We start from the raw sequence: 57234 nt of genomic DNA, 5'->3' as shown, positions 1-57234 counted from the left end.
AGACCATGGAGACGATCAGCAGCGCACCGATCACCATGCTCATCACAATGCCGGTCACGTTGGCCATACCCATGGCAAAGGTGAACAGGCCCAGCAGCAATACCGCCAGCATGGTGCCGACGATGCTGCCGCGGCCGCCTTCAATCGCCACGCCGCCCAGGATCACCATGGTGATCGCGTCCAGCTCCCAGCCCATGGCGATATTCGGGCGGGTGCTGCCAATGCGGCCGGTCAGCATGACCGCGGCCAACGCCGCCATCAGGCCGGCAAACACAAACAGGGCCATGCGGTAACGGTCCGCCTCGATACCCGAGAAGCGCGCTGCCACGGGGTTGGCGCCGATGGCGTACAGGCGGCGGCCCAGCACGGTGCGGTGCAGCGTCACACCCACCACGATGGCCGCGGCCAACAACACGGCAAACTCAATCGGAATGATGAGCCAGCGCACGCCGACCACCTCGCCCACATAGCTGTTGCCCAGCGTGGAGAACACCTCGGGGTAGCCGGAGATGGCCTGGTCGCCCAGCGCCACCATGGCCAGGCCGCGGTACAGCGACAGCGTGCCGATGGTCACCACGATGGAGGGCAGCTTGTAGCGCGTGACGAGCACACCGTTCACGGCACCCGCCACACCACCGGTCACAAAGGCGGCCAGTGTCATGCCCAGCGGGCCCGCACCAGCCTTCATCGCATAACCCATGGCCAACGAACTGAGCGCCAGGATGGCGGCGATGGACAGGTCAATCTCACCGGTGATGATGAGCAGCGCCAGCGCCAGCGCGAGGATGCCTTTTTCGCTGAAGTTGAAGGTGCTGTCGGCCAGCGCATCGGGCGTCATGAAGCCCGGCTGCGCAATGCCAAACACCACCAGCAGCACGACCAGCAGAGCCAGCAGCACCCGCTCCCATGTGTTCCAGGCCTTCATGCTGCGGCTCCTTGGGCAGTCGTGCTTGTCATTGCTTTGTGTTCCAGAATCTGGCGCCCTGCGCGCCGCTCGGCACGGGCATTCACCGTCACCGAAATCAAAATCACGGCGCCGGCAATCGCCTGCTGCCAGAACGGCGAGACCTGGATCACCGGAAGCGCACCGTTGACCACGCCGATGAACAAGACACCGAGTGCCGCACCCAGCACCGAGCCCACGCCGCCGCCAATGCTCACGCCGCCAATCACGCAGGCGGCCACCACGGTCAACTCATAACCTGCGGCCAGCTCGGTATAGGCAATCGAGTAACGCCCCACCCACAGCAGCCCAGCCAGACCGGCCAGCATGCCCGACAGCGTGTAGACCATCATGAGTCGCTTGTTGGCCGAGATACCCACATAAGCCGCCGCATGCGGGTTGCCGCCCAGCGCGTAGATCTCGCGGCCTTCGCGGCGCAGCTTCAGGAACACGGCGGTCAGTGCCAACACGGCAATGGCAAACCACACCAATGCGGGCAAGCCCAGCCACACTTCACGCGGTAGCCCCTTGATGACTTCGTGGATGTCCTGATCGGACACCCAAGCGCCCTTGCTGGCCACAAAGATCGCGCCACGGTAGGCGGACAAGGTCCCCAGCGTCACCACAATCGGCGGCAACTCAAAACGGGTAATCAGCCAGCCGTTCACGGCGCCCAACAAGGCACCAACTCCCAGCGCAATGACCAGCAAGACGGGCACCGAGGCCCCAGGCCAGGCCTTGCCGATCAGCGCGCACACCATGCCGGTGAGCGCCAGGTTGGACGCGACCGACAGGTCAATGCCGCGCGTGAGCAACACCAACATCTGGCCCATGACGAGGATGGCCAAGATGGCCGAATCGTTGGCAATGTCCAGGCCGTTGCGCCAGGTCAGGAAGACCGGTGCACGGGCGCCCACGGCCAATGCAATGGCCACGATGATGGCCAGGAGCAGCCATTCGCGCCGGATCGATTTCAGGGAAGTCATGCTGCAAGCGCCTCCTGCGCAGTGGCGGGTGCGGATGCACGAGGCGCGGGCACCGTGCCCAGGCCCGAGGCCGCGGCCACGATCTGTTCTGCGTGCGCATTCGCACGGTCAAATTCCGCCACCTGCACACCGCGGCGCATCACGATGGTGCGGTGCGCCAGATGCATCACCTCAGGCAGTTCGCTGGACACGAGGATCACGGCCAGGCCCTGCTCCACCATCTCGGCAATCAGCTGGTAGACCGCCTGCTTGGCACCCACGTCGATGCCCTTGGTGGGCTCGTCCAGGATCACGATGCGCGGGTCCAGCCCCAGCCACTTGGCAATCACCACTTTTTGCTGGTTGCCACCCGACAGACCCGACAACAAGGTGTCGGGAGAATGGGTCTTGATGCGCAGGCGTTCGATCATGCGCTGGCACAGGGCCGACTCGCGCACCTTGGAAAGCCACACGCCGCGCGCAAAGCGGGAGAGACCGGCCAGGCTGATGTTGTGCTCCACCGAGAAGCCCAGGATGCCACCCTGGCGCTGGCGCTCTTCGGGCACATAGGCAATGCCAGCCGCAATCGCGTCGCCGGGGCGGCGCGCATGCAGCGTTTGGCCGCACACCACAAACTCGCCACGCGCCGCGGGGTTCAGGCCCATGATGGCCAGCATGGCCTCGCTGCGGCCCGAGCCCACCAGGCCATAGAAGCCCAGAATCTCGCCGCGGCGCAACTCAAAGGCCACGTTGTTGAATTCAGTCGGGTGCGACAGGTTCTTCACCGTCATCACCACCTCACCGGGGGTGGAGGCAATGTGCGGGTAGATCTGGTCAATGGCGCGCCCGGCCATCAGCTTCACCAGCTCCTGCTCGGTCGCATCGGCAATCGCACCGCTGCCCACGGCAGCGCCGTCGCGCAGCACCACATAGCGGTCGGCCACGGCAAAAATTTCGTCGAATTTGTGGGTGATGAAGATCACGCCCACGCCCTGGTCGCGCAGCTGGCGCACGATGCCGTAGAAGTCGCGGATTTCGGCCTGCGACAGGGCGGCGGTGGGTTCGTCCAGAATGACCACCAGCGCCTTTTGCGACAGGGCCCGCGCTATCTCCACCAGGTGCCGCTCGGCCAGGCTCAGATCCTTCACCAGTGTCGTGGCCTTGAAGCGGGCGCCGATCTGGTCCAGTACCGCCTGGGCCTGCTGGTTCATGGACTTCCAGTCGATGAAGGGGCCACGCATCAGGTGGCGCCCCACGTAAATGTTTTCGGCCACGCTGAGTTCTTCGAACATCACCGTTTCCTGGTGCACGGCCAGGATGCCTGCGGCCTGCGAAGCCTGCGCGTTGGCAAAACTCTGGACCACGCCGTTGAGCGTGATCACCCCTTCGTCCACCGGCACCACGCCGGTGAGCATCTTGACCAGCGTGGACTTGCCCGCGCCGTTCTCGCCCACCAGGGCCAGCACTTCTCCGGCCCGCAAATCCAGGTCCACCCCGCGCAACGCGTGGGTTGCGCCATAACGCTTGTGGATGGTCCGCAGACTCAGCAATACATCAGACATGATGAGAATCCAACATTCCAAAAAATAGGGGCATCTACCCGAGAGCGATGCCCCACGAACTTGCCAGCGCAACGACTCCGTCAGCCGGAGCGCGCCTTCACCAGAAACACCGCAGAACCGGCTCCGCCGGGGCTGCTGGTGTTGCCCCCTGCAAGGGGGGAGGCGAAAGTGCGCAGCACTACAGCCACGGGGGTGTTAGAAAAACTTGGCGAACTTCTCGACGTTGGAGGCATCGTACGTGAAAGGCTCGGACATGGCGGCTTCGCCCTTGTCGTCCAGCGTCACGGTGCCGACACGGCCCAGAGACACCTTGTCACCGGCCTTGCCGGTGACCTTGCCAGAAATGAACTGGCTGGCCGCGTAGATGGAGGAGTAGCCCAGGTCAATGGGGTTCCAGATGGCAAAGGACTTGACCGCACCGCTCTTCACGTGGCCAGCCATCTCGGAGGGCAAGCCCAGACCGGTCACGAAAATCTTGCCGACTTTCTTTTCATCCTGCACGGCCTTGGCCGCTGCCGCCACACCCACGGTGGTGGGGGCGATGATGGCTTTCAGGTTGGGGTAGCTTTTGAACAAGCCCTGGGCTTCGCGGTAGCTCTTGTCGGTCTGGTCATCACCGTAAACAACGCTGACCAGCTTCAGGCCCTTGTAGGCGGGCTGGGCCAGCACTTTCTTGGCCTCGTCGATCCAGATGTTCTGGTTGGTGGCTTGTGCAGTGGCGGACAACACGGCCACTTCACCGGTGGCGCCGATGGCGTCTGCCGTCATCTTCACCAGCTTTTCGCCGATCAGCGGGTTGCTGGAGGGGTTCAGGTGCATCAGGCGGCCGTCTTTGCGCACGCCGGAGTCAAACGAAATGACCTTGATGCCACGGTCCATGGCGCGCTTGAGCACGGGGGCCAGGGCGTCGGGATCGTTGGCGGAGATCACGATGGCGGAGACCTTTTGTGCGATCAGCGAGTTGACGATTTCGATCTGGCCTTCGGCCGTTGCCTTGGCGGGACCGGTGTAGATGATCTCGACGTTCTTGAGTTCCTTGGCGGCTTCTTGCGCGCCCTGGTTGGCAGCATCAAAGAAGCCGTTGCCCAAGCTCTTCACCACCAGGGCGATCTTGTCTGCCGCAAAAGCAGGGCTCACCAGTGCCGCGCTCAGGGCAATGGTCAGCAGGGTTTTGAGTTGTTTCTTCATGCGTTGTCTCCTGGAATTGTTAGTAGGAAAAATTGACCCGAAGGCCGGTCTCGATACCGACTGCACACACCAGGACTTGGTGGTGTGAACCGGGTTCGATGGGGGTAGTGCACATGCCCATGCAGGTGCGCTTAAACGATGCCGCTGCTGGGGCCGCTGGCGGGGCGGATGGCCGCCATCTGCTTGCGGTAACCACTGGCGCGGTAGGCCAGCACCGGGTCGGCAGCGCCGCCCGCGTCGATGCGAATCTTTTGCAGCAGAGGCGTCACATCGGTGTGGAAGGCCTGCTTCAGGGTCTGGGCTGCCATCAGCACATCGTTGCTGTCCTGGTAAGCAGTCAGCGCCTTGCGGTCCACCAGCAGGGCCTGGGCATAACAGCGCTGCACAGTCACGGCGCTGGTCATCAGGCTCTCGATGGGGTCGGTCACGTTGTGCGACTGGTCCAGCATGTAGGCCGGGTCGAACTCGGCAGCGCCGGTTTGCGCGGCGTCCACCAGTTCGTTGAACACCAGGAACAGCTGGAAGGGGTTGATGCTGCCGCTGTCCAGGTCGTCATCGCCGTATTTGCTGTCGTTGAAGTGGAAACCGGCCAGCTTTTGGGCGTGCACCAGGCGCGCCACGATCATCTCGATGTTGGTGTTGGGCGCGTGGTGGCCCAGGTCCACCAGGCAGCGCGCCTTGGGGCCCAGGGTTTGGGCGGCCAGCAGGCTGGAGCCCCAGTCCTGGATCACGGTGGCGTAGAAGGCGGGCTCGAACATCTTGTGCTCGAGAAACATGCGCCAGTCGGCCGGCAGTGCGTCGTAGATCTGGCGGTTGCTGTCCAGGTAACGCTCGAACTGGCGCCGGAAATGGCTTTGGCCGGGGAAGTTGGCACCGTCACCAATCCACACGGTCAGCGCCTTGCTGCCCAATTGCTTGCCAATCTCGATGCACTCCAGGTTGTGCGCCACAGCTTGGGCGCGCACGCCGGCATCGGCATGGGTCAGGCTGCCGAACTTGTACGACAGCGGCTGGTCCTTCTGGTCCGAGAAGGTGTTGGAGTTAACGGCATCAAAGCCCACGCCGTTGGCCTCGGCATGCTGGCGCAGCTCCTGGTAGTCGCTCACCTTGTCCCACGGGAAGTGTGGCGACACGGTGGGCGTGCAGCGCACCAGCTGCTGGATCACGCCGCAGTCCTGGATCTTGTCGAACACGTGGCGCGGTTCGCCCAGGCCGGGGAAGCGTGCAAAGCGGGTGCCGCCAGTCCCCACGCCCCAACTGGGCACAGCCACCGCAAACTTCTCTACTTCGGTTTTGAGAACCGCAATGTCCACGCCACGGCGCGCCAGTTGCTCGCCCAGCGTCTCGTAATCCAGGTTCACGCGGGTTGCAGCCTGCGCATTGTGCTCAGCCAGCAGCTGGGCGTTGATCTGTTGTGTCATGGTGTTCTTCTTGAAAACGTGAGGGGCTCAGCGCGGGAAGGCAGCCAGGTTGCCTGCGTCCACGTTGAGGATGTTGCCGGTGGATTTGGCCGCGAGTTCGCTGGCCAAAAAGTAGGTCGCCTCGGCAATGTCTTCGGGGAAAACGCTGCGCTTGAGCATGGAGCGGTCGCGGTAAAAGGCTTCGAGTTCGTCCTCGCTCACCTTGTTGGCCGCAGCACGCTCCTGGCTCCAGGTGCCGGTCCAGATTTTGCTGCCACGGATGACCGCGTCGGGATTCACCACATTGCAGCGGATGCCCAGCGGTGCACCTTCCAGCGCGAAGCTGCGCGACAGCTGGATTTCGGCTGCCTTGGCCGCGCAGTAAGCCACGGCCTGGTTGCTGGCCACCATGCCGTTTTTGCTGGCAATAAAAACCATGGAGCCGCCCACGGCCTGGGCCTTCATGAGGCGGAAGGCTTCGCGGCCCACCAAGAAATAGCCCGTGGCCAGGATGCTCTGGTTGCGGTTCCACAGCGCCAGCGTGGTGTCTTCCAGCGGCGATGCGGAAGCAATGCCCGCGTTGGAGACCAGAATGTCCACGCCCCCGTATTCAATGGCGGTGCGGGCATAGGCGGCAATCACCGACTCTTCGCTGGTCACGTCACACACCACACCGCGCACCACATCCTTGCCAAACTTCTTGGAGAGTTCGGCCACCGTGGTGTCCAGCGCGGCGGCGTCAATGTCCAGCAGCACGGCGCACACGCCTTCCTGCAACTGGCGCTCCACAATCGCGCGGCCAATGCCGCCGGCACCGCCGGTGACCAGGGCCACCTTGCCGACCAGGGGCTTGGCCTTGGGCATGCGCTGCAGCTTGGCTTCTTCGAGCAGCCAGTACTCGATGTCAAACGCCTCCTGCTCGGGCAGGCCCACATAGGTGTCAATCGCGTTGGCATCACGCATCACGTTGATGGCGTTCACATAAAACTCGCCAGCGATACGCGCCGTCGCCTTGTCCTTGGCAATGGCCACCATGCCGATGCGCGGCAGCAGGATGATGACGGGATTCGGGTCGCGCAACGCCGGGCTGTTGGCACGCTTGCAGCGTTCGTAGTAGGCGGTGTAGTCGGCGCGGTAATCGGCCAGCTTGGTGGCAATGGCCTTGGACAGCTCGGCACCTTCCAGGGTGTAGACCGCTTCGTCGAGGATCAGGGGCTTGATCTTGGTGCGCAAAAAGTGGTCGGGGCAGGAGGTGCCCAGCGCCGCCAGCGCTTCGAGCTGCTGGCTGTTCACAAATTCCATCACCACGGGCTGGCGATCCACATGTAAGAGCTTGTGGCCGCTTTGCGAGGCCTGCCCACGCAGCACGGGCAGCACACGGGCCAGCACCTCGTCTTGCGCCGCCGCATCCAGCGCGGTGACCTTGGTGCCGCCAAACGGCACGGCCTTGCGGGCCTCGGCTTGCGCGGCGAGCCAGGTTTGCGCTTGTTCGATCGCGGCCACGGTGTTCTCGTAGCAGCTGCGGGCATCGTCACCCCAGGTGAAGAGGCCGTGGCCCCCAAGCACCAGGCCCTTGAGGCCGGGGTGGGCGGCTACGTAGCGTTGCAGTTGCAGGCCCAGCTCGTAGCCGGGACGGCGCCAGGGCAGCCAGCCAATGGTGCCGCCAAAGGCTTCCTGGGTGATGGCTTCGCTATTGGCCATGGCCGCAATGGCGATGACCGAATCCGGATGCATGTGGTCCACATGCGCAAACGGCAGGTAGGCGTGCAGCGGCGTGTCGATGCTGGCAGCGCGCGGGTTCAGGTTGAAGGTGCAGTGCGGCAGGTAGCCCACCATCTCGTCCTCAAAGTCAGGGCCGCGGTAAATGCCTTGCAGGGCATTGAGCTTGTCCATGTAGAGCGTGGAGAAGCCATCGAGCTTCATGGACCCCACGTCCCCGCCCGAGCCCTTGACCCACAGCACCGACACGTCCTGGCCGGTCAGCGGATCCTTCTGGGTGATCTTGGCGGAGGTGTTGCCACCACCGTAGTTGGTGATGCGCAGGTCGGAACCCAGCAGGTTGGAGCGGTACAGCAGCAGGTTGGGCTGATCGAGCTTGGCGGCATGGTCCTGGTTCCAGACGGGGAACGGGACAGGTTGGGAGCGAGTGGTCATGTGCGGTGCAGTTACGAAGAATTGGAGTGACTGTAGGCAAACAGAGCTATAGGCACAACGCAGACTTTTTTATGAAATTCATCAGAAAACCTGATAGATCACTAGAATGCGATCCAACCCCAGCCGCCCCTGCCAGCCACCACGGGGGCACCAGGCCGCCAGCCGCTGAATCCCTAGGGAAAACACCGATGAAACCCCGTCTTCCAAGCCCCGCGCCAGCACACAAAGCCCTAGGGAAATCCCGCACTATGGCGCCGCCTGCGTCAGAACCGCAAGCCGGCAAACGCGACCACCGGCTCAAAAACCTCACGCTGCGCCAATTGCGCCTGTTTGAGGCCGTGGCGACGCAGCTGAGCTACTCCCGTGCGGCCGAGCAGATGAGCGTGACCCAGCCCGCCGTGTCCATGCAGGTGCAACAGCTCGAAGCTGAACTGGGCCTGCAGCTGTTGGTAAAAGCCGGCAAGAAAGTCAGCCTGAGCCAGGCCGGCGAAGAGATGCTGCGCCAGGCCCGGCGCATCCTGAACCAGGTGACCATGGCGGAAGACGCCATCGGAGCCTTCCACAACACCGAAGGCGGCCATGGCGGCCTGCTGCACCTGGGCGTGGTGTCCTCGGCGCACTACTTTGCGCCGGCACTGCTGATGGCGTTTGCCGAACACTGGCCCGGCGTGAAGTTCAAGCTCACGGTCGACCGGCGCGAAACCATTCTGGCCATGCTGCAGGACCACCAGCTGGACGTGGCGATTGCAGGCTATCCCCCCTCCGAGGCCGATGTGGAGGCCGAAACCTTTGCGCAAAATCCGCACTGCGTGGTGGCCGCGGCCGACCACCCGCTGGCCAAGAAGCGTCGCATCCACTGGGACGCATTGCGTGACGAGCCATTTATCTTCCGCGAGCCGGGTTCGGCGACGCGGCAGTTTTTTGACCACCTGCTGCAGGCGCAGTCCTTGCCCGTGCGGGTGACCATGGAACTGTCGGGCAACGAAACGATCAAGCAGGCGGTAATGGCGGGCATGGGCATCAGCTTTCTCTCGGCGCACACCTTCCAGGTGGAAATTGAGGCAGGCAAGCTCGCCGTGCTGCACATGGAAGACATGCCCAAGATGCTGGACTGGTGCCTGCTGCACCGGCGCGATTCAGCGCTGAGTGGGGTGAACGGTGCATTCCGCGAATTTGTGCTGGAGCACGGTTCGCGGCTCGTGCAATGCCGCATGTGAGATGGTGCCCCACGCTCCGCCGCTATGCGGGTCGCTGCCCTCCCAAAGGGGGGCGCGTTTCAGCTCGGGGCGGCCCAGCGCTGAAACCGGGCCTCAAGCGTAGAGCTTAGCGGTGCAACACGTCGCGGATGGTGGCGGCCAGCTCTTCTTCCACGAACTTGGCGATATAGGCATCGGCGCCCACACTCTTCACATGCCCCTCGTTGGTCGTGCCGGTGAGTGAGGAGTGGATGATGACCGGGATCTGGTTGAAACGGCCATCCTGTTTGATGTTGCGCGTCAGCGTGAAGCCGTCCATCTCGGGCATTTCCAGGTCGGTCAACACCAGGGCTACCTTGTCCTTGATGGACTTGCCTTCCGCCACCGCGGTGGCGTGCATGGCCTGCAGGCGCTCCCAGGCCTCTTTGCCGGTTTTGGTCATGACATAAGGCACGTCCATGGACTTGAAGCCCTTCTCAATCATCATGCGGGCCACGGCAGAATCGTCGGCCGCCAGGATGATCTGGCCGGGCTCCAGGCGAATCTTGGCAACGGTTTTCGCCTCTTCGGACTTGACCTCCTGGGGCATCACATCGCGCAGGATCTGCTCCACATCCAGCACCTGGGCCAGGCGGGTGTTCTCGGCTGCACCATCCAGACGCGCAATGCTGGTCACCAGACCACCCCCCGAGTTTTCGGCCGACAGCACGTGCTTCCATTCCAGGCGCACGATCTCGTTGACTTCTTCCACCGCAAACGCCTGCGTAGTGCGGGCGAACTCGGTCACCAGCAAGATGCCCAGGCCTTTGGTGGGCTTGCAGCCCACCACCATGGGCAGATTGATGACGGTGATCATCTGGCCGCGGATATTGGCCACACCCATCACCTGAGGCGGCGAGTTCACCATGGCAGTGATCTCGGGCATCACCAGAATTTCGCGTACCTTGAAGACATTGATGCCAAACAGCTCGCGGCGGTCGGCGCTGTTGGCAGCCTCCCCCAAACGAAACAGCAGCAATTCAAACATGCTGTTGGCGGCCAGGTTGGTCCGCTCATCAATCTCGCGCATCTCTTTGCTCATGGGGTTCGTCCTTTGGAAGGCTTCAAGGTTGCTGTGCTGCCATGGTAACGCCATCCAGCCTATTTGGGCCAGATCGCCCACATCTGCAGCGGCTGGCGCAAACGGCCTGCGAGGTCACCCGCCTCGGAGCCCCAACCAGCAAAGTAATCGGCCCGCACGGCACCGGTAATGGCACTGCCCGTGTCCTGCGCCAGCACCAGCTTTTGCAGGCTGGTTTGGGGGCCGGGCGATACCAGCCAGACCGGGGTGCCATAGGGAATGCTGCCGGGGTCCACCGCAATCGAGCGGCCCGGCGTCAGTGCCACGCCCTGGGCACCGCGCGGACCGAAGGCCGACTCCAGGTCGGACAGGGTTTCTTCCTTGAAGAACACCACGCGGGGGTTGCTCCACAGCAGCTCTTGCTGGCGCCCCGGGTTTTGGGACAACCAGGTTTTGATGCCGGGCCAGGACGCGTCTTTCACCAGCCCCTGGTCCAGCAGCCAGCGGCCCACACTGCGGTAGGGCTGGTCGTTGGTACCGGCGTAGGCCAGGCGCACCCAGCGCTGGCTGCCATCGGCCTGCGCCATGCGCACGCGGCCGGAGCCCTGGATCTGCAGGATCAACGCATCGACCGGGTCTGCCATGTAGGCAATGGCGCGGCCCTTGAGCACGGCCTGTGCTTCGGGCAGGGTGTCCATTTCCTGCCGTGTGTACCAGGGCTTGCGCTGGGCCAAGCCGGGCGGTGGGCCATAGAGGGGCACGGTGAACCCCGGAGCAGGCACCCGGCTGGCCTCGATCACGGGTTCGAAATAACTGGTCAGCAAGCCGGTGGACTCTCCCGGCGCCGCTTCGATGCGGTAGGCCTGCAGGCGTGCCTGCATCCAGGCCAGTTGCTCCTGGGCGCTGCCAATGCTCAGGCGCCGCACCTCGGGGCACAGGGCGGCCCAGGGGGAGGCGGATTTCTCGCAGCTCTTGAGCCAGGCGTTCCAGGCTTCAAACAGGTTGTCACTGCCCCAACCGGGCAGTTCGGACCAGGGCACCGGCACCCAGGTACCACGGGCCTGCGACAGACTTCCTTCTGCCGGAGCTGCAGGTGCGGGGCGGGCGGGTGCAGCAACCGGACTGGTCACGGGGGCTCGCACGGGCACACTGCCACAACCCACCAGCGTTCCTACAATCAGCAGCACTGCCACCACCGAGTGATAACGCCCCATGACACTGCTGCTGCTCGAAGCCCTAGGGGCCGGACTGATCTTCGTTGCCATCATTTGGTGGACCATGTTTGCCGGCCGCAACCGGGGAGAACTGCCGCCCCAGGACAGCGATGACCGGACGCCCCCGAAAGAGGACTGATTTTTAAAGCTTTTATGGCTATGATCCGCATGAAATATGCGCGAACAGCTCCTATTTTTATAGCAATCACACCAACACCCGGTGCTGCAGCGACGGCAGCTGGCTGCGCAGCTGCTGCAGGCGGGCCGCGTCGCAGTCGGCCCACACCACACCGGCGCCCTGCGCCTGCTGGGCCAACACCTGGCCCCACGGGTCCACCAGCAGCGACTGGCCCCAGGTGCGCCGCCCGCTAGGGTGCACCCCGCCCTGCGCGGCAGCGGCCACAAACGACAGATTCTCAATGGCGCGGGCGCGCAACAGCACCTCCCAGTGCGCCTGGCCCGTGATGTGGGTGAAGGCGCTGGGCGCCAGAATCAAATCCACCCCCTGCGTGGCGTAGGCGCGGTAGAGCTCGGGAAAGCGCATGTCGTAACAAATGCTCATGCCCACGCGCCAGGTGTGGCCGTCGCGCGAGGGCAGGGCAAACACGGTGGGCGTGCTGCCGCGCTCCAGCACGCGCGACTCGTCGTAACTCTCGCTGCCGTTGTCAAAGCGGAACAGGTGGATCTTGTCGTAACGCGCCACGCATTCGCCCTGCGGGTTGTAGGCCAGTGAGCTGTTGAACACACGGTCCTTCTGGTCCGCCGTGAGCGGCAGCGTGCCGGCCACGATCCACAGGCCCAGGCGGCGCGCCGTGGCGGCCAAAAAGTCCTGCATGGGGCCGCTGCCAAACGGCTCCTGGATGGCCAGCTTGTCCGCGTCGCGCTGACCGATCAGGCAAAAGTATTCGGGCAGCACGGCCAGCTCCGCACCGGCTTGGGCGGCCTGCTCGAGCAGGGTCTGGGCCTGCTGAAGGTTGTCTGACAGCTGGTCGGTGGACACCATCTGGAGGGCGGCAACACGCATGGCAATGGCTCCTGAAAAAAAGGGGTTAACGACGCTCGACCTGGGTGACCTTGGGGTCCAGCCAGGTGCCGTCGATGGTGAATTCCTGGGTGGCCGCGTTGACCAGCGGCCCACGCAGAATCAGCTGGGCCAAAAAGGTGCTCAGACCCACCACCGGGTTGATGGCCGCCGCAATCAGCGAGGCGCTGCCGGCGTTGATTTCCGGCACCACCACCACGCGCAGTTTTTGCGTTTCCTTGGCAATGTCGGCCTGGCCTTCCATCAGTACTGCCGCGTTGACCCCCTTCATCTGCAAGTTGGTGGTGCGTGCCACGCCTTGCTCGATGGCAATGTCACCGCGGAAAAAGTCGAAGGCAAAACCCTCGCTGAACACGTCGCGAAAATCCAGCGTCAGGCGGCGCGGAAGCGACTGCAGGCTCAGCACCCCCAGCAGCTTGGCAATGCCGGGATCGGCCTTGAGGAACTGGCCAGTCTCCACATTCACATTGAAGGTTCCGCCCATGCTGGCGTAATCCACCGAAAGAGGCGAGCCCAGCCAGGCCACCTGGCCTTCCACTTTGCCTTTGCCATTGCGCACCACACCGGCCATGCCAAACCGCGTCAGCAGTTCACCGGCGTTGTGGATGTCGAGCTTGAAATTCAGCACGGTACGGCGCCGCTCCTTGAGGCTGCGGCCAGCCGTTGCGCCGCCCAGGTTGGCCCAGTTACCGCTGGCGGTAAGGGTGGCTTCCGGGGTCTGGATGTTGAAACGGTTCAGGCGCCACTCGCGCGCACCGGCCGCGCCCAGGTTCACGGCCTCCAGGTCCACCCGGCCCAGCTTTTTGCCACGCAGCTCAAAGTCGTCCACCTCGATGTCCAGCGCCGGAATCGTCACCGGCTGGTCATCGAGCAGGCTCTCCACATCCTGCGCCGTGCTTTGCCCCACCGCCAGACGGGCCAGGCGGGCGTAGAGGCGCCCGGCATTGCTGCCACTGGGCTGGCGGTACTCCAGATAACCACTGAGCTCGGTGGCATCCAGGTTGGCTCGCCAGACCATGCCATCGCGACCACCGCCCACCACCATGTTGTGCATCTTGCGCCCGGCCACCGTGAGCTCCTTGGTGCGCACCGCCAGCACCGTGGGCAGGTAGCCCATGGCGGCCGAAGCCCCGGACGCCGCCAGGTTGACCCCCGGCAGCCCGTCACCGGCGACGCGCTCCAGCACCTTGCTCCAGGCATCCGCGTCCAGCACAGCCATGCTGACGTTGGCCACCACCCCGTCCTCCGGCAGCGGGGCCGACTCGTCATCGGCCAGGCCCAGTGCAATGGCCCCACGCAACACCCGCGCATGTGGGCCCGAGACATCCCGCACGTAGGTGGCCGAAGCCAGCCGCCCCAGCTCCAGGCGCAGTTGCTCCAGCGCACGCACCGGCGCGGCACCGGCGGCGGTACGCACGGCGGTGTTGTCCAGCCGCAAAGGCAGGGCTTGCTCGGCCGGCTTGGCAAACGGCGCAGGCAAAGCCAGCGCCATGCCCACCAGGCTGGAGTTGAGCTGCCACTCCAGCGCGCCACCACGCAGCCCCAGCACCACGGTGTAGGCTGTGGCCCCCCGCATATCGTCGGCCAGGCGGGCCAGCGGCCCCAGTTCCTTGGCCTGGCGCAGGCCTTCGGCGGTGGCCGTACCTTGCAGGCGCAGGGTGGCGGGCACCACCGCCCGCGCAGCCGGGGCCGTATTGGCTGGCGCGGCGGTTTGCAAACTCAGGCCGCCCTCCATCCGCACATCGCCCCCTACCGCACGCGCCGTGCCGCCGACCACCGTGAAGCCGGACTCGGTGAACGCCACAGTACCGCGGGCGCGCTGCAGGCGTGGCGTGCCGGCGGTGATCTGCAAATCATTGCCGGCCAATACGATGGAGCCGGCCACCGTGGCGCGGTTGACATCGGCAATCGGAAACCCCAGCTTGAGTTTGTAGTCCGCCACGCCCGTGGCGCTGGCAGTGGCGAGCACGTGGTCCAACAGCCCCCCCAAGGGCGAGCGGTTCACCACCCCCAGCACATCGGCCAAGGGACCTTTGGCCTCGGCCGTCACCTGCAGCTGTGCGCCCTCGTAGATGTTGGTCATCAGCCCCTCGGCCTTGCCCAGCTGGAGGGCCGTACCCGCCAGTACGCCCCGGTCCACCTTGGCCTGCAAGGTGGCGTGGTCAATCACCAGCTCCCCGTGGAGCTGCTGCAGGGCCGGCCAGGGCAGGCTGTCCTTGGGCAGCAGGTAGGACGGCACATAGGCCAGGGTGGCGTTTTGCACATTGGCAGAAATGCGGAAGTCGCCTTGTTTGGCATCGGCAAACGGGAAACGCGCCAAGTCGCCCTTGAGCTTGAACTTGACCCCGGTGGCCGTGCCCGCCAGCACCGCGCTACGCACGTAGTCGCGCACCGCGGTGTCCAGCACCATGGGCAGGTAGCGGTGCACGCGTGTGCCCTCGGCCCGGCCCAGGCTGCCCTGCAGGTCCAGCACGCCGGGGCCGGTGGTCGCAGACTGCCACTTGAACAACAACTCGCCCTGGGCATCGGCATTGGCAAAACGCACATTACTGCCCGACACCGTGAGCGATTCACCCTGCCGCTGCCATGCGACATCGGCCCGCAGTTGCTCAAAAAACACCGGCCCGTCTTCCAGGATGCCGTAGGCGTCGAACACGCCCTTGTCCAAAACCAGCTGGACCTTGCCGCCCCCCTGGTTCAGGTCGAAATCCACGTCCAGGCCCTGAAAACCAGGGCGCGCCACATTGTTGAGGTTCTGCGCCGGGATGGTGAGTTGGCTGACCCGCCCTTTGAGCGCGTAACTGTCCGGTTGCTCCAGCGGGCCGCGCCAGGTGCCATCCAATTGCTCCACCAACCCGCGTGCCCCCCACTGCTTCAGCGCAGTGTGCGCGGCCTCGCCCAAGGGCAGGCGCTGTGCAATCTCGCCCATGGCCGCCAGGTCCAGACGGTCGGCCACCACCTCGCCGCGCGCCGGGGTGTTGCCCGCGGCCTCAAAGCGGCGCAACAACACATTGCCACCGGGCCAGCGTAAACCGTCTTCGGTTTCAAACTGCAGGGCCTGGGTAAATACTTCCGAGCCGCCTTCCAGGCGTTGCGCGCCCACGCGGCCCGACACAGTGCGCAGCGCCAGTGCCGGCAGGTTCGCGCCGGTGGTGAGCTGCACATCCGCCATCTGCACATCGGCGGTGGCACCGGTGGCCAGCCCCTTTTTCACATCGACCCAGGCGCGCAGCGCGCCCCGGCCCTGTGCCAGATCCACACCCAGGTCCACATACCGGCGCAGGTGCGCCAGGTCCACCTGCGGAAAGCTGGCGTAGAGCTGCCCATCCCAGCGTTGCCAGTGGCCCGAGCCACCCGACAACAAGGGCTCGCGGAAGATGCCCGACAAGGTGAAGCGGTCACCCCAGGCGCTCGGGGCTTGGGCATCCAGCCGCACCGCATGGGTCAGCAGGCGCTTGCGCAGCACCAGGTTCACCTCTTGCAGGGCCAGCACCGGCGCGCCGCGCAGCTCGTCAGTCCACTGCACCGTGCCGCCCACAATGGCCAGTTCCGATTGGGCCAACAGCCAGTCCAGCGCAGGGCTCTCCTCACTCCCCCCCTCGGGCAAGGGCATGCCTGCAATCCAGAAACGCCCGTCTGGTGTGCGGCGGATGTCGAGCACGGGGCGGGCGATGTAAAGCTGCTCCACCCCCATGCGCAACAGCGAATGGGGCGAGAGCGCCGCTTGGACGGACGGCAGCACCAAGGCATCGCGACCCTGCGGGTCCAGCAAGCGCACCTGGGTCAGTTCGATGGAAGGGATCAGGCCATTGGAAACCGCGGCAATGCCGCCGATCTGCACGGTGGTGCCCAGCGCCGCGGAGGCCTGTTGCTCCAGCCACGGGCGGAGTTCGCCAATTCGGGGCACAATCCAAAAATGCAGTCCCGCCCATGCCAAACCCAATACCAGCCACGCCACTAGCAGCAAGCGCAGCGCCCACTTTGCGGTCATTGCAGACGCTTTGAGCCAAAGTGAAGGGGCGGGAGTCAAATCATTCATCGTGCTATCGGGACTATGTCAGGAATTATGACCCGCAATGAGCAGCCACCTCGCTCCGAGGGTTCGCGCTTTGGCCAGCGTATTCGCCGCCGTTATGCCGAACAATTGCCCCTGTGCCAGAACAGCGCGCTCACCCGCCCCCAATTGCAAGCATTGCTGCAAGCGCTGCTGACACAAGGGCTGGACACGGGCGCAGCCTTGCGTATGACCCGGCAACTGGCAATGGAGCGCCTGCTGCATCTGGACTGCGACGAACAAGCCTCGCTGGGTGAGGTGACCCGCGTGATGACCGAACTGGCCGAACTGACACTGGACCAGGCCTACCAGCACAGCTACGCGGCACTGGAGCAACAGCATGGCAGCCCCCGCACGCCGCAGGGTGATTTTTGCCAGCTGTGCATCATCGGCATGGGAAAACTGGGCGCGCGTGAGCTCAATGTGTCCAGCGACATCGACCTGATTTATGTCTACGACCAGGACGGCGAGACCACCGGGAATGCCGAGGGCCGCGGCCGCATTTCCAACCAGGAGTTTTTTGCCAAGATGGTCAAGGCCGTCTATGCGCTGGTGGGGGACACCACCGAACACGGCATGGTGTTCCGGGTGGACCTGGCACTGCGCCCCAATGGCAACTCGGGCCCACCTGCCGTGTCGCTGGGTGCTCTGGAAGAGTATTTCCATGTGCAGGGGCGCGAGTGGGAGCGATTTGCCTGGCTCAAGAGCCGGGTGGTGGCGCCGGCGCAGGCCATTGGCTCCGGCTGCGCGCAGCAGCTGCGCGGCGTGGTGGTGCCGTTTGTGTTTCGCCGCTACCTGGACTACAACGTGTTTGACTCCCTGCGCGGCCTGCACCGCCAGATCCGCGACCACGCGGCCAAGCGCAGCGCAGGCCGGCCAGAGCGTAGCAACGATGTGAAACTCTCGCGCGGTGGCATCCGCGAGATCGAATTCACCGTGCAGCTGCTGCAGGTGGTGCGCGGTGGCCAGTACCCCGAGCTGCGCACCCGCCCCACGGTGAGCGCACTGCAGCGCCTAGTGCGGGCCGGGCTGATGCCCCAGGACACCGCCGATGCGCTGGCCCGGGCCTATGTCTTCTTGCGCCAGGTGGAGCACCGCATCCAGTACCTGGACGACCAGCAAACCCATGTGCTGCCCACCGACGAGGCCGACCTGCACTGGATTGCCCAGACACTCGATTTGCCCGACAGCACCGCCCTGCTGCAAGAACTGGACAAACACCGCGAGCTGGTGGCGCAAGAGTTTGATGCCCTCTTGGGCGGCACCCAGACCGAGTGCCGCGGCTGCACCAAGGGCGGTGGCAGCGCCGTGGCCTCGGATCTGGACGCGGTGCTGGAACACCTGGAAGGCCGCTTCAAGGAACGCATCACCCTCTGGCGCGAACACCCGCGCGTGCAAGCCCTGAAAGACGAGTCGCGGGCGCGCCTAGGGCGTCTCGTGCAACGCACGGCCCTGTGGCTGCGCGAAGGCCGCGTCAACGAAGAGGCCTGCGTGCGCCTGGCAGACTGGATGGAGCCGCTACTGCGCCGCGAGAGTTACCTGGCCATGCTGCTGGAGCGCCCCAAGGTGCACGAACGCCTGCTGCGCATGCTGGGCACCGCGCGCTGGCCCGCGCGTTACCTGCTCAAGCACCCGGGCGTGATTGACGAGCTGGCCAGCAACGCCATCCTGGAAGAACGTTTTGACCCGGTCGCCTTTGAGGACGACCTGGAGCGCCGCCTGCGCGCCCTGCAAGGCAGTGCCGAAGACGACGACGAGGCGCTGCTGAACCTGCTGCGCCGCGCCCACCATGCGGAGGTGTTCCGCATCCTGACGCGCGACGTGGAAGGCCGCCTGACCGTGGAGCAGGTAGCAGACGACCTGAGTGCGCTGGCCGAAGCCGTGCTACGCACCACCACACGCTGGTGCTGGAGCCGCCTGAAAACCCGACACCGCGACGCGCCGCAGTTCGCCATCATTGCCTACGGCAAGCTGGGCGGCAAAGAGCTGGGCTATGGCAGTGACCTGGACATCGTGTTCCTCTACGACGACGAGGACGAACGCGCTGGCGAAATTTACGCCGCCCTGGTGCGCAAACTCATCAACTGGCTGACCGTGAAGACGGGCGAAGGCGACCTCTACGAGATCGACACCGCACTGCGCCCCAACGGCAACTCGGGCCTGCTGGTGACCAGCTTCACCGCGTATGCCAACTACCAGGAACAACGCGGCAGCAACACCGCCTGGACCTGGGAGCACCAGGCCATGACACGGGCGCGCTGTGTGCTGGGCCCGGCCAGCCTGCAGCAGCGCTTTGACACGGTGCGCGACAACGTGATCCGCACGCCGCGCGATGCCGCAGCCCTTCGGGGAGAAATCGAGACCATGCGATCCAAGGTACGCAGCGCGCATGCCGACAAGGACGGGCAGTTCGACGTCAAACACAGCGTGGGCGGCATGGTGGACATCGAGTTTGCCGTGCAGTACCTGCTGCTGGCGCACGGCCAGCACCACGCCGAGCTGCTGCCCAATGTGGGCAACATCGCGCTGCTGCAACGCGCCCAGGCCTGCGGCCTGTTGCCAGCGCCAGTGGGGGACGACGCGGCCCAGGCCTACCGCGAACTACGGCGGCTGCAACACCGGGCCCGGCTTAACGAAGAGCCCACGCAGGTGGACATCACGTCGGTCACCGCCGAACGTGCCGCAGGGCTGGCCTTGTGGTCCAGCGTCTTTGGTGCGCCGAAGATTTGATGACTTTTAGGGCTCTAGACCGCATGGATACTGCGCAAACAGCTATTAATTCAATAGCATTTTGTGTGCACCCGCTGGTGCACCACGGTGCGAGTCAGCTGGCCCGGATGCGCTGCACCAGCTTGGTGGTCGAGTAGCCCGCCACAAAGGGCAGCGCCAGCGCGCGGCCGCCCCACGACTCGACGAGTGCGGTCTCGGGTAGCTTGGCCATGTCGTAGTCACCGCCCTTGACCAGGATGTCAGGACGTATGCGCGCGATGATCTCCACCGGCGTGTCTTCGGCAAACCAGGTCACCAGGCTCACCGCCTCTTGGCTGGCCATGACGATGGCGCGGTCGGCCTCGGCGTTGAGGGGGCGGTCATCGCCCTTGCCCAGGCGCTTGACCGAGGCATCGGTGTTGAGCGCCACGATCAGGCTGCCACCCAGTGCACGGGCCTGGGCCAGGTACATCACATGGCCGCGGTGCAGCACGTCAAACACGCCGTTGGTAAACACCCAGGGGCGTGGCAGTGTGGCCAAACCGGCCTCCAGGGTGCTGGCGTCCACAATTTTTTGAAGAAAAGCCGGAGTTGGGTCGATAGAAGACATGCGGGCAATGCTAGCAGCACGGGGCTGCGCCCTTGGGCGGCATTGCATAATCCGCCGACTTCTATGCACCTAGTTCCCGTCAACGTCGAATCCATCCGCATCGGCCAACCTTTGCCCTTCCCCTTGGTGGACAAGGATGGCACCCTGCTGGCCAAAAAGTCATTTGTGATCCCCACGCGCCGGGATCTGGACGAAATCTCCCAGCGCGGCGGTGGCCTGTTCATCGACGTGACCGACGCCGAGGCGCACCACCGTGCCTACGTGGAGCATCTTTATGACCTGGTGCGCGAGGACAAACCGCTGGGTGAGATTGCCGGTGCCAAGATTTCTGGGGATACCGGTGCGGAGCGCCAGGCCGAGCAGGACGACCGCATGGACTGGCTGGACCTGCAAGAGGTGGCCAACACCCTGCTGCGTGACACCCACCCCACCTCGTTTGCCGACCGCCTGATTCGCCTGACCCGCCAGCTGCAGCGCCACAGCCAGAGCAACCCCGACGGCACCCTGTTTGCGCTGATCTACCTGTCGGCCACCGACACCCATATGTACAGCGCCACCCACGCCATGCTGGTGAGTGTGATGTGCGGCCTGGCCGCCAAGGACGTGCTGAACTGGCCCCCCGAAGACCAGGACCTGGTGGTGCGCGCCGCCCTGACCATGAACGTCGCCATGACCGAACTGCAGGACCGCCTGGCCCTGCAGATGGACCCACCCACGCCCCCCCAGCGTGCCGCGATTGACAGCCATGCCCAGCGCTCGGCCGAACAGCTGCGCAGCATGGGCATTGGGGAACACGACTGGCTGGAGGCTGTGCGCGGCCACCACGCCCAGTCCCCGGGCCCGCTGGCCGCGCGCAGCCGTGCGCAGCGCATGGCCCGCCTGATCCAGCGCGCCGACATGTTTGCAGCACGCCTGGCCCCGCGTGCTGCGCGCGCGCCCATTTCCCCGGCGGCGGCCATGCAGGCCTGCTACTTTGATGAGAAAAAAGCGATTGACGAGGCTGGTGCGGCCCTGATCAAGGCCGTGGGGATTTACCAGCCGGGCTCGTTTGTACGCCTGGCGACCAACGAGGTTGCGGTGGTGATCAAGCGCGGCGCCAACACCACCACGCCACGCGTGGCCGTGCTGATCAATCGCGCCGGCCTGCCGACGGTGGAGCCCACCATCCGCGACAGCAGTGTGCGCGAGCACCGCATTGTGGCCAGCGTGCCCCACCGCGATGTGAAGGTGCAACTCAACCTGAAGCGGCTGCTGCCGCTCACCGCAGCGCCGGCTTCAGACCGCCCGTGGTGAGGCACCGTCCAGGCTGGCGCCCAGTTCTTTGCGGAACTTGTTGAGCTCTTGCACTGTGGTGAAGCTGCGTTCCATGAGCAGGCTCATGTTGTGCAGGATGCGCTCGACCACCTTGGTCTCCCACACCGCATCGAAGTTGATCTGTTTGTCCAGCCAGTGCTCCAGCCATTCGGGGTTGGGCAGGCGGCTTTGCACGGTGTCGCGCGGAAACAGCGCCTTGTTCACATGCAGGTTGGTGGGGTGCAGGGCCTGGGCCGTGCGGCGGGCCGATGCCATCAACACCCCCACTTTGGCAAACGCACTTTTGGCCTCCACACCGAAGTTGCTGATCGCACGCTTCATGTAGCGCAGGTAGGCGCCGCCGTGGCGGGCTTCGTCCTGGCTGAGCTTGGTGTAAATCGCCTTGATGACGGGTTCGGTGTGCCATTCGCTGGCGCGGCGGTACCAGTGGTTGAGGCGGATTTCGCCGCAGAAGTGCAGCATCAAAGTCTCCAGCACGGGCGCGGGGTCGAACTCAAAACGCACCGCATGCAGTTCCTCTTCTGTGGGCGCCATGTCGGGGCGGAAACGGCGCAGGTATTCCATCAACACCAGGGAATGCTTCTGCTCCTCGAAGAACCAGATCGACATGAAGGCAGAAAAATCGCTGTCACCGCGGTTGTCGCGCAAGAACATCTCGGTGGCAGGCAGGGCCGCCCACTCGGTAATGGCGTTCATTTTGATGGTGGCGGCCTGCTCGTCGGAGAGCTTGTCTCCCTCAAATGCAGCCCAGGGAATGTCCTTGTCCATGTCCCATCGGACCGATTCAAGCTGTTTGAAGAGTTCAGGGTAAAGCATGGCGACCTTTCAGTTCCAATTTCGCGGGATTCTAGACGGGCTGTGTGTCAGGGCGTTGACAGAGGCGTGACGCTTCCATGCAGGGGACAAGGTTTTTAGGCGTGTAATACACGCAAAAAACCCATTGCATTAAAAAATTACCACGCAGTCATAAAATTACTTTATAGTTTACATCACTGTATTCAAGCTGCTAAAGCCAGTCCTCGCTCCATGAAAATCGCCATCGTTGGTTCCGGCATCTCCGGCCTCGCCGTCGCCCACACATTGCGCGGGCAGGCCGACATCACCCTGTTTGAAGCCGGCGACTACTTTGGCGGACACACCCATACGGTGGATGTGACCCTGCCGGGTCCGCAAGGCCTGGTTACCCACGGCGTAGACACCGGCTTCCTGGTGTTCAACGAACGCACCTACCCGCACCTGATTGCCTTGCTGGCAGAGCTCGGCGTCGAAACGGCCAAATCCGACATGTCGTTCTCGGTGCAAGTACCCGGCGCCAAGGGCAACGGGCCACTGGAATGGAGCGGCTCCACTCTTAACACCGTGTTTGCCCAGCGAAGCAACCTGGTCAACCCGCGTTTTCTGCGCATGTTGCGCGATGTGCTGCGTTTCAACCGTCTGGCAACCGACATAGCGCAACGCAATGCAGAAGCCGAGCTACAACAGCCGCTGTCCGACTTTCTGCGGTTGCACCAGCTCAGCGCGGAGTTCCGCGACTGGTATTTTTTGCCCATGCTGGGCTGCATCTGGAGCTGCCCCACCGACCAGATGTTGCAGTTTCCCGTGGCCACCATGATTCGCTTCTGCCACAACCACGGCCTGATCCAGGTCAGCAACCGCCCGCAGTGGTGGACCGTGGCTGGCGGTGCCAGGCACTATGTGGAGAAGATCGTGGCGCAGGTGGCCGACAAGCGCCTGGCCACACCGGTGCAGTCCATCAAGCGCACGCCCAGCGGGGTGCTGATCACCTCCAAGGGCCAAACCGAACACTTTGACAAGGTGGTACTGGCCAGCCATTCCGACCAATCCCTGGCGCTGTTGGCCGATGCCACGGCACACGAGCGCGCCACGCTGGGCGCCATTCGGTACCAGGCCAATCGCGCCGTGCTGCACACCGACACCTCGGTGCTCCCGCAATCGCGGCGCGCCTGGGCGGCCTGGAACTACGAACGCAGTGCGGACAGCGCGCAAGATGCCACGCGGGTTTGCCTGCACTACTTGCTCAATCTGCTGCAGCCGCTGCCGTTTGCGCAAAGCGTGGTGGTGTCGCTGAACCCGGTGCGCGAGATTGCCTCCGCGCATGTGCATGGCAGCTTTGACTATGCCCACCCGGTGTTTGACCTGGCCGCCATCCGTGCGCAAGGCGAAGTGGGCGCCTTGCAAGGCCAGAACCGGACCTATTTTTGCGGCGCCTGGACCGGCTACGGCTTCCACGAAGATGGTCTGAAATCGGGCTTGAACGTGGCCAAGCGCCTGCAGGCCGTGCTGGCCGCGGAGTCCTGACGCCATGAGTGGCACTGCGTCCCCCCAGCCAACGCCTCCGACGGCCCTGCTGGGCTTTGGCCAAGTGCGCCATACCCGCTTGCGCCCCGTACGCAATGCCTTCGCCTACGGCACTTATTTTTTGATGCTGCCGATGCGCAGCCTGCAGGCCCATGGCCCAGGCGCACTGGCGCGCAACCGTCGGGCGGCATTGGGCTTTTATGACCGCGACCATGGCGATGGCCGCGGCCCCGAACAAGGCGGCGCACTGGCCTGGCTGGATGCCCTGCTGCACGGCGAAGGCATTGCCGATGCCAACGGAGAAGTCTGGCTGCACTGCTACCCGCGCGTGCTGGGCTTCACCTTCAAACCGGTGAGTTTTTGGTACTGCCACCGCACGGACGGCAGCCTGCGCGTGGTGGTGGTGGAGGTGAACAACACCTTTGGCGAGCGCCACTGCTACCTGCTGGACCAGCCCCGCTATGGCGCCGAGCTGCGGGCCGACAAGGTATTCCATGTGTCGCCGTTTTGCCCGGTGGAGGGTGGCTACCGCTTTCGCTTCATGCTCACACCCGACTTGCAGCGCACCGTGGCGCGCATCGACTACGACGATGCACATGGCCCCCTCATCGAGACCAGCGTGAGCGGCACCTTGGAGCCCCTGAACCCGCAGAGTGTGCGGCGTGCGCTGTGGACCCATCCGGCGATGACGCTGGGCGTGGTCGCGCGCATCCACTGGCAAGCGCTGAAACTCTGGCGCAAGAAAGTGCGGTTCTTTCGCAAGCCTGTGCCGCCTGCCCACCTGACCAGCCGTTAACCCACCTTTGCATGACTGCGTGAGAAGCCCCATGAACACCAACAGCGTTACCTCTGGCACCCCCACATTTGTGCTGCCGCGTGGCACTCCGGCTGCCGCACGCACTGTATTCAGACTCCTGCAAAGCCTGCGCCACGGCAGCCTGAGCGTGCAATTGCCGGACGGCAGCACCCAGCGTTTTGGCGGCGAAGCCTTGCCCCACGCCAGCATCCAGCTGCACAACTGGAATGTCTGCAGCGCAGCCATCAAGTCCGGGGACATTGGCTTTGCCGAAACCTTTATTGCCGGCGACTGGAGCACCCCCAACCTGACCGAGCTGCTGCGCGTGCTGGTGAAGAACCGCGCCGAGGTGGAAGGCGTGATCTACGGGACCTGGGTCGGGCGGCTGTTCTACCGCATCAAACACCTGCTGAACCGCAACACCATGGCCAACAGCCAGAAGAACATCCACGCCCACTACGACCTGGGCAATACCTTCTACACGCTGTGGCTGGACGAGACCATGAACTACTCGTCCGCCCTCTTCGCGGGCAACACCGACCAGCCCATGGCCGAGGCACAGAAGGCCAAGGTGCGGCGCGCGCTGTCCATGGCGGGTGTCCAGCCCGGCAACCGCGTGCTGGAAATTGGTTGCGGCTGGGGCGCGCTGGCAGAAATGGCAACCACCGAATTTAATGCCTCCATCACGGGTGTGACGCTGAGCACCGAGCAGCTGGCCTTTGCACGCGAACGCATGCAACGTCTCGGAGTCCCCAACGCGAGCGACGCCGGGCCGCCCCAAGGCGTGAAGGTCACTGCCGACCTGCGCCTGCAAGACTACCGCGACATCGCGGACGCACCCTTTGACGCGGTCTGCTCCATCGAGATGGTGGAGGCTGTAGGCCGCGAGTACTGGCCCACCTATTTCGCCAGCGTGGCCAAGCTGCTCAAGCCCAGTGGCCGAGCGTGTGTGCAAAGCATCGTCATCGACGACGCGCTGTTTGAGCGCTACATCACCTCCACCGATTTCATCCAGCAGTACATCTTCCCCGGCGGCTGCCTGCCTTGCCCCCGGGAGTTCCGTGCGCAGGCCCGCGCAGCAGGCCTGGAGGTGGTGGACGAATATGCCTTTGGCCCCGACTATGCCGAGACCCTGCGCCGTTGGCGTGACGCCTTTTTGGCCGAGCGGGAGCGTGTGATGGCCGCTGGCTTCGACCCACGCTTCATGCGGATCTGGGAGTTCTACCTGGCCTATTGCGAAGCCGCCTTCGACGAACGCAACATCGATGTGGTGCAGTACACGCTGCAAAAACGCGCGACCTGACGCCTACACACGGCCCCGCCATGCAGCCTCCACCCAGCCGTCGCCACCTCTTGCACCGCGGCTTGCGGCTGGGCTCGGGGGTGGCCGCCATGGCAAGCACCGGCAGCGCCTTTGCACAAATCGCCCCACCACCCGAGGTGCAGGCCCAGCTACCCCAAGCCCGGCGCGCGGGCAGTACACGCATGCGGTTTCTGGGTTGGTCCGTGTACGACGCCGACCTGTGGGTGGCGCCCGGTTTTGAGGCGGCGCAGTACGCGACCTACCCGATCGCGCTGGAGCTGCGCTACCTGCGGTCGCTTGGCGGCAAATCCATCGCCGAACGCTCGGTGCAAGAGATGCGCCGCGGCGGGCCGCTGGACGCCGCCACCGAACAAAGCTGGCTGCAGGCGATGGTGGACGCCTTTCCCGATGTGAAAGAAGGCGACCGCATCACCGGCTTGCACAGCCCTGCGGCGGGGACCCGCTTTGTCTACAACGGCACGCTGCGCGCCACCGTGGCCGACCCGGCTTTTGGCCCACGCTTCTTCGGCATCTGGCTTGCACCCTGGACCAGCGAACCGCGCCTGCGCAGCGAATTGCTGGCGGGGCTGAATCCATGAACCTGACACCATCCCCCGCAGCCGTGTTCGACTGGCATGCCGGTTGGCGCTACGGCCTTATGGGGCTGCCGCTGGCCTTTGTGGCGCTGCCCCTGTATGTGACGCTGCCCAACCACTACGCAACCGCGTTTGGCGTACCACTGGCCACGCTGGGCGCGGTGTTGCTGGCGGCACGCCTGTTGGACGCACTGATTGACCCGCTGCTGGGCCGCTGGAGCGACCGGCTGTTTGCTCAGTCGTTGCGCGCCGTGCTGGCCTGGGCCGCATTAGCCTGTGCGGTGCTGGGTGCGGGCTTTGCCTTGCTGTTCTTCCCGCCGGTCCACGGCCCCCGCGCACTGGTGCCGTGGGCCACGGCCTGCCTGGTCGTCACCTACGCGGCCTACAGCGCCTTGAGCATCCTGCACCAGTCCTGGGGCGCGCGCCTGGGCGGGGACGAGGTGCAGCGCAGCCGCGTGGTAGCCTGGCGCGAAGGGCTGGGGTTGCTCGGTGTCGTTTTGGCATCAATTATGCCGCTAGCCCTCGGTCTACCTGCGACAGCAGCTCTGTTTTTTGTAGCGCTTGGGGCCGGCTGGGCGGCCTGGCGGGTGGCACGCAAGCCGCCTTCCGGCACCACTGTTGCCAGCGAAGCGGGCTTCTTTGCCGGCCAGCCTGCATCCGTCTGGCTGCCGTTCACCCGGCCCGCATTTCGCGCACTGCTGGCGGTCTTTGTCGTCAACGGCATTGCCAGCGCCGTGCCCGCCACATTGATCCTGTTTTTTGCGCAAGACCGGCTGCAGGCCCCCAAGGGTACGGAAGCGGTGTTCCTGGGCAGCTACTTTGTCTGCGCCGCCCTGGCACTGCCGCTGTGGCTGCGCGCAGTGCCACACCTGGGCCTGGCGCGCACCTGGCTGGCAGGCATGCTGCTGTCCATGGTGGTGTTCGTGTTTGCAGCCCAGTTGGGCACGGGTGACACCCCGGGTTTTGTGGCGGTGTGTGTGCTCTCGGGCATCGCCTTGGGCACCGACCTCGCCCTGCCCGGCGCCCTGCTGGCCGGCTGCATTGCCGCAGCGGGCGACCGTGGGCGCACCGAGGGCGCCTACTTCGGCTGGTGGAACTTTGCCACCAAGCTCAACCTAGCGTTGGCCGCCGGGGTGGCGCTGCCGCTGCTGGGCGTGCTGGGCTACACACCCGGCACCCGCGCGCCCGAAGCGCTGCAGGTCCTCACCATCGCCTACTGCCTGCTGCCCTGCGTACTCAAAGCCGTGGCGGCCGCATTGCTCTACACCCTCGTCATCCGAAAGACCCCATGAAACGACGCCTGCTCCTCAGCGCCGCCACCGCAGCCAGCGCCCTTGCGCTGGGCGGCTGCGGCACCCAAACCATTGACCAATACCGCCAGGAACAACCGGCGCTGGACTTGCAGCAATATTTCAACGGTGTGCTGGACGCCTATGGCGTGTTCACCGACCGTTCGGGCGCCGTGGCCAAACGTTTCACCGTGGTGATGCGCTGCCGCTGGCAGGGTGATGAAGGGGTGCTGGACGAAGACTTCAGTTACTCCGACGGCACGAAACAAAAGCGTATCTGGCGCCTGAAGAAACTGGCGGATGGCCGCTACACCGGCACCGCCGACGATGTGGTGGGCACCGCCCAGGGCCAGGCACGTGGCAATGCGTTTTACTGGACCTATACCTTGCGCCTGCCGGTGGATGGCTCCGTCTATGACGTGCAATTCGACGACTGGATGTACCTGATGACGGACACCGTGATGCTGAACAAGGCCACCATGCGCAAGTTCGGCGTACGGCTTGGCGAGGTGACGCTGTCGTTCGCCAAGCGCCCGTAGTTTTAAGCAAAATTGGCATCTAGCCCTTATGGATATTGCGCGAGCAGCTATCAAAAATAGAGCAAAAAAGATTATTCCCATGCCCTTCTTCCAGCCCCTGAACCCACCGCTGCGCGACTGGCGCGGCACAACCGTCTGGATGGTGGGTGCCTCCAGCGGCATCGGCCAAGCCACGGCCGCAGCGCTGCACGCGCTGGGCGCCCACGTGGTGGTGTCGGCCCGCAAGGTGGCCGACCTGGAGGCCTTTGTGGCCGCCCACCCGGGTAGCACGGCGCTGCCGCTGGATGCCACCGATGCCGCGGCCGTGCACGCGGCGGCGGCCCAGCTGCTGGCGCGTGGTCCGCTGGACTGCGTGGTCTATTGCGCGGGCCACTACACCCCCATGCGTGCGCAAACGCTGGACCTGGTCGACATGCAGCGCCACTTGGCAGTGAATTACACCGGTGCACTGCAGGTGCTAAGCGCCGTGCTGCCCGCCATGTGCGCGCGCCGCGCCGGCCACATCGCCTTGGTGGGCAGCGTGGCGGGCTACCGCGGCCTGCCCAACAGCCTGGCCTATGGCCCGACCAAGGCGGCACTGATCAACCTGGCGGAAACGCTGTACCTGGACCTGCATGACCAAGGGATTGGTGTGTCACTCATCAACCCCGGTTTTGTGCAAACCCCGCTGACGGCGCAGAACAACTTCGCCATGCCTGCGCTGCTGAGCCCGGCGCAAGCGGCCCAGGCCATTCTGGCCGGATGGGCGCGGGGCCACTTCGAGATCCACTTCCCCAAACGGTTTACGCTGTGGCTGAAAGCCCTGCGCGTGTTGCCGCACCGGGCCTACTTTTACCTAGTGAGCCGCGCCACCCTATGACTGCCTCCCCCCTGTCCAACGAAGCCGCCGTCACCCGCGTGGTGGATTTCTTTGAGACCCTGACACCCACCGCCCTGGCCACGCTGCCTGCGCTGTACGCGGCCCATGCACGCTTCAAAGACCCGTTCAACGCGGTGAGCGGCTTGCCCGCCATCACCCGCATATTTGCCCACATGTTCGAGGCGCTGGAAAACCCGCGCTTTGTGGTGCGCGAGCGCATCGTGCAGGGCTCACAGTGTTTTTTGACCTGGGAATTTCGCTTCCGCTTCCGGCGTTTCAAGCAGACGGAGGAGCAGGTGATTCTGGGCGGCTCGCACCTGGTGTTTGACGACACCGGCTTGGTGACGCTGCACCGCGACTACTGGGATGCGGCGGAAGAGTTGTACGAGAAATTGCCCATGGTGGGCGGGGTGATGCGCTGGCTCAAGAAACGGGCCACCAGCTAGGGCAGCAGGAGCGGGTCAGCGCCCAGTGGCGTTGGCCTGGCTGCCGAATTTGCTGCCCTGGAAATCGGGAAAGTCCACCGTGCGGCGCGGTTCCCACCAAGCTCGCAGGCTGGCGAACACATTGCGGCAGCCAGTGCATTTGTACTCGCCGGTGGGCTTGAGCGCGCCATTGGCGGCACGGTCAATCACCGGCTGGTAGCTGGTGGCACCGCATTCGCGGCACTTGTAAACGGTTTTGTAAGTCGCCATGGTCGGCCGACTGTAAGCACTGGCGCGGGTTTTGACCAGTGTTTTTATGTAATGCCGTGTAAAACAAGGCTTGCAAGCCCTTTTTGGCTTCCAGCCCGCACCAATCCTAGGCCGGAACGGTGTCGGCGAAGCTGGGGCGCTGCGACAGTTTTTCGAGCAACTTGCCCAGATTGGGATGGTCCGCACGCCAGTCGATCTGGGGAAAACGGAAGTCCAGGTAGGCCAGCGCACAACCCACGGCAATATCCGCCAGGCTGAGGTGAATGCCGCCACAGAATGGTTTTTCACCCAGGCCGCGGTCCATGGCCTGGAGAGCGCCAGTCACCTTCGCCATCTGGCGGTCGATCCAGGCCTGGCTGCGCTGGGCTTTGGTGCGCCCCGTCCAAGTGGCCTCTAGGCGCGCCAGGATGGCGGCGTCCATCAGGCCATCGGCCAGCGCTTCCCAGGTCTTGATTTCGGCGCGCTCACGGCCCACCGACGGAATCAGCTTGCCCACGGGAGACAGGGTGTCCAGGTATTCGACGATCACGCGCGAATCAAACAGGGCTTCTGCGCCTTCCATGATCAGGCAGGGCACTTTGCCCAGCGGGTTCGACTCGGCGATGCTGGTATCTGCCGCCCACACGTCTTCGGGAACAAAGGCGTAATCGAGTTTCTTCTCGGCCATCACGACGCGGACTTTGCGAACATAGGGGCTGGAAGTGGATCCGAGTAATTTCATGGGGTCTTGGCAGTTGCTTGAGGACCGATTCTATCCAGCGGGGTTGGCCTGAACGGGCCATGGGGTCGGGCGTGGCGCACAACCTACAATTCGGGGATGACTTTCTCCGCCATCTCCGCCCTCTCCCCCCTTGACGGCCGCTACGCCGGCAAGCTTGCCACCCTGCGTCCGCTGACCAGCGAATTGGGCTATATGCACCGCCGCGTACAGGTGGAGGTGGCATGGTTCATTTCCCTGAGCGATGCGGGCTTTGCCGAGTTCAAACCGCTGACGCCCGGAGCACGTACTTACTTGCTGGGCCTGGTCAAAAACTTCTCGGAAGCCGATGGCGAGGCCATCAAGACGATTGAAAAGACCACCAACCATGATGTCAAGGCGGTGGAGTACTGGATCAAGTCCAAGTTCGAGGCCCGCCCAGAACTGGAAAAGGCCGGCGAGTTTGTGCACTTTGCCTGCACCAGCGAAGACATCAACAACACCAGCCACGGCCTGCAACTGCGCTCGGCCCGCGACGTGGTGGTATTGCCCGCACTGGACAAGATCGTGCTCAAGCTGCGCGACATGGCCCATGCCTACGCCGACGTGCCCATGCTGAGCCGCACCCACGGCCAGACCGCCAGCCCCACTACCGTGGGCAAGGAGCTGGCCAACGTGGTGGTGCGCCTGCAGGCCGCCTGCGAGCGTATTGCCAGCGTCAAGATCCTGGCCAAGATGAACGGCGCCGTGGGCAACTACAACGCCCACCTCTCGGCCTGGCCCGAGTTCGACTGGGAGGCCTTCAGCCGCAAGGTCATCGAAACCCCCGAGCCGCTGGGCCTGGGCCTGACCTTCCAGCCCTACAGCATCCAGATCGAGCCGCACGACTACATGGCCGAGCTGTTTGACGCCGTGGCACGCACCAACACCATCCTGATTGACCTGAGCCGCGACATCTGGGGTTATGTGAGCCTGGGTTACTTCAAGCAACGCCTCAAAGACGGCGAAGTGGGCTCCAGCACCATGCCGCACAAGGTCAACCCGATTGACTTTGAAAACGCCGAAGGCAACCTGGGCCTGGCCAACGCCTTGCTCAAGCACCTGAGCGAAAAGCTGCCCATCAGCCGCTGGCAACGTGATTTGACCGACTCCACCGTGCTGCGCAATATGGGCGTGGCCCTGGGCTATGCCGTGCTGGCCTACAGCTCGCTGATGACCGGGCTGAACAAGCTGGAAATCAACGAAGCTGCGATTGCCGACGACCTGGACGCATCGTGGGAAGTGCTGGCCGAGCCCATCCAGACCGTGATGCGCCGCTTCGGTCTGCCCCAGCCCTACGAGCAACTCAAGAAGTTCACCCGCGGCGAGGCCATGACCAAGGCGTTGATGCAAGGCTTCATCGCCGGGCTGGAGATTCCCCAGGCAGAAAAAGACCGCCTGCTGGCCATGACGCCGGGCAGTTACACCGGCAAGGCCTCGGAGCTGGCAAAGCGCGTCTGATGGCACTCAAATCCACTATCTACAAGGCCAACCTGCAGATTGCAGACATCGAGAACAGCTATTACGCCGACCACGCCCTGACGCTGGCACGCCACCCCAGCGAGACCGATGAACGCATGATGGTGCGGCTGGCCGCGCTGGCCTTCAATGCCTACAAGCTGCAAACCGTGTGCAATGGCGACGGCACGCTGGCCTTTGGCGCGGGCTTGTCGGATGTGGAAGACCCGGATGTGTCGTTGACCGATTTCACGGGCCACAAGCGCCTGTGGATCGAGGTGGGCCAACCGGAAGACAAACCCATTAGCAAGGCCTGCAACAAGGCCGATGCAGTGCTGCTCTACCCCTTTGCCCACTCTGCCGATATCTGGTGGAAGGGCATGGAGAGCAAGCTGAGCCGCCTGGACAAGCTGCAGGTGTGGCGCATTCCATCGACCACCTCGCAGGCACTGGCCAAGCTGGCACAGCGCAGCATGCAGCTGCAGGCGACGGTACAAGAGGGCGTGCTGATGCTGGGAGACGGCGTGAACACCGTGGACATCGAGCCGATCCGCTGGAAGTGAGCGGCGGCAGCACCGGCGCTGCCATTTCAAGCCAAACAAGGTCCCAACCCGCACCAATACTGCGCGAGCAGCTACTCTTTTGGTAGCGATTCAGCAGCCGGGGCACTCTGCCCTTCGGCCGCCCGCTCCGCGTATTTGTTGAACCGCCAGGCGCTCGCATCCAGCGTGATGCGTCGCCAGGTGGCGCGCTTGGCGGCCGGCCCCATCTCGGGCCAGCGCTGCACTTCATCAAAGGTGCGGCCACAGCCCTTGCACAGGTCGTCCCCCTGGCTGGTGGAGCAAATGGCAATACAGGGCGTATCGGGCGTGCTTTCGTACCATGCCAACCAAGCGGCCAGCGCCTTGGGCGGCATGGTGGCCTCGTCGGCCTCGGTCTCGTGGTAGTAGACCAGCAGTGCATACACCTCGGCCAACGCACGCGTGGGTGCGGGCAGAGCCACCCCATCGGGCGAAGGCTCGCGCGTGCGCCAGTAGTTGATGGCCGACTCGATGTCGGTGATGTGGATGCCTGCCATAGATTCCCGTAGAAGGGGGCGGATCATATACCGCGCGTGGCGTGTGCCCCATGCCCGCAGCGCAATCGGCCAAAAACCCCGGGTATTTGCAGGCCTTTAGCACCTTGCGCGTACACTGCGCGGCCGAAGGGGAGTAGCTCCCTGACGCTGCCCTTGCAGCGTTTATCAACAAGTCGTCAATACGAAGCTCCGCTTCCGGCTTGTTGGGCCAGGTGCACCACCTGGCCGAGCAAGACCTTCGATTACAGCCCACCGCGGGCTGGATCGAAGTGCCTTGGTGGTCCGCCATCCTTGTCCCCGGTCCAGTCCGCGATGTGCCCCCATCGACTTGAACCTGGATTTGACATGGAATTTCTCTCTGCCCCTTGGTGGTCTGCTCTGCTGGCCATTGTGTTGATCGACCTCGTCCTGGCTGGCGACAACGCCATCGTCATTGCACTGGCCGCGCGCAACCTGCCGCCCCCACTCAAACGCCAAGCCATTCTCTGGGGTACCGTGGGTGCCATCATCGTGCGTTCGATCATGACCTTGGGCGTCGTTTGGTTGCTCAAAGTGCCGGGGCTGATGCTGCTGGGTGGCTTGGGGCTGCTGTGGATTGCCTACCAACTGCTGGCAGACCAAAGCGACGGTGAACACGATGGCCCGTCCGCCAGTACCTTTTGGGGCGCCATGAAAACCATTGTGGTGGCAGACGCATTGATGGGCATCGACAACGTGCTGGGCGTGGCCGGTGCTGCGCACGGCGCCATGGATCTGGTGGTGATTGGCCTGCTGATCAGTGTGCCGATTGTGGTGTTCGGCAGCAGCGTGGTGCTGCGCTTGGTCGAGCGTTTCCCCGTCATCATCCAGCTGGGTGCCGCGGTGCTGGCCTTCACGGCGGCCAAGATGGTCGTGGGCGAAGCGCTGCTGCGCCCAGTGTTTGGCGATGCCCACACCACCGATAGCATGCAGCTGGCGGCACGCTGGACGCTCTATGCAGTCGCTGTGCTGGGTGTGCTGGGTGCCGGCTGGTGGAGCCAGAAGCGCGCCCAAGCTGCACTTGCGCAGAAGGCCTGAGCAATCCGCCAACACCCGTTCCGCGGCCCGGCCTCTGGGCTGTGCCTGAGGCCGGTGCTATGCTGACGCACCATGAAACTACTCATCAAATGGATTCTGAGCGCGACCGCCTTGCTGGCCGTTGCGCATCTATACAGCGGGGTGGAAGTGAAAAGCTTTACCGCCGCGTTAATCGCCGCATTTGTGATTGGTCTGCTAAACACCGTGGTGCGCCCCTTGTTGGTGGTGCTGACGCTGCCGTTCACCGTCTTGACCTTGGGCCTGTTCCTGTTTGTCATCAACGCCCTGATGTTCTGGTCTGCAGCCAGTGTGTTGGAGGGCTTTCACGTGCAGGGCTTCACGGCAGCCCTGATCGGTTCGCTGATTTACACCGCGCTGGGTTTGATCATTGATTCAGCGCTCGAGCGCCTGTTCTCGAAGTAATTGCTCCACCTGGCGCGCCCGGGTGTCCACAATGGAGGCTTCAAAGTGGTCGCCCGCTTTGGGGTCATTGCGAGCCATGTCTTGCGCGGCTTTAAGACGGGCCAACGCAGCGGCGTAATCCAGCTGCGCGATATTCACTTCAGCCTCGGCCCTGATGGAGGCGACCGTGCGACCTTGTGCAGCGGCGCTACGGGCCAGCCATTGCCAAGCTTGCGCGTCAGCAGGGTTGTCCGCAACCCAGGTTTGCAGGCTTTGTGACGCGCCATCGGCGTGGCCCAGCGCCAGCTGCGCCTGGACCGCCAAGAAGAGTTCGGCACGGCTGCGGTTGGGCCCTTGCGGCCCCAGCTCCACCAGGGCCAGCGCCGCATTGCCACGGGCCAGCGCAATCTCGGCCAGCAACAGGCGCACTTGGCGCGCAACCAACGCATCGGCCCCCGCCGCGCTGCGCAAGCGCCGCCCCAGAGCTTCCGCTTGGTCGAAGGACCGCAAACGCGAGGCAGCCAGTGTGGCGGCATACAGAGCCCCGGCCTGCTGCGCTGCGGGTTGGCGCGCCAGCTGCGCAGGCTCGGCCTCTTGCACCCAGTGTCGCTGGGCGTCCACAGAGGGGTTGGACAACACGCGGGCACGAGAGGCAATCAAGGCATGCTCGACCGCCGGTGCAGGGTGCGTGGCAGCGGCCTGGCTGGGAATACGTGCTTGCATATCGGCCATGCGCTCCGTACTCAGAGGGTGGCTGCGCAAATACGGAAAACCGCCCGCGTCGTTGAGCCGGTTGGACTGCTGCAGCTTCTCGAACATCGACACAAAACCCTGGGGGGCAAACCCCGCTTCACCGGCGATGCCAAAACCCACCCGGTCCGCCTCGCGCTCCATGTCGCGCGAAAAATTGAGCTGCGTTTGAGCAGCCACCGCTTGCCCCCCCACAATCACGGCATTGGCACCACCCGGATTTTTGCTGGCCGCCATGGCCCCCAGAATCATCGCGCCAATGAGCCAGGGCGTCTGCTCGTTCTGGCGGGTGATCAAACGGGCAATGTGGCGCTGCGTCACATGGCTCAGCTCATGGGCCAGAACGGCCGCCAGCTCGTCTTTGCTGGACACCACGCCCACCAGGCCCAGATGAACGCCGAAATAGGCGCCCGGCAAGGCAAAGGCGTTAACCGAGCGGTCACGCCCCAGCAACACCTTCCACGCGTACTGCGCGTCCAACTCCGGCGGCAACTCCCCCCGAGCCCGGGCCGCCGTCATCAGTGGCAACCAGATGCTTTGCACATAATCGCCAATGACCGCATCGTCAAGGTAATCGGGGTCCCGGTAGAGCTCCCGGGCAATGCGGTCGCCCAGACGGCGTTCGGCGGCAGGGGTGATGGAAGTGCTGTCGCCGAGGTTGGGGAGGGCTGAGCCTTCGCGGGTTGGAGAGGGCTGCGCCCAGCAGCGATCCGCCACAAAAAACGCTATACAGACAATAGCTGTTAGCGCTATGTGGAAAGGGGCTGAAGGACAATTTTGCTCGGAGATTCGGATCAAAACGAGTCCAGAGGCATGGTTGCCACAATGCCGGCCGTGATTGGGTCGAGGAATACTGTCCAGAAAGATTTGCGGCCAACTAGGGGAAGGTAGAGCACTTTTTCAGGTGTGCGGCCTTCGTCCCCAAGTACGCGCTCAATCTCTGCCATCTGGTCCGGGAATCGGATTTTCAGTTCCTCCGCCGGTTTAGCCGCTTTGAGTACCTCGGGAATGCTCAGATCATAAGGCTGCCATAGATCGGGGCGAGATGCCAGAGACACCCCTTGCAGGGCAGCCAGAGTAGCATTCATTTTTTCTTCCTCGTCTGCGAATGGACGCAGCGCCAGCAAAGTCGGCCCCGTGATGGGCAAAGCATTTACGTCAGCACGCGCCTGAGCCAGCAACTCCGGCACTACTTCAATAGCATGCACGATGCGGAATCTGTCGTACTCAAAGACCATGTGCACCGGACGCGCCAGAGACACGGTCCACAGGCCATAGCTTAATGCCGCGAGCTGCATTAGGACCACGACTACTAGGTCGCGCCGCAACTCGGGCCAAAGTTTGGTGCGGGTGAATACGGCTAGTGTAATCAGCGGTCCAAGCACAATATCCACCGCGACGACTAGCAAAAATAATTCGCGCCCGCCTGAAACCTCCCGGTAGGGATAGGGATACCAAATGCCGAATACCAACGAAGCGGTTAGTAACGCGATGACTAGGCTTAAAGCGAAGTGGGCAACACTGGCCTGAATACGGTCACGCCAAAAGGAAGGTGAATTGGGAAACATACGCATAAGTTGCCTCAACTGTAAGCGGCGTGCGTAAACTGTCAAATCGCAATAAGCACACCCACGAAATTGCTCCGGGTATCGTTGAGGTTCGTTGATTAAAGCTATTCCGTTGTAGCAGTTTGACTGGCAAGTTGCCAATAGTAATTGGGCTCAGCTTGGACATCCAATCGACTCAAGCAGGGTGCCACTCAGGAGATCACGAGCAAGCTCTAAGGAACCGGCTGCGCAAGCAGCACAGGATATTTCTCCTGCCCCAACAGTCGAAGACTGTAAACCGCCTCCGAATAAACGGATGGTTCGAACAATTGTTTGATTACAAGCAAGCGATCGTACGCATCTTCAGGACGCTCATTTAAAGCACAGGCAAGAGCCGTACGGAACAGAAGCGGCGCCCATGTATAGCGCTTGGATGTGCGCAGCAACATGCTCAAATCTTCTTCAGTCATTTGGGGTGCTGCCCGCAATCGCATGGCACGAAGAAGTTCGCTTGTTTGGGTCAACAAATAAAGCCGTGGAACAACATAATCCGCAGATACATCTCCAATGCGTCGATTCTCAAATCGATTTACCCGATAGTCTTCTTCTGCCACTATGTACTCGTACGTTATTGTGGCAACTAGGCCAATCCATACACCAGTCAACGCGACCAGCGAAAGACGCCCCATCAGCACCCCGGAAGGCTGTACTTGCGCGGGACTGGACGCATCAATAACGCCGAAAATCGCACCCGCAACAACAACGAAGTAGGCATACGCGTGCGGGTACTCCAAAAGAGAATGCACGCCCAATGGCAATAGCAATGCATAAGTCCATACCAAATGACGCGACCCGCGCACCGTCCTCCACCGCATCCATAACCACACGGCAAAAGTCACTAGAAGCCCTCCCCCGATGGGTAGGCCCAACATTACCAACGTATCAATCACGAAATTGTGGGTAAAATTTGCCTGTTCAATACTAGGCACACTGAGAGCCCCAAACTGCTGCGCGGCAGGAACTTGCAGCCAGCCCCAACCGAACCAGGGGCGTTCTATTACGGCCAAGCCAAACTGCGCCCAAAGCACGGGGCGAGTCCCCTGCTCGGCAAGGTCGCCCACGCCCAATGCACCGCCCGAAACCCCACTTGGACTGGCTGCATACAGCCATGCCAGCCCCCACAGAGAGCCCACCCACGCTAATGCCCCGAGTCGGTAGACACAAGGCAAACGGCTACCACGCCCAAACCAGTACACCAAGAGCCCCAGACAAGTACCCGACAGCACACCTGTGCGAGACTGTGTCGTAGTAAGAGCAAGCGCCAACAGAGTCAAAACTGCTCCCAAGGACCAACTACTGAGATAACGTGTGGCAAATAGCCCCGTAGCAGCAGCAGCAGCCAATACAAGTGTCGTTGCAGCCTGATTGGGTTGGCCCAAATTGCCACGCGCACGACCACCGGGTAACGGCTCCAAAACCCAGTCACCAAATGCAGTGTGGACTGCCAATGTTTGAGCCATCGTTTGCAGCGCTACACAGAGTCCGACGACAACAAGCAGTACTTGTAGTTGCGTCAGCAATCGCGACGGGGCCGCATCACCTTCCAAACCATCCACCCAATGCCAAGCGAATAAAAATACCCCCAAATAGCACGCCACGATCCAAGCATCACCAGCATAACTTATTAACCCAAATGCCCATTGCACCCATGCAAATGCTGCCAATCCACCCAATACCCAGGCAACAGTACGCACCCTCAGTGGCGCATTTTTGAATGCCAACAACAATGCAATCAGCACCGTAGCTGCAAAAGCCGGGGCCTCCGTATGGAAAGCCCACCAAGGAGGCAAATGATGTGGCACCAGCCAGCTGATACCCAGCAATGCGAGTGCTAGTCCGTGCAATACAGTGTTCATAAAAAAAGGGGCTCCGAGAGCCCCTTTGTGAGTTGGGTCGCTGGGAAATTAGGGCAAAAAGGTGTTGCTTCCATAGGTTGTACCAACCACCGTGTCGCGGCAAGAGCCCGGCAAAAATTTGGGGTTTACACCACCAGTAGTGGCAGGCCCGCATGACCACGCGTTCACGTTGCCGCTTGGCGCTACTTGAGTCGCGTCCGTCGGAGCCAAAATAATGAATCCGGCAGCGTTGACAACGCCACTTGTCACACGAATCGCACCTTCAGCACTGGTCTGAATACGAGCAACCTGACCACCAGGAGCTGAGTTCTCGCAGCCCCAGCCACCTGCCTGGAACGCAGAAGTGCCCGTCGCGGTCTGCACCGTTTCTGTTATTGTGGTTCGGCACTGAGAAGCCGCCAAGATGACTTCGGACATCCGGGCACGGATGGTGTAGTCTTGGTAAGCAGGCAAAGCCACAGCAGCCAAAATACCGATGATCGCAACCACGATCATCAATTCGATCAGGGTAAAACCCTTTTGAATAGAACGCTTCATACAAAACTCCAAAAAAGTGTGAGGGCGTACTCTCAGCAGACTTCGTGCCAACCCAAAATCATGGAACTACCGACAAAAATGCCCTTTATGCGCGCCAGGGAGTGGTTTGACGCGCCCCCGTCGATTGGATGCGCAACATTTTTGTCACTTAATACATACTTGCCGAACCATTTTCAAATCCGTCAACCCCATCATCACCTTCTCCATTCCATCCATCTTCAAAGTCCGCATGCCTCCCTCAACAGCTGCAGAAAACAGCTCTGCTACCCGCGCACGCTCTTGGATCAGCTTCTTCACGGCGTCATCCGCCACCATCAGTTCATGCAGACCGATCCGCCCTTTGTAGCCGGAGCCATTGCATTTGTCGCAACCTACCGCTTTGTAAAGTTTGAGCTGCCCTCCCTCTCCGTAGGTTTGCAGCCATGTATCGACCATTTTTTTTGACTCGCCGGCATAATCTGCTTTCCAAGCGTGGGAATGGCGTAGTTCTTCGGCATATTCAGCCGCGAACAAGCGTAATTCCTCGGCATCTGGAACATACGCTTGTTTGCAGTCGCACAACTTCTTTGCAAGTCGTTGAGCCAAAATGCCCAGCAGCGCATCCGCGAAGTTGAAGGGGTCCATTCCCATGTCCAGCAAGCGGGTAATGGACTCAGGCGCGGAATTGGTGTGAAGCGTCGAGAACACCATGTGCCCGGTTAATGAGGCTTCAACCCCCATCGATACGGTCTCTTTGTCCCGCGACTCGCCCACCATAATGATGTCTGGGTCCGCACGCAAGAAAGCGCGCATCACCAGCGCAAAATCAATACCCGCTTTTTTGTTGATCTGAACTTGGCGCAAACCTTTCTGTGTAATTTCCACCGGATCCTCTGCCGTCCAGATTTTGGTATCGGGTGTGTTCAAAAACTTCAAAATTGAATGCAGGGTGGTTGTTTTTCCTGACCCTGTTGGACCGCACACATAAAACAAACCATAGGGTTTGCTGACGGTTGCCTCCAGACGCGCTTTGTTGTGGGGCGTCAGACCCAACTTCTCCAGGGGGATCGGCTCACCGGCTGCCAATATCCGCATAACCACATCTTCCACACCACCAGCAGACGGGATGGTCGCAACGCGAAGTTCGATGTCCAGCGGGCCGTACTTTTTGAATTTGATCTTCCCGTCCTGCGGTTTGCGGCGCTCCGAAATATCCAAATCACACATGATTTTGAGGCGGGTGACCATTGCCTGGCGAAAGTGCGCAGGCACCTCCACATAGGGAACCAGACTTCCATCAATACGGAATCGAATGCCGGTCTTGAGCTTGCCAGGCATGGGTTCAATGTGGATATCTGATACCTTTTGGTTGTAGGCATCGATGATCACTTTGTTCACAAACTTGACCAGTTCGTTGTCTGCTGCTGCGGACTCCAAAGAGTCGTCATTGGAACCGTCATCAATCGGTGCCCCATCCATGTCCGCCAACAACTGATCAATGGTGCTGCTGTCCGCAGATGCGCCGAATAACTGGGCCAGTGTGTCTTTGAACTCCGTTTGGGTCGTGACCCGGTATGCAAACTTGCTGGACCGGGGAAACACCTGGGGCACAACCCGCGAGCCTTTGACCGCCTCCGGGTCCAAACACATGATCACCAGCCCTTCTGGCGACTCCTCCAAAGGGATCCACCCCTGTTCCACAATAAACTCGCGTTTAAGCGCACCGTGTAGCATCTCGGAGCGTATGCGGCCCGCATTGAAGGGCTCGTACGCCACACCAAAAAATTTGGCAAGTGCACCACCCAACAGGGCGGGGCTGAGACCAAAACTGGACATCAATGCGAATTCGCTGGACTGGCCCTCTGCACGAGCGTCCTCCACAGCGTCCCGCAGTTCTTGCTCGGTCAACAGCCCGTCCGCGACAAGGCTGTCGAACTTGCTGGCCTTTTTGACGCCGCCGCTATCGTTTGACTTTTTCAGGCGCTGGCGAATCGCCGTCGCCAGCGTCTTGCACAACTCGGTCACACCATCTACTTCCAACTCGCCAAAAGGCTCATCATTCTTGTTATTGATGACCTGCAAGACCCCATGCAAGTGGCTTCCGTCCATGATGGGGGCCACCAGCATTTGCTTGGTCCGATACCCAGAGCGTTTGTCCACTTCCTTCAAAAAAGAAAGTGCCGGGTGAATGCGTCGCAAGGCGTCTTCGTCATAGACGTCCACCAAGTTCAATGCGGCCTTGCTATACGCGGCGTACCCAGCCAGACTCTGGGGGGAAATGGGCAACTTCAAATCACGACTGCTGTTCAGGCCCGTCTTGATCTTGGAAACGATAGACGTTTGATCTTCACTTACGGCATACAAAGTCAGGCGATCTGCATTGAGGAGTTTGCAAATCTCTTGGCTGGTTTCCAGCATGATCTGCTCGATGTTTTCGGTTTCATGGATACGCGCGGTCACTTGATGCAACTGCCGATAGAAGAGCGCCTCAAAGGTCATGCCTCTTTTTTTAGAGGGCAACTTCTGCGATTCAAAAAAAGCGTGCTCCGCACCGGCGGGCTGGATAACTGAACTCATATGTCGAACTCCTGCCCCGCGTGCAACCAACGGATGTCGTACATGACATCCGGGCCAAAGGGCTGTGTCTGATCAAAGCCTTGAATTTCCGCCATGATCAGATCGGTTTCCGCGGGCTTGGTATGGGTAATAAAAATAGGATATCGCACGCCTTCGGCAATGCAATCCAACTCTTGGAACAATGAATTTGGAGAAAGATGCAGGCTTTTTTTGGCCAGGTCTTTTTCTCGGTTGCTGAATGCAGTTTCAATTACCAACATGGCCACGGGCATTCCATTGATTCGCGCCCACAAAGCGGGATTCCGCTCGGTATCACCCGTAAAGACCCAGTTTGCACCACCCGCATTCACCGCAAACCCAGCTGCCGGCACAGTGTGTGTCGCCGGCAGCACTTCGACCGTTTTCCCGAACAAGTGCACCTGCTCCCCAACCGAGACTTCCACGAATCGGATGAAGGGCGCATCGACGCGAGGTATGCGCGAAAAGTCAGGCCAGATCACGTCATTGAAAATATGGGTTTTCAAGGCTGCGATGGTGCCAGGCAGGGCATAAATATTGAGTGGATGACTTCGTTGCGCGGCCACCGCGTCCACCATCAATGGCAAAGCCGCCACATGGTCCAGGTGCGAATGGGAGAGGAAGACACCCTCGATGGCGGCCATTTCTGCCAGCGTCAGGTCACCCACACCCGTACCAGCATCTACCAGGATTTGAGCGTCAAGCAAAAAAGACGTAGTTCTACAGTCCTTGGCAATCGCTCCCGAGCATCCCAATACGCGGACTTTCACAGATGGCGCCCTATTTGGTTTCGAAGTTGGTTGCGCCATCCCAGTCTGGGTCAAACGGCAGCAATCGCATGGAGGCTACTCTCTCGGAGTACAGCTGGTAAAGGTATTTTTTTGCGTTCATGCGCATTAAGTTGATCAACAACACCTCTGCCTGGTCCCAGTTTTGAGCTCGATACGCGCGCAAAAATGCGGCCCATGTTTTCACTTCTTCCGCAATCTCAGAGCTGATGCGTGCCAAAGGCACCAAAGGCCCATAAATGGACACGGTTTGTTCTTTCCCTTTTACGCGCACCTTGTCCAGCTCCTGCCATACAACGTCCGATGCCAGTTTTTTGGCACTCTCGCTGACCACAATGTCCACACCGTAAACCTTAGAAAGTCCTTCCAATCTGGAACCCAAATTTACCGCGTCGCCGATGACGGTGTAGCTTCTTCGAATATTGGAGCCCATGTCCCCCACGCACATACTTCCAGTGTTGAGACCAATACCGATGCCAATCTCTGGCAAGCCGTTTGCCCGGTGCTCTGCATTGATTTCCCGAACCGCACTTGCCATTTCCATGGCGGATTTCACTGCCAAATGTGCGTGTTCTGCAGTTTCCACCGGCGCCCCCCAAAAGGCCATCACACAGTCGCCCATATATTTATCAATCGTGCCTCGGTTGGCACGAATCAACATCGTCAGGCGACTGAATACGCCCGTCAACAGGGCCTGCAACTGTATCGGCTCCATTTGTTCCGACATTTTGGTAAAGCCGCGCATATCGCAAAACATCACCGTCATTTCACGATTGGTCGCCTGCATGCTATAGCTGTCCGGGTCCTTCACCATTTCGTCCACCAATTCAGGCGGCACGTAGGTTCCAAACAAATTGGCCAATTCGCGCTTGGAGCGGCTTTCCACAAAATAGCCGTAACTCATATTCAGGCCGAAGGCCGTGACTGCCATAGCAAGCACAGAGGCTAGGGGCAAGACCAGCCCATACCCCAGGTAGAGCCATAAGTTCATCGCAACCAGCAGGCCAAGTACGGCCACGCTCAACAACACGGCGCGTGGTGCCGACAGCAGTGGCAGACCAAACGCCAACAGCAGACCCGACAACAAAACCACCACCACTTCATACCCCACGGCGTAATCAGGTCTCACCAGCACATAACCGTCAAGCAGCGAAGAAATAATATTGGCGTGCGTTTCTACGCCTGGGTAGGTTTCTCCTACTGGGGTAACCCGCAAATCCAGCAGCCCTGGTGCAGTCGTGCCGAGCAGCACCACCTTGTCCTTAAGTGCGCCAGAGGGCAGCCGTTTGCTCACAACGTCAGTAGCGGATATGTAGCGGAAAGAACCACCACTCACCCCCCCATATCCCCGATAGGGCACCAACGTCGCAACACGCTCATCGACAGGGATCGCCAGTGCTTTGTCGCCCTGTTTCAGCAACACCCGATCCATGCCCTGGTATGGTTTGGCTATAAAACGTTCATTGGAAAAACCCGGAGCCACGGTTGGCATACCCGCAATAACGCGAAACATGGCAAGTGCGATGGACTCATAATAGTCACCTTTGTGCTCCGCCAACAGGGGAAGAGAGCGCACAACGCCATCACCATCCGTGATGGAGTTGAAAAAGCCGGCCATAGGCGCCGAGAGCGCCAGTTGCTCTATGTTTGCGCCATACCCCGTCCACGAGGTGGCCTTGATTTGGCGTCCCTGCAGCGCCGACCCAGGCAGCACAGGCACAGGCAGCACACCGCTGGAGCGCCCCTCTTTGTCACTGGTGAGGTAGTACCCCATGACAACGGGACGATTGGCAATGGCCCTTGCAAACGCAGCGTCAAAATCCAACTCGGGTTCCAACTGCTTCAGACGCTCGGAGAAACCTGGATAGTCTTTCAACTCCTGTTTGGCCAACTGATTTAGCCGCGCCAGACCCGAGCTTTCATCCGCCTCCGCAAACACAACATCGAACCCAAGAACGGCAACTTGTTGGTCCAAAAACAAGGTGTCGACCAATTCAGCCAGCTTGTTGCGCCCCCAGGGCCAACGACCAAGTTCAGCCAGGCTTTTTTCGTCAATATCAATAATGACGATGCGATCATCCAGTGTGCGCGGCATCGTGGCTTGAAGACGCGCATCGTAGATGATGTCGTCCAGGCGCTGAAGAACTCCCATACGCGCCACGCCCATGGCGTGCAACAAAGCCAGAAGCACCGGGATCAGCGTCACCGCAATACGCCGCCAGTGTTTTGCAATTGAATTCATGCAAACGCCTGCCAACACCAAGGGGAGGAAGCGGTCAGGCCTGCTGACGGATAACAATCAGGTTTGCACAAACTGCATTTGGGTTCCCGCCAGCTCCACCAAATCACCATTTTTCAGGGATATGGGGTCTGTTCCAATAGGCGTTCCATTCAAGGTGGGATTGCCAGCCCCCTCCACATGATGCACCACGTAGCCATGCTGTCGACGGGTGATTGCAGCGACCGCAACACCCGGCTTGCCAATCGTGGTGACCACCTTGGTCAGAGGGACCTCACGGCCAGAAGCTGCACCCGACAACACTTTGATCGCCGCGTGAAACGCACCGAGCCCCATCGAGTCCCCAGCCGCAGTGGGGTACCCCGATGCGGGAGCACTTGAGGGTGCGACCATGGGGCGCGCACGCACCACCATGGTTTTGTCAAAATTCTCAGCAGCACCGTCGCCAACAAACTTGATTTTGTACTTCCCAATTTCAATACCGTCACCGTTTTGCAATTGCTGCTTCTTCACGGCCTTGCCATTGATGTAGGTACCATTCGTGCTGTTAAGGTCTTCCAGGAATACCTCTCCACCTGTCATGAGCAATACAGCATGCTCACCACTTACAGCCAAGTTATCGATAACGATATCGTTGTAGGGACGGCGCCCCAGGGTCGTGCGGTCCTTCGTAAGCTGAACTTCCTTGATCACGACCTCATCGATCGAAACGATCATCTTCGGCATGATCGACTCCTTTTTCTGTAATTGGTTTGTGGAAAATCCCAGTACTCTACTTCCCTAGCAGCCTGGCAAACAAACCCCGCCGCTCCGCTGCCTCGCTTACCGAGACCATCAACACCGAAATATTGTCTCGACCGCCATTCTCGTTGGCGGCAGCAATCAATAAATCTGCTTTTTGGTCCAAGGCCACGCTCTCGCTTACGATTCTAGCGATTAGTTCATCGGCGACCATATCTGATAAGCCGTCTGAGCACATAAGATACAAGTCGCCTGGCTCGACCACGTACTCGTTGACATCCAGTGCAACTGCATCCTCAACACCCAAAGCGCGCGTCACCAAATTCTTGATGGAAGAGTTCGCAGCTTGCTCGGTGGAGATAAGGCCCGCATCAATTTGCTCCTGCAGCAAAGAGTGATCCTTGGTGATCTGACTCAGGACACCGGCGCGTAAACGGTAGCATCGCGAGTCTCCGATGTGCCCCAACAGCAGGCGATCGTCCCGAAACACCCCGACCACCAGTGTCGTCCCCATACCTGCATATGCCGCATTGGCGTTGGCAGAGTTGAAAATCGCCATGTTGGCGTTATCGACACATATTTCCATCGCCCGCCGCACCTCTTTTGCCTGCGCGGTGGCCCCCGCGACCGTCAACCAGCGACTGAGCTCCGACTTGATGAAGGCCGTGGCCATTCCACTGGCAATTTCACCGGCGTTATATCCACCCATGCCATCGGCCAACACCGCGACCTTCGCAGTTTCCTCAAAAGCGACCGAATCCTCGTTGTTATCTCGGGTCCGACCAGGGTCTGTTTGGGCGCAAAACTGGTACATCATGGGTGCTGTCAAATTTCTATATCGGTAGAGCCGGACGATGGGCGCGCGTCCACGCGGGCTACTGTTTGCACGACGGTGCGGTCATACGCAGCGGCTACATTCGGATTCGTTGCTGCAAAATCGGTAGGGCTCGCAGAACCGCCCCCAACAACCGGCGCTCCTTGCACAACCGGTGGTACGGTAGAAGCAGACAGGGCACCACGCAAATCCAGCGCAACTTGTGCACCATCCTGGTAACGCAACTCCGGCCGTTTGTGCAGCATCAAGGCGACTATGCTCGCCAAGGCTTCAGGCAACTCTGGGCGAACCACCCGCACATCGGGGGCTTCCTCATTTGCAATTTTGAACATCAACTCTGCCATGGAGTCGCCGCGAAAGGGAAGTACCCCCGTCAGCAACTGAAAAAGCATCACGCCCAAAGAGTACAAGTCAGAGCGCCCATCCACTTTTTTCCCCGCCAACTGCTCAGGCGACATAAAACTGGGCGTCCCCAAAACCAGGCCGGTTTTGGTCTTACTGGAGTCTGTGATGCGAGCGATTCCGAAATCAGTCACCTTCACCGAGTCACTTTCACGCTCGTACATGATGTTGGCTGGCTTGATGTCGCGGTGGACCACCATCTGCCTGTGGGCATAGTCCAAAGCCTCTGCCACTCTTGCAACAATGCTGACAACCAAAGGAACCGGCAATAGATTGCCGCCTTTGCAGTATTCGACCAGATCGCGCCCTTTCAGAAACTCCATGGCGATATAAGCCAAATCATGTTCTTCACCGGCATCAAAAATCGTAACGATATTCTGGTGTTGTAAACGTCCAGCTGTCTCCGCCTCACGGAAAAACCGCTCACGCGCATCCACCAACTCTTCGCCTGCAAACTCCTGGCTCAGAGCCATGGTTTTGATGGCCACCACCCGGCCAATCTTGGGATCTTTGCCGAGGTACACCACGCCCATGGCACCCTTGCCAAGTTCTTTTTCCACTTGGTAGCGCCCCAGCATGGGTTTTTCTACTGCGCCGCCATCCAAAAGCATGGTGCCCCCCGGGTGCCCAGCACTGCCAAGAATGACTGTTTCCGAGAGGTTTTTGGCCCGACTCAGTTTGGCCTTGATATCTTTATAACCAGCATCAAAAGCCGCCATGTGCTCGTACACAGACTCAGCTTTGTTGAATTGGCGTTTGCGTTCAAAGTCCAGCGCCAAACTGTACAAATTGCCCATCACAGCATCCCCCATGGGGACGCGGCGAAAGCGATCGAATGCCATATCCAACTGCCCCTGGCCCTGGAGCGCCAAGCCCATCATCCGGTTGGTTTCTGCCGATTCTTCGTCCGCTTTGACCTTGCCTGCCTCTGTCATCAAAAACCGTTTGGTCGTTAATGCCAAGTGGCCCAACACCAGCACAGCAGCCGGGAAAACCAATTGAACCCAGGTCGCCGCACCCGACAACAGCCCAAACTCCATCAGCAACAGCGCGACAAAGCCACCAAGTGTTAACGAGGCTGCGGTACCCGCCCCCAACCTGGGCAAAGCCCACACAATATATGCTGCCACCAACAAAAAGGCCCCAAGGCTGGCCCACACCGCCCAAACAGGCTGAACAATAAAATGCTCGCTCAAAATGCTGGAAGTGATGTGTGCGATTGTCTCGGCAGGTGACAACGATGAATACCCTGGCACCGGAAACTGCACGCCCACACCTGCGGCAGTCGCGCCAATGATCACAATTTTGTCTGCGTACTTGCTGGCCGGAATTTTCCCGGTCAAGACATCGTAAAAAGAATCTACCGCGAACGCTGGTTTGCCTTCTCGTCCCTTGTAGAACTGGGGCAACATCAAGGCGACATCATTTGTTTTGACCTGCAGTCGTCCGACTTGCACGGATTCGCCTGCATTCAAGCGGATATCTGCGGCATTCAAATTCAAACTATTCACGGCCGCCAACAGCGCCATCGATGGAATCGCCTTCCCGTAGAAATTCACCAGCAAGGGCTCAAGGCGCACAGCCCCATCCACATCTGGAAACTGGTTCAGGTGGCCAATGCCTGCAGCAACGTTGCCCAGCGCTTCTAGCGGCTGCTGACCACGCTGCGCCAGGATGGAGTAGCCTCTGTTTTCATCGATGGCACTTTTCGCCGCATACGGCGGCAAAGGTTCATCCGGACGCCCTTGCGGTTCCCCCAGAACGTACACAGAAGGCAATATCACATTGCCCGCTGCTTGCACACTGGCCACCAGCTTGGCATCGGTATCCAGGGCTTGCTCTGCTTCCGCGATAAGTTGTACCAACTGTGCATTGGGAGCACCACCATCCGCGGGTGCATTCACAGCAGTCTTCATTTTGCGGATGTATTGCAAGCCTGGGTCGACCTGCGGTTCGATGAAGAACGCGGTGTGCGCAATCGTCTTGGCTTTGGCAGCCGCAAGTTGATCAATCAGTTTGGCATGCACATCTCTTGGCCATGGCCAACGCCCAATATTGGCAATGCTCTGGTCATCGATGGCAATTACTGCGATGCGGTCAGAGGGCTGACGCGCGGTACTTGTACTGGCGAAGTCGTAGAAACGGCGCTCCAGGGTTCCAACAAAATCGGTCGCCACGTGCAAAGCGATGGCCACAAGCACCACGGCTATGCCGGCAAACCAGTCGGTACGCCAAAACACCTGCAACTTTGAAGAACGTTTCGCCACCCATCCCCCTCACCCTGAGTCAGGCCAATTTCATCAGCCGAACACACGCCACATCCTTCCCAGACGGGGAGGCTCTTAATTTGTAACAGTATCAGACAGCACGCCCTTTCACAAGGCGATAAAGCCTGCTGCCCGGCGCTTTTTTGACAAGTGGAACACCAGTGCGATGAGCGGAGGCGCCTGCCCTCAAGTACTGCTTGGCACCCGTTTGCGGCTAACGTAACCCAAGGCATACACCAACACCGCGCCAGCAACACCCAGACCATAGCTCCACACGGTCGTTTGTGGCAAAACCTCTTTCATGGCCGGATCACCATGGGCCATGGTGCCCGCGATCCAACCCAAAAGCATGCCACCCACCGTAATGATGAAGGGGAAACGGTCCATCAATTTAAGGACCAACTGGCTGCCCCAGATGATGATGGGAATACTCACCAGCAAACCAAAAATTACCAAAGACAACTGGTGACCACTACCGGCCCCCGTGGCTGCACCAGCGATCGCAATCACGTTATCCACACTCATCACCAAGTCGGCCACGATGACAGTTTTGACCGCAGCCCACAGTTTGTCGCTCCCCTGGATATTGGAATGTTCATCCTCATCATGGGGTGCCAATAACTTGACACCGATCCACAGCAACAAGGCTGCGCCAACCAGCTTCAGGTAAGGAATCTGCAACAAGGTCAGCGCAAAAGCAATCAGCACCACACGCAACACAATCGCACCGGCGGTCCCCCACAGAATGCCCTTGAGACGCTGGTGGGCAGGCAATTTGCGACATGCGAGCGCAATCACCACGGCGTTGTCACCACCCAACAAAATGTCGATCATGATGATTTGACCGACGGCAATCCAGAAATGCGCTGTGAGAAATTCTTCCACGGTAGTCCTTGTGCGGAGTGTGTTACCCCAAAATGCGAAAGCCGGATTGTCACTCAGGACATCCGGCTTGTGTGAAGGTCAGCGTACCAACCTTGCCCCTAGCACCACGCTTACAGCATGGCCTTGAGCAGTTTGGCCATTTCAGAGGGATTGCGTGTGACCTTGAAGCCGCACTCTTCCATGACAGCCAGCTTGGCATCGGCGGTGTCTGCACCACCAGAGATCAAGGCGCCAGCGTGGCCCATGCGCTTTCCTGGGGGCGCTGTCACACCAGCGATAAATCCCACGATCGGCTTCTTCATGTTCAGCTTGCACCAACGGGCGGCTTCGGCTTCATCGGGTCCGCCGATTTCACCAATCATGATGACGGCGTCGGTATCGGGATCGTCATTGAAGGCCTTCATCACGTCGATGTGCTTCAAGCCGTTGATGGGGTCACCACCAATGCCAACCGCGCTGGACTGGCCCAGACCGATCTCGGTCAGTTGCGCCACCGCTTCATAGGTCAGCGTACCGGAACGGGACACCACACCGATGCGGCCCTTGCGATGGATGTGGCCGGGCATGATGCCGATCTTGATTTCGTCAGGCGTGATCAAGCCAGGGCAGTTGGGTCCGAGCAACAGCGTGCGCTTGCCACCAGCAGCTTCCTTGGCCTTCATCTTGTTGCGCACTTCCAGCATGTCGCGCACGGGAATGCCTTCGGTAATGCAGATCGCCAAGTCCAGATCGGCTTCGACAGCCTCCCAGATGGCAGCAGCAGCGCCGGCGGGCGGCACATAGATCACCGACACGGTGGCGCCAGTATCGCTGGCCGCTTCCTTGACGGAGGCGTAGATTGGGATGTTGAAGATGGACTCGCCAGCCTTCTTGGGGTTCACGCCAGCCACAAAGCAGTTTTTGCCGTTTGCGTATTCCTGGCACTTTTCAGTGTGGAATTGGCCGGTCTTGCCGGTGATACCCTGGGTGATGACTTTGGTGTCTTTGTTGATAAAGATCGACATGGTGTTTCCTTAGCGGGCTTTGACGGCTGCGACAACTTTTTCGGCCGCTTCGGCCATGCTGTCGGCGCTGATGATGGGCAAGCCGGACTCGGCCAGCATCTTTTTGCCCAGGTCTTCGTTGGTGCCCTTCATGCGCACCACCAGCGGCACGGACAGGTTCACGGCCTTGCAGGCGGTGATCACGCCGGTGGCGATGGTGTCGCACTTCATGATGCCGCCGAAGATGTTGACCATGATGGCCTCGACCTTGGGGTTCTTCAACATGATCTTGAAGGCTTCGGTCACCTTCTCGGGGGTGGCTCCGCCGCCCACGTCCAGGAAGTTGGCAGGCTCAGCACCATACAGCTTGATGGTGTCCATGGTGGCCATGGCCAAACCAGCGCCGTTCACCAGGCAACCGATGTTGCCGTCCAGACTGATGTAAGCCAGGTCGAACTTGGAAGCTTCCACTTCGGCAGCGTCTTCTTCGTCCAGATCGCGGTAGGCCACGATTTCGGGGTGGCGGAACAGCGCGTTGGGGTCAAAGTTGAACTTGGCGTCCAAGGCCATCAAATTGCCCTTGGAGTCGCAGTTCAGCGGGTTGATTTCCACCAGCGACGCATCGGTGTCCATGTAGCACTTGTAGATCTTGGCGAAGATGTCTACGGCCTGGTCGATAGAAGCGCCGGTCAGGCCAATGGCTGCGGCCACTTTCTTGCTCTGCTCGGTCGTGATACCGGTCAGAGGATCGATCATCTCGGTCACGATCTTTTCAGGCGTGGAATGGGCCACTTCCTCGATGTCCATGCCACCTTCGCTCGACGCGATCAGGGCCACCTTCTGCGTAGCGCGATCGGTCACCAGCGACACATACAGTTCATTCTTGATGTCGGCGCCGTCTTCGATGTAGAGGCGGCGTACCTTTTGGCCTTCGGGGCCAGTCTGGTGCGTCTTGAGCTGCATGCCCAAAATTTCGCCAGCCAGGCGTTTGACGTCGTCGATGGACTTGGCCACCTTCACGCCACCGCCCTTGCCGCGTCCACCTGCGTGGATTTGTGCCTTGACAACCCAAACTGGGCCGCCAAGTTTCTGGGCAGCTTCCACCGCCTCTTGCACTGTGAAAGCGGGGATGCCGCGGGGCACCGGCACACCGAACTGGCGCAAGATTTCCTTGCCTTGGTACTCGTGAATCTTCATGACGTCTCTCTCTGGACTGGACAATTTTCACCATGCCGCAACATGAAATTGCGAGTGCATGGCACTGGACACATCAGCCTGCGACTGTATCATGGTGCGATGCACAATACTTGTGCGAGGCTTACAACGCTGTGAGCCTGCAAGGCTCGACCACCCCCGCGGGGCCTACATTTCCCCTTTGTTGAAGAATGGCACATCGGATGAAAAAGATCTTTATTGACGGCGAAGCTGGCACCACCGGACTGCAAATTCGGGAGCGCCTGCAGGCCATGCCGCAGATCGAACTTCTCAGCATAGACCCGGCCCTGCGCAAAGACCCGCAGGCCAAGCGCGCGCTGGTGGCGCAGGCTGACCTGGTGGTGCTGTGCCTGCATGATGACGCCGCCTTCGAAACCGTGGCCATGGTGGACGGCCTGGAGAAAGAAACCGGCCACCCGGGCCCGCGCATCATCGACGCCTCCACCGCACACCGTACCGCCGCGGGCTGGGTTTACGGTTTTCCTGAACTGGCCCCAGGCCAGCGCGAGGCCGTGGCGAATGCCCGCCGTGTGAGCAACCCGGGCTGTTACGCCACCGGAGCAATTGCACTGATCCGCCCGCTGGTAGATGCAGGCCTGCTGCCTGCCGATTTCCCCGTTTGCCTGCCCTCGGTGAGTGGCTATTCGGGTGGCGGTCGCACCATGATCGAGGCCTACGAGCAAGGCACGGGCGCGCCCTACGAGCTGTACGCCCTGGGCCTCAAGCACAAGCACATCCCTGAAATCATGCAGTACGGGGGCCTGACACGGCGCCCGCTGTTTGTGCCATCGGTGGGCAATTTCAAACAAGGCATGCTGGTGCAACTGCCCCTGCATCTGGACACCTTGCCTGGCCAGCCCAGCGCGCAAGACCTGAACAAGGCGCTGGCCCAGCACTATGCGGGCAGCACCTGGGTGACCGTGGAGCCCGTCACACCCGACCTCAAACTGGATGCTGCAGCGCTGGCCGACACCAACCAACTGGAATTGCGCGTGTTTGCCAATGACGCGGCCAAAGACGGCTTTGCCCATGCCGTGTTGGTGGCTCGCCTCGACAACCTGGGCAAGGGTGCCAGCGGCGCAGCCGTGCAGAACCTGCAATTGATGCTGGGCCTGGAAGGTTAAGCCCCCACGCTCCGCCGCTGCGCGGGTCGCTGGCCCCCAAGGGGGACCAATTTGCCTTGGGGGGCCCGGCGGCAAATTGCCCTAATCTTCGTCCGCGCCCGACACCACCTTGTGGATGGTGTCGCCGCCAAAGCCGCGACTGGCCAGAAAGCGCATCTGCTTGCCGCGCTCGGCCGCATCAGCGGGCTGGCGGCCAAACTTCTTGCGCCAGATCTCGCGGGCGCGCTCCAGTTCACTGGCGCGCAGGGCCTGCACCGCTTCGGCCACGGCCTGCGGCTCCAGCCCTTTGGCCTGCAGCTCTTGCTTGATGCGCGAAGCACCCAGCTTGCTGGCCCGCCGATGCACCACCGACTCCAGCACCCGCGCCTCGTTGATAAACCCCTTGGCCTGCAGAGCGTCCAGCACCTTGGCCACAGCGCCGGGCTCTTCCTCGTACTGCGCCAGCTTGCGCTCCAGCTCGGCCCGGGAATGCTCCCGGGTGCTGAGCAGGCGCAAGGCACGGCCGGTCAAGGATGGCGTTTGTATTGCTCCTGATTTCATAGCTGCTTGCGCAGTATCCATAAGGGTTAAAGGCCAATTTACTCAGATTTTTCGGCCTTGTCGCCCTTCTTCCCCTTGGTCTTGACCTCGGGTTCGGCCACGGGCAGCAAGGGGATACCCAGGCCTTCGCGCACCTTGTTTTCGATCTCTACCGACAGGGCCGGGTTTTCACGCAGGAACTCCCGCGCGTTGTCACGGCCCTGACCGATTTTTTCGCCCTGGTAGGCGTACCAGGCACCAGACTTTTCCAGAATGCCGGCCGTCACGCCCATGTCGATGATTTCACCGTGGCGGCTGATGCCCTCGCCGAACAGGATGTCGAACTCGGCCGTCTTGAACGGGGGCGCCACCTTGTTCTTCACCACCTTGACCTTGGTTTCGTTGCCGATCGCGTCCTCGCCCTTCTTGATGGTGCCGGTGCGGCGGATGTCCAGGCGCACCGAGGCGTAGAACTTCAGCGCGTTGCCGCCGGTAGTCGTTTCGGGGCTGCCGAACATCACGCCAATCTTCATGCGAATCTGGTTGATGAAGATGACCATGCAGTTGGTCTTCTTGATATGGGCGGTGAGCTTGCGCAGGGCCTGGCTCATCAGGCGGGCCTGCAGACCGGGCAAGCTGTCACCCATTTCGCCTTCCAGTTCGGCCTTGGGTGTCAACGCCGCCACCGAGTCCACGATGATCAGATCGACCGCGCCGGAGCGCACCAGGCTGTCCACAATTTCCAGCGCCTGCTCACCGGTGTCGGGCTGGGAGATCAGCAGGTCTTGCAGGTTCACGCCCAGCTTTTGGGCGTACTGCACGTCCAGCGCATGCTCGGCGTCCACAAAGGCGCACTGGCCGCCCTGCTTTTGCATTTCGGCAATCACCTGCAGCGTCAGCGTGGTCTTGCCGGATGACTCCGGACCGTAGATTTCGACGACACGCCCCCGGGGCAGACCGCCTACGCCCAGCGCAATGTCCAGCCCCAAGGAGCCGGTGGAGACGACCTGGATGTCCTCGATCACCTCGCCCTCGCCCAAGCGCATGATGGTGCCCTTGCCGAACTGCTTTTCGATCTGGGCCAGGGCCACCTGCAGGGCCTTGGCCTTTTCGGCGTTGCCACCATTGGTGTTGTTGGGGTTCTTGACGGGTGCGTCCATGAGAAATCTCCTTGAAAATCAATGGGTTGGTGCGCCGCAGCCATCTGGATTTAACAACAGGCTGGATGCTTGAACAGTAGTTTAAGCGGCACATTAAAAACCTCAAACACATTTTTTAATCAGTTTGCATTACCATTTAGCCGTGCCTGACTCCCTCCCCATCCCGAATGACACCTGGCGGCAAAACCACTTGGGCCACTGGCTGCGCCTGGCGCTGGAGCGCTTTGACGCACGGGTGCTGGAGCTGATGGCGCACCACCCCGGTGTGCCACTGGGGCTGTCCAATCTGGCCGAGCGCGGGCAGGTGGGCGCGGCCCACATCCACATCACGCGGCACCTGGCAGTAGAAGGTTTGCGCCTGACTGATCTGGCCCAGCGTGCCGGCATGAGCAAGCAGGCCATGGGCACGCTGGTGACCCAGTGCGAGGCCTGGGGCATGGTGACGCGCAAAGACGACCCGGCCGATGCGCGCGCGCGGCACGTTCAGTTCACGGCCATCGGCCTGGCCTGGCTGGGGGCCTACCGGGAAGCGGTGGCTCAGGCCGAAGACGAGCTGCGCCAAGCCGTCAGCGCCGAAGTCGCCACCGTGGTGGCCCTGGGCCTGGAGGCCTACAGCGGGCGGTAGCGGCGTCGCCACTGCCACGCCAGGGGGCGTGCAGGGCGCGCGCCTAGAATGGCAAAAACACCGCAGCAACGCGCTGCCCGAGCGAGGAGACAACCCATGCGAATACTCATAGCCGAAGACGACCAGGTCCTGGCCGACGGCCTGCTGCGCGCCCTGCGCAGTGCGGGCGCCGCTGTGGACCACGTGGCCAGTGGCACCGAAGCTGATGCCGCGCTGATGACCAACACCGAGTTCGATCTGCTGATCCTGGACCTGGGCCTGCCCAAGATGCACGGGCTGGAGGTGCTGAAGAAACTGCGCGCCCGCGGCTCTTCGCTGCCGGTGCTCATCCTCACCGCAGCCGACAGCGTGGACGAGCGCGTCAAGGGCCTGGACTACGGCGCTGACGACTACATGGCCAAACCCTTCAGCCTGCAAGAGCTGGAAGCCCGTGTGCGTGCCCTGGTGCGCCGTGGCATGGGCGCCACCAGCGCCAGCATCAAACACGGGCCGCTGACCTACGACCAGGCCGGCCGCGTGGCCACCATCGACGGCAAAATGGTGGAGCTGTCTGCCCGTGAATTGGGCCTGCTGGAAGTGCTGCTGCAGCGCGCCGGCCGCCTGGTCAGCAAGGACCAGTTGGTGGAGCGCCTGTGCGAGTGGGGCGAAGAGGTGAGCAACAACGCCATCGAGGTCTACATCCACCGCCTGCGCAAGAAGATCGAGAAGGGCCCCATCCGCATCGCCACCGTGCGGGGCCTGGGTTATTGCCTGGAAAAGATCGCCCCCTGAATAAATGCTATGTTTTTCATAGCTTTTCACGCATATTTCACGGCGCCTAAGCCCCTATTTGGCTTGAAAAACACACCTTGCCGATGAAGCTTTTCCAGCGCGAGCAACGCAGCCTGTTCGGAGAAATCCTGGACTGGATGCTCACGCCCCTGCTGCTGCTGTGGCCAGTCAGCCTGGTACTGACCTGGCTGGTGGCCCAAGGCATTGCCGGCAAACCGTTTGACCGCTCGCTCGAATACAACGTGGGCGCATTGGCCCAGCTCATCACCATCAACAAAAGTCACGCCCAGTTTGTATTGCCGCTGCCCGCACGGGAACTGCTGCGTGCCGACGATGCCGACACCGTGTATTACCAGGTGCTGGGTACCCAAGGCGAATACCTGAGCGGTGAAAAAGAGCTGCCCCTCCCGCCTGAGGACGAACGGCTGCCGCCCGGCGAAGTCCGCATGCGGGATGTGGAGTTCAAGGGCGTGGACCTGAAGGTGGCCTACATGTGGGTCAAGCTGGACCTGCCCCAGGGCAAACCCGCGCTGGTGCAGGTGGCCGAAACCATGGACAAACGCTCGGTGCTGGCCACCGAGATCGTCAAGGGCGTGATGCTGCCGCAGTTCGTCATCCTGCCGCTGGCGGTGCTGCTGGTCTGGCTGGCGCTGGTACAGGCCATCAAGCCGCTCAACAGCCTGGAGGAGCGCATCCGTGCGCGCAGCCCGGACGACCTGAGCCCGCTGGATGTGGAAGCCGTGCCGCTGGAGGTCGTGCCACTGGTGTCCTCGGTGAACGACCTGCTGATGCGCCTGAAGGACTCCATCGCCACGCAAA

At 61.5% G+C, this 57234-nt stretch carries 50 protein-coding genes (2 of these 50 cut by a window edge); 20 read left to right on the top strand and 30 right to left on the bottom strand.

Features of this window, described 5'->3' with window-relative positions; translation table 11 throughout:
- From AC3WS7_RS05835 to AC3WS7_RS05810, 6 genes are all read right to left on the bottom strand, one after another.
- On the bottom strand, positions 1–925 hold the 5' portion of the coding sequence (locus AC3WS7_RS05835; protein ID WP_492655706.1) for an ABC transporter permease. 38 nt of this gene lie to the left of the window's left edge; only the first 925 of its 963 coding nucleotides appear in the window; the start codon lies at positions 923–925; the stop codon falls past the left edge of the window.
- Positions 922–1929 (bottom strand): ABC transporter permease, encoded by a 1008-nt coding sequence (locus AC3WS7_RS05830; protein WP_296464881.1) that lies wholly within the window; start codon positions 1927–1929, stop codon positions 922–924. Before AC3WS7_RS05830 ends, AC3WS7_RS05835 begins: the two co-directional genes overlap by 4 nt.
- The gene (locus AC3WS7_RS05825) at positions 1926–3470 is read right to left on the bottom strand and encodes a sugar ABC transporter ATP-binding protein (protein ID WP_296464884.1); all 1545 of its coding nucleotides are present in this window, start codon (positions 3468–3470) and stop codon (positions 1926–1928) included. Before AC3WS7_RS05825 ends, AC3WS7_RS05830 begins: the two co-directional genes overlap by 4 nt.
- 195 nt (positions 3471–3665) lie before the next feature.
- The gene (gene rhaS, locus AC3WS7_RS05820; protein ID WP_296464887.1) at positions 3666–4658 is read right to left on the bottom strand and encodes a rhamnose ABC transporter substrate-binding protein; all 993 of its coding nucleotides are present in this window, start codon (positions 4656–4658) and stop codon (positions 3666–3668) included.
- A gap of 131 nt (positions 4659–4789) precedes the next feature.
- Positions 4790–6079 carry an L-rhamnose catabolism isomerase gene (rhaI, locus tag AC3WS7_RS05815; protein WP_492655705.1) on the bottom strand — a complete coding sequence of 430 codons (1290 nt, stop codon included), beginning with the start codon at positions 6077–6079 and terminating at the stop codon, positions 4790–4792.
- Between the two features lie 27 nt (positions 6080–6106).
- Positions 6107–8212, bottom strand: coding sequence for a bifunctional rhamnulose-1-phosphate aldolase/short-chain dehydrogenase (locus AC3WS7_RS05810; RefSeq protein WP_492655704.1), 2106 nt, complete (start codon positions 8210–8212; stop codon positions 6107–6109).
- A 248-nt stretch (positions 8213–8460) separates the two neighbouring features.
- Here AC3WS7_RS05810 and AC3WS7_RS05805 point away from each other — a divergent pair, with 248 nt between their 5' ends.
- Complete coding sequence (locus AC3WS7_RS05805; protein WP_296464895.1) at positions 8461–9429, top strand: LysR family transcriptional regulator; 969 nt, start codon at positions 8461–8463, stop codon at positions 9427–9429.
- Between the two features lie 106 nt (positions 9430–9535).
- On the opposite strand, the gene AC3WS7_RS05800 is transcribed toward AC3WS7_RS05805, so the two are convergent.
- Both AC3WS7_RS05800 and mltA read right to left on the bottom strand, forming a co-directional pair.
- Positions 9536–10489 carry a chemotaxis protein gene (locus tag AC3WS7_RS05800; RefSeq protein ID WP_296464898.1) on the bottom strand — a complete coding sequence of 318 codons (954 nt, stop codon included), beginning with the start codon at positions 10487–10489 and terminating at the stop codon, positions 9536–9538.
- 59 nt (positions 10490–10548) lie between these two features.
- Positions 10549–11748: a murein transglycosylase A gene (gene mltA, locus AC3WS7_RS05795; RefSeq protein ID WP_492655703.1), complete on the bottom strand. Its 1200-nt coding sequence runs from the start codon at positions 11746–11748 to the stop codon at positions 10549–10551.
- Here mltA and AC3WS7_RS05790 point away from each other — a divergent pair.
- Positions 11681–11821 carry a hypothetical protein gene (locus tag AC3WS7_RS05790; RefSeq protein ID WP_296464904.1) on the top strand — a complete coding sequence of 47 codons (141 nt, stop codon included), beginning with the start codon at positions 11681–11683 and terminating at the stop codon, positions 11819–11821. The genes mltA and AC3WS7_RS05790 overlap by 68 nt on opposite strands.
- Before the next feature lie 66 nt (positions 11822–11887).
- Here the strand turns inward: AC3WS7_RS05790 and AC3WS7_RS05785 are convergent, their stop codons facing one another.
- Both AC3WS7_RS05785 and AC3WS7_RS05780 read right to left on the bottom strand, forming a co-directional pair.
- Complete coding sequence (locus AC3WS7_RS05785) at positions 11888–12706, bottom strand: carbon-nitrogen hydrolase family protein (RefSeq protein ID WP_296464906.1); 819 nt, start codon at positions 12704–12706, stop codon at positions 11888–11890.
- Positions 12707–12731: 25 nt separating this feature from the next.
- A complete protein-coding gene (locus AC3WS7_RS05780) occupies positions 12732–16715 on the bottom strand; it encodes a YhdP family protein (protein WP_492655702.1) in 3984 nt (1327 codons plus the stop codon).
- 75 nt (positions 16716–16790) lie between these two features.
- On the opposite strand from AC3WS7_RS05780, the gene glnE reads away from it, so the two are divergent.
- Positions 16791–19508 carry a bifunctional [glutamate--ammonia ligase]-adenylyl-L-tyrosine phosphorylase/[glutamate--ammonia-ligase] adenylyltransferase gene (glnE, locus tag AC3WS7_RS05775; RefSeq protein WP_492655701.1) on the top strand — a complete coding sequence of 906 codons (2718 nt, stop codon included), beginning with the start codon at positions 16791–16793 and terminating at the stop codon, positions 19506–19508.
- Positions 19509–19602: 94 nt separating this feature from the next.
- Here glnE and AC3WS7_RS05770 read toward each other — a convergent pair whose 3' ends face one another.
- Entirely contained in the window at positions 19603–20097 is a 495-nt protein-coding gene (locus AC3WS7_RS05770) for an adenylyltransferase/cytidyltransferase family protein (protein WP_296464915.1), read from the bottom strand.
- Between the two features lie 63 nt (positions 20098–20160).
- On the opposite strand from AC3WS7_RS05770, the gene AC3WS7_RS05765 reads away from it, so the two are divergent.
- Positions 20161–21390 (top strand): HD-GYP domain-containing protein, encoded by a 1230-nt coding sequence (locus tag AC3WS7_RS05765; RefSeq protein WP_492655700.1) that lies wholly within the window; start codon positions 20161–20163, stop codon positions 21388–21390.
- Here the strand turns inward: AC3WS7_RS05765 and AC3WS7_RS05760 are convergent.
- Positions 21373–22227 (bottom strand): ferritin-like domain-containing protein, encoded by an 855-nt coding sequence (locus AC3WS7_RS05760; RefSeq protein WP_492655699.1) that lies wholly within the window; start codon positions 22225–22227, stop codon positions 21373–21375. The genes AC3WS7_RS05765 and AC3WS7_RS05760 overlap by 18 nt on opposite strands.
- A gap of 210 nt (positions 22228–22437) precedes the next feature.
- Between AC3WS7_RS05760 and AC3WS7_RS05755 the strand changes: the two genes are divergently transcribed.
- From AC3WS7_RS05755 to AC3WS7_RS05720, 8 genes are all read left to right on the top strand, one after another.
- Entirely contained in the window at positions 22438–23730 is a 1293-nt protein-coding gene (locus AC3WS7_RS05755; RefSeq protein ID WP_492655698.1) for an NAD(P)/FAD-dependent oxidoreductase, read from the top strand.
- Between the two features lie 4 nt (positions 23731–23734).
- Positions 23735–24526 carry a DUF1365 domain-containing protein gene (locus tag AC3WS7_RS05750; RefSeq protein WP_492655697.1) on the top strand — a complete coding sequence of 264 codons (792 nt, stop codon included), beginning with the start codon at positions 23735–23737 and terminating at the stop codon, positions 24524–24526.
- 31 nt (positions 24527–24557) lie between these two features.
- Positions 24558–25829, top strand: a complete 1272-nt coding sequence (locus AC3WS7_RS05745) for a class I SAM-dependent methyltransferase (RefSeq protein WP_492655696.1) — start codon at positions 24558–24560, stop codon at positions 25827–25829.
- 20 nt (positions 25830–25849) lie between these two features.
- Positions 25850–26428 (top strand): chalcone isomerase family protein, encoded by a 579-nt coding sequence (locus tag AC3WS7_RS05740; protein WP_492655695.1) that lies wholly within the window; start codon positions 25850–25852, stop codon positions 26426–26428.
- Positions 26425–27717 carry an MFS transporter gene (locus AC3WS7_RS05735; protein ID WP_492655694.1) on the top strand — a complete coding sequence of 431 codons (1293 nt, stop codon included), beginning with the start codon at positions 26425–26427 and terminating at the stop codon, positions 27715–27717. Before AC3WS7_RS05740 ends, AC3WS7_RS05735 begins: the two co-directional genes overlap by 4 nt.
- Positions 27714–28253, top strand: a complete 540-nt coding sequence (locus tag AC3WS7_RS05730; RefSeq protein ID WP_492655693.1) for a DUF3833 domain-containing protein — start codon at positions 27714–27716, stop codon at positions 28251–28253. Before AC3WS7_RS05735 ends, AC3WS7_RS05730 begins: the two co-directional genes overlap by 4 nt.
- Positions 28254–28332: 79 nt before the next feature.
- Positions 28333–29112, top strand: coding sequence for an SDR family NAD(P)-dependent oxidoreductase (locus AC3WS7_RS05725; RefSeq protein ID WP_296464941.1), 780 nt, complete (start codon positions 28333–28335; stop codon positions 29110–29112).
- The gene (locus AC3WS7_RS05720) at positions 29109–29558 is read left to right on the top strand and encodes a nuclear transport factor 2 family protein (protein WP_492655692.1); all 450 of its coding nucleotides are present in this window, start codon (positions 29109–29111) and stop codon (positions 29556–29558) included. The genes AC3WS7_RS05725 and AC3WS7_RS05720 overlap by 4 nt, the downstream gene beginning before the upstream one ends.
- A gap of 15 nt (positions 29559–29573) precedes the next feature.
- On the opposite strand, the gene AC3WS7_RS05715 is transcribed toward AC3WS7_RS05720, so the two are convergent.
- Entirely contained in the window at positions 29574–29807 is a 234-nt protein-coding gene (locus AC3WS7_RS05715) for a hypothetical protein (protein ID WP_296464948.1), read from the bottom strand.
- 106 nt (positions 29808–29913) lie between these two features.
- Positions 29914–30528, bottom strand: coding sequence for a glutathione S-transferase C-terminal domain-containing protein (locus AC3WS7_RS05710; RefSeq protein ID WP_296464951.1), 615 nt, complete (start codon positions 30526–30528; stop codon positions 29914–29916).
- A 96-nt stretch (positions 30529–30624) separates the two neighbouring features.
- On the opposite strand from AC3WS7_RS05710, the gene purB reads away from it, so the two are divergent.
- The gene (gene purB / locus AC3WS7_RS05705) at positions 30625–32004 is read left to right on the top strand and encodes an adenylosuccinate lyase (protein ID WP_492655691.1); all 1380 of its coding nucleotides are present in this window, start codon (positions 30625–30627) and stop codon (positions 32002–32004) included.
- A complete protein-coding gene (locus tag AC3WS7_RS05700; RefSeq protein ID WP_492655690.1) occupies positions 32004–32564 on the top strand; it encodes a YaeQ family protein in 561 nt (186 codons plus the stop codon). Before purB ends, AC3WS7_RS05700 begins: the two co-directional genes overlap by 1 nt.
- 71 nt (positions 32565–32635) lie before the next feature.
- On the opposite strand, the gene AC3WS7_RS05695 is transcribed toward AC3WS7_RS05700, so the two are convergent.
- Complete coding sequence (locus AC3WS7_RS05695) at positions 32636–33079, bottom strand: DUF3717 domain-containing protein (protein ID WP_492655689.1); 444 nt, start codon at positions 33077–33079, stop codon at positions 32636–32638.
- A gap of 345 nt (positions 33080–33424) precedes the next feature.
- Between AC3WS7_RS05695 and AC3WS7_RS05690 the strand changes: the two genes are divergently transcribed.
- Together AC3WS7_RS05690 and AC3WS7_RS05685 are read left to right on the top strand one after the other, a co-directional pair.
- The gene (locus AC3WS7_RS05690; RefSeq protein ID WP_492655688.1) at positions 33425–34135 is read left to right on the top strand and encodes a TerC family protein; all 711 of its coding nucleotides are present in this window, start codon (positions 33425–33427) and stop codon (positions 34133–34135) included.
- 72 nt (positions 34136–34207) lie between these two features.
- On the top strand, positions 34208–34558 hold the full coding sequence (locus AC3WS7_RS05685) for a phage holin family protein (protein WP_296464965.1): 351 nt from the start codon (positions 34208–34210) through the stop codon (positions 34556–34558).
- On the opposite strand, the gene AC3WS7_RS05680 is transcribed toward AC3WS7_RS05685, so the two are convergent.
- From AC3WS7_RS05680 to sucC, 13 genes are all read right to left on the bottom strand, one after another.
- Positions 34529–36004 carry a M48 family metalloprotease gene (locus AC3WS7_RS05680; protein WP_492655687.1) on the bottom strand — a complete coding sequence of 492 codons (1476 nt, stop codon included), beginning with the start codon at positions 36002–36004 and terminating at the stop codon, positions 34529–34531. The two genes, AC3WS7_RS05685 and AC3WS7_RS05680, sit on opposite strands and share 30 nt — an antisense overlap.
- 77 nt (positions 36005–36081) lie before the next feature.
- Complete coding sequence (tfpZ, locus tag AC3WS7_RS05675) at positions 36082–36861, bottom strand: TfpX/TfpZ family type IV pilin accessory protein (RefSeq protein WP_492655686.1); 780 nt, start codon at positions 36859–36861, stop codon at positions 36082–36084.
- A gap of 206 nt (positions 36862–37067) precedes the next feature.
- A complete protein-coding gene (locus AC3WS7_RS05670; protein ID WP_492655685.1) occupies positions 37068–38750 on the bottom strand; it encodes a PglL family O-oligosaccharyltransferase in 1683 nt (560 codons plus the stop codon).
- A gap of 48 nt (positions 38751–38798) precedes the next feature.
- Positions 38799–39287 carry a pilin gene (locus tag AC3WS7_RS05665; RefSeq protein WP_492655684.1) on the bottom strand — a complete coding sequence of 163 codons (489 nt, stop codon included), beginning with the start codon at positions 39285–39287 and terminating at the stop codon, positions 38799–38801.
- 144 nt (positions 39288–39431) lie between these two features.
- Positions 39432–41843 carry an ATPase, T2SS/T4P/T4SS family gene (locus tag AC3WS7_RS05660; protein WP_492655683.1) on the bottom strand — a complete coding sequence of 804 codons (2412 nt, stop codon included), beginning with the start codon at positions 41841–41843 and terminating at the stop codon, positions 39432–39434.
- Positions 41840–42631 (bottom strand): 3',5'-cyclic-nucleotide phosphodiesterase, encoded by a 792-nt coding sequence (locus AC3WS7_RS05655; RefSeq protein ID WP_492655682.1) that lies wholly within the window; start codon positions 42629–42631, stop codon positions 41840–41842. Before AC3WS7_RS05655 ends, AC3WS7_RS05660 begins: the two co-directional genes overlap by 4 nt.
- Before the next feature lie 10 nt (positions 42632–42641).
- A complete protein-coding gene (locus tag AC3WS7_RS05650) occupies positions 42642–44891 on the bottom strand; it encodes a CHASE2 domain-containing protein (protein WP_492655681.1) in 2250 nt (749 codons plus the stop codon).
- A 57-nt stretch (positions 44892–44948) separates the two neighbouring features.
- The gene (locus AC3WS7_RS05645; protein ID WP_492655680.1) at positions 44949–45614 is read right to left on the bottom strand and encodes an FHA domain-containing protein; all 666 of its coding nucleotides are present in this window, start codon (positions 45612–45614) and stop codon (positions 44949–44951) included.
- Between the two features lie 46 nt (positions 45615–45660).
- Entirely contained in the window at positions 45661–46446 is a 786-nt protein-coding gene (locus AC3WS7_RS05640; RefSeq protein WP_492655679.1) for a Stp1/IreP family PP2C-type Ser/Thr phosphatase, read from the bottom strand.
- 8 nt (positions 46447–46454) lie between these two features.
- Entirely contained in the window at positions 46455–49133 is a 2679-nt protein-coding gene (locus AC3WS7_RS05635; RefSeq protein ID WP_492655678.1) for a CHASE2 domain-containing serine/threonine-protein kinase, read from the bottom strand.
- A gap of 186 nt (positions 49134–49319) precedes the next feature.
- Positions 49320–50018 (bottom strand): TerC family protein, encoded by a 699-nt coding sequence (locus AC3WS7_RS05630; protein ID WP_492655677.1) that lies wholly within the window; start codon positions 50016–50018, stop codon positions 49320–49322.
- 110 nt (positions 50019–50128) lie between these two features.
- Entirely contained in the window at positions 50129–51022 is an 894-nt protein-coding gene (gene sucD, locus AC3WS7_RS05625; protein WP_296464996.1) for a succinate--CoA ligase subunit alpha, read from the bottom strand.
- A 9-nt stretch (positions 51023–51031) separates the two neighbouring features.
- Positions 51032–52198 (bottom strand): ADP-forming succinate--CoA ligase subunit beta, encoded by a 1167-nt coding sequence (gene sucC, locus AC3WS7_RS05620; protein WP_296464998.1) that lies wholly within the window; start codon positions 52196–52198, stop codon positions 51032–51034.
- A gap of 200 nt (positions 52199–52398) precedes the next feature.
- Between sucC and argC the strand changes: the two genes are divergently transcribed.
- A complete protein-coding gene (gene argC / locus AC3WS7_RS05615) occupies positions 52399–53340 on the top strand; it encodes an N-acetyl-gamma-glutamyl-phosphate reductase (protein WP_492655676.1) in 942 nt (313 codons plus the stop codon).
- Between the two features lie 81 nt (positions 53341–53421).
- On the opposite strand, the gene recX is transcribed toward argC, so the two are convergent.
- Both recX and recA read right to left on the bottom strand, forming a co-directional pair.
- Positions 53422–53901: a recombination regulator RecX gene (recX, locus tag AC3WS7_RS05610; RefSeq protein ID WP_492655675.1), complete on the bottom strand. Its 480-nt coding sequence runs from the start codon at positions 53899–53901 to the stop codon at positions 53422–53424.
- 17 nt (positions 53902–53918) lie between these two features.
- Complete coding sequence (gene recA, locus AC3WS7_RS05605) at positions 53919–55019, bottom strand: recombinase RecA (protein WP_492655674.1); 1101 nt, start codon at positions 55017–55019, stop codon at positions 53919–53921.
- 142 nt (positions 55020–55161) lie between these two features.
- On the opposite strand from recA, the gene AC3WS7_RS05600 reads away from it, so the two are divergent.
- The 3 genes from AC3WS7_RS05600 to AC3WS7_RS05590 all read left to right on the top strand — a co-directional run.
- A complete protein-coding gene (locus AC3WS7_RS05600; RefSeq protein ID WP_492655673.1) occupies positions 55162–55644 on the top strand; it encodes a MarR family winged helix-turn-helix transcriptional regulator in 483 nt (160 codons plus the stop codon).
- Between the two features lie 96 nt (positions 55645–55740).
- A complete protein-coding gene (locus AC3WS7_RS05595; RefSeq protein ID WP_094481361.1) occupies positions 55741–56415 on the top strand; it encodes a response regulator in 675 nt (224 codons plus the stop codon).
- A gap of 83 nt (positions 56416–56498) precedes the next feature.
- Positions 56499–57234: the 5' portion of a sensor histidine kinase gene (locus AC3WS7_RS05590; RefSeq protein WP_296465312.1), read on the top strand. Its footprint extends 710 nt past the window's final position; 736 of the gene's 1446 nt are visible here — the first part of the coding sequence; its start codon is at positions 56499–56501; the stop codon falls past the right edge of the window.

This window comes from Rhodoferax sp. EU05-FHT12H12, assembly GCF_058791215.1.
Note: the sequence above shows the minus strand (reverse complement) of the source record. Positions and strands in the feature narration are given on the sequence as shown.

Coding starts and splice junctions, on each gene's coding strand:
- AC3WS7_RS05645 (WP_492655680.1), bottom strand. CDS start 45,614: ATGCCGAAGATGATCGTTTCGATCGATGAGGTCGTGATCAAGGAAGTT.
- AC3WS7_RS05805 (WP_296464895.1), top strand. CDS start 8,461: ATGGCGCCGCCTGCGTCAGAACCGCAAGCCGGCAAACGCGACCACCGG.
- AC3WS7_RS05725 (WP_296464941.1), top strand. CDS start 28,333: ATGCCCTTCTTCCAGCCCCTGAACCCACCGCTGCGCGACTGGCGCGGC.
- AC3WS7_RS05730 (WP_492655693.1), top strand. CDS start 27,714: ATGAAACGACGCCTGCTCCTCAGCGCCGCCACCGCAGCCAGCGCCCTT.
- AC3WS7_RS05735 (WP_492655694.1), top strand. CDS start 26,425: ATGAACCTGACACCATCCCCCGCAGCCGTGTTCGACTGGCATGCCGGT.
- AC3WS7_RS05810 (WP_492655704.1), bottom strand. CDS start 8,212: ATGACCACTCGCTCCCAACCTGTCCCGTTCCCCGTCTGGAACCAGGAC.
- AC3WS7_RS05770 (WP_296464915.1), bottom strand. CDS start 20,097: ATGTCTTCTATCGACCCAACTCCGGCTTTTCTTCAAAAAATTGTGGAC.
- AC3WS7_RS05785 (WP_296464906.1), bottom strand. CDS start 12,706: ATGCGTGTTGCCGCCCTCCAGATGGTGTCCACCGACCAGCTGTCAGAC.
- sucC (WP_296464998.1), bottom strand. CDS start 52,198: ATGAAGATTCACGAGTACCAAGGCAAGGAAATCTTGCGCCAGTTCGGT.
- AC3WS7_RS05695 (WP_492655689.1), bottom strand. CDS start 33,079: ATGGCAGGCATCCACATCACCGACATCGAGTCGGCCATCAACTACTGG.
- AC3WS7_RS05755 (WP_492655698.1), top strand. CDS start 22,438: ATGAAAATCGCCATCGTTGGTTCCGGCATCTCCGGCCTCGCCGTCGCC.
- AC3WS7_RS05825 (WP_296464884.1), bottom strand. CDS start 3,470: ATGTCTGATGTATTGCTGAGTCTGCGGACCATCCACAAGCGTTATGGC.
- AC3WS7_RS05710 (WP_296464951.1), bottom strand. CDS start 30,528: ATGAAATTACTCGGATCCACTTCCAGCCCCTATGTTCGCAAAGTCCGC.
- AC3WS7_RS05745 (WP_492655696.1), top strand. CDS start 24,558: ATGAACACCAACAGCGTTACCTCTGGCACCCCCACATTTGTGCTGCCG.
- recA (WP_492655674.1), bottom strand. CDS start 55,019: ATGGACGCACCCGTCAAGAACCCCAACAACACCAATGGTGGCAACGCC.
- rhaS (WP_296464887.1), bottom strand. CDS start 4,658: ATGAAGAAACAACTCAAAACCCTGCTGACCATTGCCCTGAGCGCGGCA.
- AC3WS7_RS05750 (WP_492655697.1), top strand. CDS start 23,735: ATGAGTGGCACTGCGTCCCCCCAGCCAACGCCTCCGACGGCCCTGCTG.
- purB (WP_492655691.1), top strand. CDS start 30,625: ATGACTTTCTCCGCCATCTCCGCCCTCTCCCCCCTTGACGGCCGCTAC.
- AC3WS7_RS05780 (WP_492655702.1), bottom strand. CDS start 16,715: ATGACCGCAAAGTGGGCGCTGCGCTTGCTGCTAGTGGCGTGGCTGGTA.
- AC3WS7_RS05830 (WP_296464881.1), bottom strand. CDS start 1,929: ATGACTTCCCTGAAATCGATCCGGCGCGAATGGCTGCTCCTGGCCATC.
- AC3WS7_RS05715 (WP_296464948.1), bottom strand. CDS start 29,807: ATGGCGACTTACAAAACCGTTTACAAGTGCCGCGAATGCGGTGCCACC.
- AC3WS7_RS05690 (WP_492655688.1), top strand. CDS start 33,425: ATGGAATTTCTCTCTGCCCCTTGGTGGTCTGCTCTGCTGGCCATTGTG.
- AC3WS7_RS05760 (WP_492655699.1), bottom strand. CDS start 22,227: ATGCTTTACCCTGAACTCTTCAAACAGCTTGAATCGGTCCGATGGGAC.
- AC3WS7_RS05685 (WP_296464965.1), top strand. CDS start 34,208: ATGAAACTACTCATCAAATGGATTCTGAGCGCGACCGCCTTGCTGGCC.
- AC3WS7_RS05670 (WP_492655685.1), bottom strand. CDS start 38,750: ATGAACACTGTATTGCACGGACTAGCACTCGCATTGCTGGGTATCAGC.
- AC3WS7_RS05660 (WP_492655683.1), bottom strand. CDS start 41,843: ATGAGTTCAGTTATCCAGCCCGCCGGTGCGGAGCACGCTTTTTTTGAA.
- AC3WS7_RS05720 (WP_492655692.1), top strand. CDS start 29,109: ATGACTGCCTCCCCCCTGTCCAACGAAGCCGCCGTCACCCGCGTGGTG.
- mltA (WP_492655703.1), bottom strand. CDS start 11,748: ATGGTCCACCAAATGATGGCAACGAAGATCAGTCCGGCCCCTAGGGCT.
- AC3WS7_RS05650 (WP_492655681.1), bottom strand. CDS start 44,891: ATGAATTCAATTGCAAAACACTGGCGGCGTATTGCGGTGACGCTGATC.
- rhaI (WP_492655705.1), bottom strand. CDS start 6,079: ATGACACAACAGATCAACGCCCAGCTGCTGGCTGAGCACAATGCGCAG.
- AC3WS7_RS05640 (WP_492655679.1), bottom strand. CDS start 46,446: ATGATGTACCAGTTTTGCGCCCAAACAGACCCTGGTCGGACCCGAGAT.
- sucD (WP_296464996.1), bottom strand. CDS start 51,022: ATGTCGATCTTTATCAACAAAGACACCAAAGTCATCACCCAGGGTATC.
- AC3WS7_RS05790 (WP_296464904.1), top strand. CDS start 11,681: ATGACACTGCTGCTGCTCGAAGCCCTAGGGGCCGGACTGATCTTCGTT.
- AC3WS7_RS05765 (WP_492655700.1), top strand. CDS start 20,161: ATGCACCTAGTTCCCGTCAACGTCGAATCCATCCGCATCGGCCAACCT.
- AC3WS7_RS05700 (WP_492655690.1), top strand. CDS start 32,004: ATGGCACTCAAATCCACTATCTACAAGGCCAACCTGCAGATTGCAGAC.
- AC3WS7_RS05800 (WP_296464898.1), bottom strand. CDS start 10,489: ATGAGCAAAGAGATGCGCGAGATTGATGAGCGGACCAACCTGGCCGCC.
- recX (WP_492655675.1), bottom strand. CDS start 53,901: ATGGATACTGCGCAAGCAGCTATGAAATCAGGAGCAATACAAACGCCA.
- argC (WP_492655676.1), top strand. CDS start 52,399: ATGAAAAAGATCTTTATTGACGGCGAAGCTGGCACCACCGGACTGCAA.
- AC3WS7_RS05595 (WP_094481361.1), top strand. CDS start 55,741: ATGCGAATACTCATAGCCGAAGACGACCAGGTCCTGGCCGACGGCCTG.
- AC3WS7_RS05740 (WP_492655695.1), top strand. CDS start 25,850: ATGCAGCCTCCACCCAGCCGTCGCCACCTCTTGCACCGCGGCTTGCGG.
- tfpZ (WP_492655686.1), bottom strand. CDS start 36,861: ATGCGTATGTTTCCCAATTCACCTTCCTTTTGGCGTGACCGTATTCAG.
- glnE (WP_492655701.1), top strand. CDS start 16,791: ATGACCCGCAATGAGCAGCCACCTCGCTCCGAGGGTTCGCGCTTTGGC.
- AC3WS7_RS05665 (WP_492655684.1), bottom strand. CDS start 39,287: ATGAAGCGTTCTATTCAAAAGGGTTTTACCCTGATCGAATTGATGATC.